The following is a 43,469-nucleotide window of genomic DNA, read 5'->3' as shown; positions in this document are numbered from 1 at the left end:
TGCGGGCCGAGCAGGTGGCGGGGCGGGCCGAGCAGGCGGCGGAGCGGCCGCGCGAGCAGGCGGTGGCGGTGGCCGGCCCGCCGGCGGTTTGGGCACGGGCGCAGCCGCAGGGGGTCGGACCGGCGGCGCGAACACTTCGTCGTCGTCGTCGTCGGTCGGAAACTCGAGGCCATCGTCGAACGCGAGGTCGTCACGCTTGAACGCCACCCCGCTGTCGTCATCGGTGGGAAACGCGAGGCCGCCGTCGTCAACGGGCGCGACAGCGCTCAGCGGCTGCTCCTCGTCCTCGTCGTCGGTGGGAAATGCGAGGCCGCCGTCGTCATCAAAGCTGCCGTCAAAGCTCAGCCCCTGCATGCCAAACAGGGTCTTCGAGGGCTCACCGCGGCCGGATCGCGGCGGCGGCGGGACTGCGCCCGGATCGCCAGCGCCGGCGCCGGGCATGACGCCCATCGGCGGCGGCGGAGGCAAGGGCGAGCCCATTGGCGGAGGGGGTGGCAGCGGGGACATCTCCCCGTCGCCGTCTCCGAAGGGCGAGTCTTCGTCGCTTGTCGCTTCCCCACAACGTGGGCAAAACGGCGGCGGGGACACGCGGGCGTCGTCGATCTGGTGGCCGCAATTCGAGCAGTTGAACATGTCGAGGAGGCGGGGCCGTCGCGCGGCGCCGGGAGCATATCATCGCCGACGAGAATGGGCTGGTTTCGGGAGATTCGTCGGTCCGCGCTGAAAACACTGATAACTTAGGCGCCAGTGATCCTGCGCGATCCAGTTCATGGCCTGATCTCTTTCTCCCTGCGCGACGGCCCGCGCTCGGCCGGGCACCGCCTGCTGGTTCGGCTGATCGACACCCGGGAGGTCCAGCGGCTGCGGCGGATCCGGGCGCTGGGGCTGGCCTCGCTGGCGTTCCCCGGGGGCGAGCACTCGCGCTTCGCCCATGCGGTCGGCTCGGCCCACGTGATGCAGCGCTACCTCGAGCGGGTGCGGTCACTCGCCGACGAGCTGCCCAGCCACGACAGGATCGACCCATGGTGGGAGGCGATCGCCTTGGCCGCCGCGCTGCTGCACGACCTTGGTCACGGCCCGCTCTCCCATACTTTTGAGCAGGTGGTCCCCAAGGCCCACGCCCGAACTCACGAGGCGTGGACCACACAGATCATCATGGACGCTGACACCGAGGTCCACGCGGCCCTGCGCGAGTTCGACGAGCAGGCCCCGGCCGCCGTGGAGCGGCTGATCCACGGGGTCTGCCCGATCCGCCACCTGGCGCGGGCCGTGTCTGGCACCTTCGACGTGGACCGCTGCGACTACCTGATGCGAGACAGCCACATGACGGGGGTCCGCTACGGGCTGCTGGACCTCGAGTGGTTGCTGGCCTCGCTGCGCCTGTACCTGCCGGCAGGCGGCACCGCGGCCACGCTCGCGGTCGACGGGGCCAAGGGCCTGACCGCGGTCGAGGGCTTCTTCTTGGCGCGGCTGTACATGTACCGCCAGCTGTACTTGCACAAGGCCGTGCGCGCGGCCGAGGTCACGATCCGCGCGATGTTTCGCCGGCTCGGTGAGCTGCTGCAGACCTACGCCGAAGCCGCCCCCGGGACCCCCGCGGCCCTCGTGCAGCTGTTTCGAGGGCGCGAGCTGTCGACCCGCGAGTACCTGGATCTCGACGACAGCGCGCTCGAAACCGCGCTGTCGCACTACGCGGGCGGCCATGAGCGACAAGATCCAACCCTCGCCGCGCTCGCGACCGCCGTGCGCGAGCGCAAGCTGCTCAAGAGCGTCAAGCTGCGCGATGAGATCAGCGACGAGCAGGTCCGCGCGCGCGTGGATCCAGTGGTCGCGGCGGCCGGCTTCGACCCGCGCTACTTTGCGGCGACCGATCGGGTGAAGATCCACGCCTACGTCGAGGACGAGGCGCTGGTCGTGCTGTCGGGCCCGCGGGTGCAGAGCCTGCTCGAGGCCTCGCCGCTGATGTACGCCCTGTCCTCGCAAGAGTTCGTCTCGTATCGCGTGATGTTTCCGGCGGCCGCCCGCGAGGCCGTCAGCGCGGCGGTCGAGGATCTGCGCTGATGGGTCAGCGTCGCTTCGAAGCCCGGCGGTGTGACGGGTGTGGGCTGCACGAAGAGCTGTGCGTGTGCGCGCACCGGCCTAAGCTCTCCCTCGCGACCGCCCTGCTGGTCGTGCAGAACAACAAAGAGCGCAACAAGCCCACCAACACCGCGCGGCTGCTGCCGCAGGTCCTGACCAACTGTGAGCTGATCCAGTTTGGCGTGCGCGAGCTCGAGTTCGACGCCAGCGCCCTGACCCGGTCCGAGCGCGACTACCTGCTGATCTTCCCACGCGTGCACGATCCAGAGGGCGGGACCCCCGAGCCCGCGCCGATCCTGGATCGCGCGCAGCTCGACGCGCGCAAGGCCGCCCGCCCCGACGCGATCCAGACCGTGGTGCTGCTCGACGGGACCTGGGCCCAGTGCTCGCGCATGAGCCGACGCGTGCCCGAGCTCGCGGCGATGCAGGCGTTCGCGCTGCCCGAGGGTCCGCCTTCACACTGGGGCGTGCGGGTGCCCTCGGAGCCCAGCAGGATCTCGAGCTTCGAAGCGGGCGCGCGGGTGATCGAGCTGGCCGAAGGTCCCGAGCCGGCCCGGGCGCTGCAGACCTACTTTGACCACGTCGCCGCCGGGATGCTGTTCATGAAGGCGAAGCTGCGCTCGCCCGCGGTGCCACCCGACTGGGTAGCCGAGCGCGAGCGCAGGTTTGGCCCGAACTGAGCGGTCTTCAGCTCGGGCGAGGGCTTCTCGCCCGCTTGCGGACGGCATTCGAGGACAGGCTCGCCGTGGGCAGCGGACTGTCAGCTCGGGCGAGGGCTCGGCTGCTCAGCTACTTGGCCGCTGGGCCGCCGCCGGTGAAGTTGAGCTCGGCCACGCGGTACATCGTCCAGAACACCTGCGCCGGCCGGCGATCCGGCAGCGCGATCGGGGCCAAGTTCTGGGCGCCCGAGAGCTGGCTCAACCCCTGACTCAGCGCCTTGGTATTGGCCCGCGCGACCTTGGTTGCCATGCCGAGCGGCCGCCACAGATCCCCAACCGGGAACATGTAGGCGCCAAGCACATCGCCCGGGCTCAGCTGCGCGAACGCGACGTTGTCGAGCACCGTCATTGGCGTCTCGCGCAGGATGTCGCGGCCGATCAGCTGCTTGTTGGAGTCGTTCTTGCGCTCGAGCCCGAACACCACGAAGCGCGCGCGCATGCACGCCTCGAGCACCCGGTTCTGCTCGCGGTCGAGCTGCAGTCCGTGCTGCGCGAACATGTCGAGCACCCGCAGGCCCTGGTTGTCGCGGTAGCCGTAGACGAAGTAGAGCGCGAACGCCTGCTGCAGCTCGGGGTGGTTGGCCTCGTTGCCACGCGCGACCGCGAAGAAGGCCTTGGCGACCTCGGGCATCATCCCGCCGAACCGGCGCTGCGCGAACGAGCCGATCATCAGGTCGACGCGCTTAAACGCCTCGGGGTCGAGCTGCCGGACCGCCTTGACCGCGCGCTTGGGCTTGTTGGCCTCGGCGATCCGGGCTGCCTCGGCCGCGTCGGTCTCTGCTTTGTGGCCGCGACGTTTGCGTTGGCTGGTGCGCGGCGGGATCTTCTTCGTCGGTTTGTCGGGCTCAGCCATTGGATTCGGGCACCTTGTCGACGCACACGTTGTTGCTGCAGACCTGGCCAGAGCAGTTGTCGTTGCTCGTGCACTCGAAGCAGGCCGCGGGTGGAACGTCACCCACGAGCACGCGCTCGAGGCCGAGCTGCGTCGCGCTGAACGGCTGCGGCGCGAGCTCGGTCAGCATCGGCGTGACGAAGCACGCTTCGTCGCCGATCCGCCCCTGGACCTCTATGTCGTAGTTGCCCCACGTGAGCGGGACCGAGTCCACCGTTGACGAAGGACACTCGTAGCTGATCCAGCCACCGGCCTCGTCGACGGGCGTGATCATGCCACCAGCGGCGGCGAAACCCGTGAGCCCGAGCGCGGCCGCGTCGAGCGGTTGGCTGCCATCGGTGACCCGGATCCACATGCGCTCGAGCGTGATCGGCTGGCCGCCGACGAAGCCACCGAGCTCACAGGTGGGCCCGGTCACCGCGCTGGGTGACAGCCGCAGGCTGGTGTTGAGCGAGATCGGCTCGATGATCGGCGCGAGGAAGCGATCGTCGGTGAAGTCGAAGGTCTCGACCAAGAACGCGGCCTGGTCCTCGTCAACGCTGAACGGGACGGTGAACGGCTGGGTCACCGGCTCTAGGGCCGCGTCGACGCCAGTGATCGAGAACTCGTAGGAACCAGGCTCGAGCCCGCTCGACAGCAGCGGCAGGCGAAACGGCGACTGCGTGAGGTCCAGCTCGTAGTCCGCGATCACGGCGAGCTGCGCTCCGTCGATCTCGAGCAGCAGCGAGTCGATCCCCACGTTGAAGGGCTGGACCGCCGCGCTGCCGAGGAACCTGACCGAGGTCTGGAACACGGTCACGCTGGCGTCGGCGGACTCGTTGCCGGTTGGATCCAAGATGCACGCGGGATCATGGCCGTCGACGCGCCCGTCGCGATCATTGTCGATGCCGTCGTCACACTGCGGGGGACTGAGCAAGGTGACCGCGTGGGTCGGCAGGTCGGCTTCGGTCACGGTCACTTCGGTGACCGCGCGCGCGGTGCATGACGCGTCTGGACCGAGCTCGCAGATCGAGTGTTCGCAGGCCCACGGATCGCCGCTGCGGCGCAGCCCTTCAATCAGCACGGTGTACTCGCCCGGCTCGAGCGTGGGCCCGGGGACCGCGTCGTTGTTCGCGTTGTTGGCGGCCGAGCAAGCGAACTCGCGCGTGTCCACGTCCGTCCCGACGAACGCGTCGCCGTTGCAGGTGCCGGCCATCGTTGTGATGCGGACCCTGGACACGCCGACCGTCGAGCACTGCTCGACCGGACTCAACGCGATCCCCTCTGCCGTCTGTCCGTCGTCGAGCTCCCAGCTGACCAAGAAGCTTGGCTGCTCGGTGCAGGCCCCCAACAGCGGGACCGCGAGCGCGAGCGCGAGCGCGCCGGGGATCCTGCGGCCGCTGCGGTGGTCCAATGGCCGGCCGACGAGCACCACGCGGGTCTAGCAGGGCGCCCGAGCGCGGTCCAGAGGGCAGCCTCGGCCCGGTGAAGATCCGGCACGCATCGCACTTGCCCCCGCGCAGCCCGGCCGTGTAGCCTGCGCGCGCCGTGATTTTCCCCGAAATATCAGCACTTGCGACCTCCCCGGTTCTGGCCGAGGTCGACATGATCAAGCTGTTGACCGCCTCGAAGGGCATCGTCCTCGGGGTCGTGATCATCCTGCTGACGCTGGTCCTGCTTTGCATCTTCGTGATCATCTACAAGCTGATCCAGATCAGCCAGGCGCAGTCACAGTCGGTCAGCTTCCTCGACCGGTTTTGGGACAGCAAGCGCCTCGACGACATCTATCGGGTCGCCGAGGGTCTCAAGTACAGCCCGCTCGCGGCCATGTTCCGGGCCGGCTACGTCGAGCTGTCCAAGGTCAAGAAGGGCGGTGGGGACGGCGAGTCCATGCACGCCAAGATGGAGGACACCGACAACATCGAGCGCGCGCTGCAGCGGGCCAAGGTCAGCGAGATGACCAAGCTCGAGACGCTGTTGCCGTTCTTGGCCACGACCGGGGCCGCGGCGCCCTTCATCGGTCTGTTTGGCACGGTGTGGGGCATCATGGACGCGTTCTTGGCGATCGCGGCCAAGGGCTCGGCCGAGCTGTCGGAGATCTCCCAGCCGATCGCCGAGGCGCTGGTCACGACCGCGCTCGCGCTGCTCTCGGCGGTCCCGGCGGTGGTGACCTTCAACTACTTCAACCGGCGCTTGAAGGTGCTCAACGCCGAGATGTCGACCTTCGGGAGCGACTACCTCAACATCATTCGTCGGCACTTCTTCTAAGGCCTCTAGATGGCTGGAATTGTCACGCATGACGGGTCGGCGAGCGGTGATGAGCCGGTCGCCTCGATCAACGTCACGTCGCTGATCGACATCATGTTCTGCCTGCTGATCGGGTTCATGGTGGCGACGCCGCTCATGAACCAAGAGCAGGTTCCGGTAGATATCCCCCACGCGGTCGGGGTGCCGATCACCGAGGAAGAGTTTGATCTCTCGGTCGTCTCGGTCGACGCCAACGGTCGTGTGTTCGTTGGGGCGCTTCCGCTCGACGCGGACAAGGCCCGCTGGACCGAGCAGCTGGCCGCGAACCAAAAGATCATCGATGACAAGGTCGCCTACATTCAGGGTGATCGAACGGTCCCCTTCGAAGTGATCCTCGACGTGATGATCGCGCTCAAGGAGGCCGGGGTGTCCGAGGTCGGGTTCGTGACCAATCCCCGGCGCGAATAGAGCCAGAGTTCGCCGCGTGTCGCGGCAGGTGCGCTAGACCTGCCCGTGTTGGGGTTGTCGACCGGCTGGCGTTGGTCTCGCACGGCCGCTGCACCCGTGGCATGGTTGTTGCGCTACGTCCGGCCGCGAGGAACCGATGAACCACCAACAGCACCCCCAAGGCCAACCCCGCGCGCAGAGCCCGGTCGCGCCGGTCCGCACGCCCCCGGCAGTGCTCGCGCCGCTCTACTCGATGTTCCGTGAGCTGCGGGCTCTGTTCGCGGTCCCGCTCGCGCTGATCGGGGCGTTCTTGGGCACGATCGTGTTGAGCGGCTCGCTGGTGTTCATGATGTGGTGGCTCGAGAACAGCGCCGAAGCTTCGGTCGCCGAAGAAGAAGAATTCCTGATGGACTTCGAGCCGGGCGCGCTGACCAAGCTGGGCGTCGAGCCCACCGAGATCCCCGAGAAGGCGATCAACGAAGAGACCCGCACCCCCGAGGACGTCCAAAAAGAGGCGGTCACAGAGGAAGAGGTGCCGCCGCCCGAGGAAAAAGAGAAGAAGCCGGTCGAAGAGAAGCCCAAGGACGACAAGCCGGTCAACGACAACAAGGACGCCAAGATCTCGGACAAGAATCGCAAGGACAACAACCCTTACGACAAAGACTTGCCGAACAACCTCGATCCCACTGGCGATCCCTTTGGCGACCCCAACGGCTGGGCCGATCTCAAGAAAGACGGCGACCCGTGGGCGACCTCGGTCATGTCCGCGCTCAACAACATGAAGGTCCCGGCGTGGGCCGCCAAGCTGCCCGCGGGCGCGCCCTACCGGTTCAGGCTCAAGGTCTGCAAGAACGGCACCGTCGAGAAGGTCTACGACAAGGGCAGCTCCGGCAACAAAGACCTCGACGGCGCGGTCCGGGGTGAGATCGAGCGCCTCAAGTTCGCGCCGCCGCCCGCCCACGTCGCCAAGCAGATGAAGGCCAGCTGCGTCGTGCTCAACTACAACTTCGCGTGGAGCCAGGGCAAAGTTAAGTGAGTTCAACCGGCGCGCGCTCGTGAGCTACCCACCACCCGGCGTCGGTGGTCTGGCTCCGGAGCCACGTTCTGGCCGGCCACACATGCCCTCGCGCGCAGATCGCCCCCGTTCGAGCGCCGAACGACCCACGCCTTTGATTGTGCGGGCTCGACGGGTATGCTCCCCCCCGACGCCCGAGGTGTCCCAATCATGAAGCGCACGCTGTTCGGAACCTCCATCCTCGCCTCCTTGCTGGCTCTCGGTAGCCTGTGGGCGGGCACGCCCCCGGCCGAAGCCAACGCGGCTCCGCCAACCCTGCCCATGCAGCCGTTCCAGGACGCGAGCGTCCAAGGTCAGTCGCGTCTGCTCGGTGTGGCGATCCCTGCTGACGGAAAGCTCGGAGACCTGCTTCGCAAGAACGCGCAGATCTCTGCTGGTTTTCAGATCATCCCGCGGGCCAGCTTGCCCGCCGCCCTGATCAAAGCCGCGAGCTTCGACAAGAAGGCATGGGGCGCGGTCGGCAACGTCGACGTCGTGATCCTGACCTCGGAGGCCGGCTCGCAGATCCGCATGGCGATGTACGAGCTCAGCAAGGGCGACAAGCCCGTGCTGAGCCGTGGCTACCCCGCAGGGGATCCGCTCACGGCCGCCAACAAGTTCATGAACGACGTGATCGAGTACTACACGAAGGAGCCCGGCGTGTTCGGCTCCCGGATCGCGTTCGTCCGCACGCGTCGTGACCCGGTCACCAGCAAGAACGTCTACACCGTCCAGATGAACGGTGAGGCGACCTCCGCGGTGACCAGCAACCGCTCGCTCAACATCCTCCCGAACATGGGCCCCGGCGGCGAGGTCGTGTTCACCAGCTACGCCAAGCGCAACCCGGATCTGTGGATCAGCAGCGGTGGCGGCCCCACCCGCGTGTCCAAGTTCCCGGGCCTCAACCTGGGCGGCGCGGTCAGCCCCGACGGCGGCACGATCGCCCTGGCGCTGTCCAAAGACGGCAACGCGGAGCTCTACACGATCGACCGCAGCGGCAACATCAAGAGCCGCCTGACCAAGAACCCCGCGATCGACGGCTCGCCGTCGTGGAGCGGTGGCGGTCAGATCGCGTTCGTCAGCGATCGCGCTGGCGGCCCGCAGGTCTACCGCATGAGCGCCTCCGGTGGCGGCGAGAGCCGCGTGACCAAGGCCGGCAACTACAACCAGTCCCCGGATTGGAGCCAAGGCGCGAACCGTGGCGAGTGGATCGTCTACAGCGGCCGCGACGCGTCCAACCGCTACGACATCTTCAAGATCGACGTGAAGTCCGGCAGCGTCGTCCGCATGACGCAGAGCCCCGGCCGCAACCTCGATCCCACGTTCAGCCCCGACGGCCGCTGGGTCGCCTACACCCAGGGCGGCAGCATCTACGTGGCCAACGAAGACGGCAACAACAACGTCGAGATCGCCAAGGGCGCCAGCACCCCCGACTGGGGCCCCAAGGCGAACTGATCTAGCCCGATCCAGACTGATCCAGACTGGGTCAGAATCCTTCGCACCGCGGGTAACCTCGCGGTGCGAAGTCGTTTCTGGGGGCCAGCTACAGTCGGCGAAGTCCCCGTAGACATCACCCGAGCCCCTTCTAGTCGGCGAAGCCCCGTAGACATCCGCCGAAGCCACCCGAGCCCCCTTCTAGAGCGCCGATCAGTTTGGAGTCGCGTCGTCAGGTGCGTCTGGGGCCGTTCCTGACTAGGAGCGAGGCCGAAGCTGTATCCGGCATACTGCGAGCGCCGAGTCGACAACGGCAGGAGCGGCCCCAGATGTGCCTGGCGTCGTGAATTCAAACTGGTCGGCGCTCTAGGGGGCCACACATGCGGATGCGAACAGCCAGCCCCGAGGAGCGAAGCGACCAGACGCGTCAGCGGCTGCAGTCGGCGAAGTCTAAGGTCTATGTGGGGGTCATGAGGAGCTGGGGTCATAACGAGCCACATTCGGGCTCGGCGGGCCCGCAGCTAAATCGGACGTGGATGTGGCCCTCGTGACCGGGTGAGTGGCGGATCAAACCCAGGCTCGCGCCCGACCCACGGGGGAACTGCAGCATCGCGTCGAGTTGTTGCTCGCTCGCGCCTGTCGCCTTGGCTGCCTTGTACAGCCGCCGCTGGCTGTCGTAGTCCAAGAAGATGACCTGCACGCTCTTGGTCTGGGCGAACGCGTGGACGAGCTCCCAGGTCACGCTCCACGCGACCCGGCGCGGCGTTGGGTTTAGCGCCTGGGGGACCTCGGCGCGCAGCGGCAGGCGAATGTCCAGGTCGCGCCCGGTCTGATGCGAGAGGTGGCTGCCGATCTCTCCGCCCCGCTGCCGGCTCATGGTCCCCACGCTCAACGGATGCGGATGCGCCGTGCTGGCGACGAAGCGATCGAGGGCCGCGACGGTCTGGCGCACCGCAAAGGTCGTCCCGTAGGCCGACTTGGGGAACCGCAGCTCGTAGCCCTCACCCGGTGGGATCTGCACACCCGCGATCAGGCTGCCGGCTTGCGGGGTGCCAACGCCGTGCGCACCCGGGCGGACCTGCGCGGCCCGATCATTGGCCGGCTTGTCGTGCACGATCGCGTTGAACACGACTGGATCCACCCAGATCTTCACGTGCTCGTCGGGGTCGAGCTCGCGGCCGAGCTCGCTGACGTTCCACGCGCGGAGGTTGCGATAGTCGACCCCGTAGCGCCGCGCGATCGAACCCCACGTGTCGCCCGGCGCGACCGCATGATCGAGCGCTTGGCGAGGCGGTGGCGCCCGCCGGGCACGGATCCGCAGCGGCTGCGGTCGCCACGGGTGCGGCTGCTCCTCCGCTGTCATGTTGTTCCACTCGCGGATGCTCTGGGCCTGTACGCCGTAGCGCAGCGCCAGCTGTTCGATGGTCTCGCGCGCAACGGTTGGGTGTTGGATCCAGCGCGGCAGCTGCCCAGACGTGGGCGCGGGCATGCGCCAGCTTGGGGCGAAGCTGGTGACGTCGTCGCTCGCGGAATCGACCGGGACCTGAGCGATCGCGGGCGCAGCCTGCTCGAGTTTTTCAGGGGTGGGCGCGTCCTCGATCTCGTACGCCAACCGGGTCGGGTCGGGTTCGTTCGGCGTGGCAGCGATGGCCTCGCATGCCACCAACGCCGCGCTCAAACCCAGCAACTCGACCCGCAGACCCACGCCTCTCATGGTAACCCCAGGCCCGCGCCTCGTGCTATGACGGCGCCGTGATCGAGCCACCGCGACCGGTTGTGATGAAGTTTGGCGGCAGCAGCGTCGCGGACTTCGATCGCATGCGGCGTGTCGCGCAGATCATCGCAGCCACAGCCAGCGAGCGGCCAACGGTGGTGGTCGTGTCGGCAATGGGCAAGACGACGGATCGGCTCGTCACCGACGCGCGGGCGCTGTGTGAGCCCCCGGCACCGCGTGAGCTCGACATGTTGCTGACCACGGGCGAGCGCACCAGCATGGCGCTGTTGGCTCTGGCGTTGCACGGCTTGGGGCACACCGCGATCAGCCTGACGGGCTCGCAGTGCGGCGTGATCACGGATCACCAGCACGGTCGCGCGCGCATCATCGAGGTCCGACCGTTTCGGATCCTCGACGAGCTCGCGGCGGGTCACGTGGTCGTGGTGGGTGGCTTTCAAGGCGTCTCGTACAAGCGCGAAGTGACGACGCTCGGTCGCGGCGGTTCAGACACCAGCGCGGTCGCGCTCGCGGCTGCGCTTGGGGCTGACTGCGAGATCTACAGCGACGTCGACGGGGTGTACGACGGTGATCCGCGCCATGTCGACGCCGCGGCGCGGCTCGAGGAGCTTGGCTATGAGCAGATGCAAGCGTTGTCGCGGGCGGGGGCCAAGGTCCTGCACGCGCGCGCGGTCGAGCTCGCGGCCGAACGCGGGATCGCGATCTATGCACGCGCGAGCTTTCCCGAGCCCGGTAAGTCCGGGCAGACCGTGATTCGCAACAATCCGGCTGCGCCCACGGGTGTGCGCGCGGTGACCTGCGAGCGGCAGGTGATCGAGCTGCGCCTGCGCCTGCGCCTGAACCCGGGCGCGCCCGCATCGAAGCTCGTGACGGCGCTCGGGCGAGGGCTCGGCGGGCTCGGCCTCGCGTACCTCCAGATCGACGAGCGCGGCGTCTCGGGCCTGCTGTTCGCCAGCCAGCGCGACGACGTCGAGACGCTCGAGTCGCAGGTCGGACGAATCGTCGATCAGCTAGAGCAGCCCACCGCCAGCGCGGGTCTAGAGCTCATCGAGTATCGTGGTGATCTCGCGGCGTTGACCCTGGTTGGCGCGGGCCTCGAGGAGCGACACGACGCGATCACCCAAGCGCTAGGTGTGCTCGAGGCGGCCAACATCGCGCTTCGTGGGATCCGCACAGATGGTCAGTCGGTCGCGCTGTTGATTGATCGTGCTCACGCCACGCTAGCGACGCAGCAAGTGCACCACGCGATGCTTCGCTCGAACTCGTGCCGCACACCCTGAGTTCGCTCCGGGTTAGGTGCGGAGCTGAGGCCCAAGGGCGAGGAGCGGCGACGACGCTGTACCGGGCGTACTGCTAGGAGCTGCGACACTGCCATTGGGCCTTAGTGCCGTGCATAACCCGGAGCGAACTTAGGGTGTGCGGCACTAGCTCTACGCGCAGAGGCTACGACATTTGTGTCGCAGTGGTGAGCGAGCAGACGCCATGTCGTCAACTCACTGGCCCGAGATCCTTGGGGATTTGGTGCTTGGCACCCTGACTGCTATGTGTGTCGACCGACGCGGAACAGGCTCCGCGCTGCATTCCCCGAGGTCACCATGCGAACTGTTCGAGCGCTGGTGTCCCATGAATCGACCGACTGCATGAGCGTCGGTCGTGAGCCCCCCAGGCCACCTCGTGGCCACTGACGAACAACTACTGGAGACGACATGCTCAAGAACATTTCCTTCCTTGCAATGGCCGGCGCGATGGCGTTCGCCGCTTCCTCGACCGGCTGCATCTTGGTGTCCGATGACACCGGCACCACCACCCTCACCAACGGCGATGGCGATGGCGACGGCGACGGCGACGGCACCGGCACCACCACCGGCGACGGCGACGGCGACGGCGACACCACCGGCGATGGCGATGGCGACGACACCACCGGCGACGGCGACGGCGATCCCGGCACCGGTGACGGCGACGGCGACGGCGACGGCGACGCCCCCTCCTGCGGCTGGCTCGAAGCCGAGATGTACTACGGCTGTGGCGGCGTCGGGGAAGACCCCGGCGGCGCGCCGATGGGCTGCCCCGACGGCTTGGTCGCCGGCGAAGACTGCGAGTCGGTCGAGCCTGCCCTCGACGACCTCGGCTGTTGCGATGCGAACGGCAACAACTGGTACTGCGGCGACGACGGCATGACCGTTGCGATCGTCGAAGAAGTCTGCGGCTGATCCGCTGACTGAACGGTAAATAGCAAGAGCGCGGGCCCCTGGGTCCGCGCTCTTGCTTGTTAACCCCGACTGGTTCCAGCCGGTGTCTGGCCTATTCGGCCGCGTCGTGGTCGAACACGCCGTTGGCGACCAGGCGCAATTCAGCCGCGGCTGGCTCGAACATGTACTCGACCCCCGCCAGTTCATGGTCGGTGTTCGCCACTTGTTCGGGTGCGGCGGCGTTCGGCTCTGCGGCGTCGAGGAAGTCCCGACACGCCACGTAGAAGTGCTCGGCGACGACCAGCGACGAGTGGCCACCCGCGAGCATGATGTAGTCGCGCGGAGCCACACCTTCGATCGGGCCAGGCGGTGGGCACAGGGCGTCGGAGGCGGCGTGGATCTGTCGCATGCGCACGGTCGCCGGGGCGGGCGCGGCGAGCAGATCCTCCAAGAACGGCGAGCCTGGCAGGACCTGCCAGACCGAAGGGCTGAACGCCCCGACCGTGGCGACGCCGGCGAGCCCGGCCCAGGTCCCGCGCAGCGGCGAGCCCATCATCACCAGGTTGCGGACGTAGCGGTGACCCTGCAGAAACTTGATCGAGTGCAGGCTGATCAACCCGCCCATGCTGTAGCCGACGAGATCGACACGATCGACCTCGAGCTCCTCGCAGATCGTTCGCAGGTGGGTGGTCAGGTTCTCCGCCGAGCGGCGGATCGATGCCAGGTTGAAGGTCCCGTAGGCGTAGCTGAACACGACCCGGCCGTCGGCTTGAAACCGACGCGTCAGCGGGAGCATGGTGCCGCGGGTGCCCATGAAACCGTGCACCAGCACGACTGGGGGCAGCTCTGGCCGCGTCCACGACATGTCCGTGCTGACTTTGTTGCCACGAACGAGGTGGCGGCCGTACTCGAAGTCATCGGTGACGATGCTGACCGCGCGACGAACACGGTTCTTGAGGCGTTTCCCGACACTCATCCGTGACTGAAGTGTAGCCCACCCAAACCGGGCGATTGCTAGTTTTTGGCGATCCCCACCGACCAATATGGTTGGGTGCGAGCGCGTGCACGGCCTACCATGGCCAGATTGGGCGCCTGCGGCGGTCCGATGTGCGTCCAAGTATGTCTATTTCGAATGCGGCGAGCACGTGTTTCGGGGGAGTTCGCGCCGTTGTGCAAAGCGCGCATTGTGATCAGCAGACCGCCCCCACTGGCGACGCAAACACCAGCTCGCCCATATATAGTCGCGGCGCGCAATGCCCCTTCGCAACACCAGCTTCCTCGACGCCTGCCGCGGCCAGCGACCCGCGCAGACCCCCGTCTGGCTCATGCGCCAAGCGGGGCGCTACCTGCCAGAGTACCGCGCGATCCGAAAAAAGGTCTCGTTCCTCGAGCTGTGCCGCACGCCCGAGCTCGCGGCAGAGGTCACGGTCCAGCCGATCGATCGCTTGGGTGTCGACGCGGCGATCCTGTTCAGTGACATCCTCGTCGTGTTCGACGCGATGGGTGTCGCGGTCGAATTCAACCCGGGCCCGCAGCTGCCCAAGCCCGTGCGCACGACCGCCGACATCGCGGCGCTGCGCTGGGGGGATCCAGTCGAAGAGGTTGGCTACGTGATGGACGCGGTGCGGGCGTGCAAGCGCGCGCTCGCTGACAGGGTCCCGCTCATCGGGTTCTGCGGGGCCCCGTTCACGACCGTCAGCTACCTGATCGAAGGTGGCGGTAGCCGGGACTTCCTCGAGGTCAAGCAGCTGATGTTCTGTGAGCCCGCCGCGTTTGGCCGGCTGATGGCCAACACCACCCAGCTGCTCGCGCGCTACCTGATCGGGCAGATCGACGCTGGCGTCGACGCGGTGCAGATCTTCGACAGCTGGGCCGGCGCCCTTGGCCCGCGCGACTACCAGACCCACGTGCTGCCGCACACGATCGCGCTGGTCGAAGCGGTTCGCGCTCACACACCCGCGGGGCGCGAGCGGGTCCCCGTGATCTTGTTCGCGCGTGGCAACGCCAACACCCTCGCGCTCACGGCCACCGCACCCGCAGACGTGATCGGCATCGACTGGAGCATCGAGCTCGACGACGCGATCGAGGTGGTCGGTCGTGATCGCGTGGTCCAGGGCAACCTCGATCCCGGCGTGTTGCTGGGGCCGCCCGCGCTGATCCGCGAGCGGGTTCGGGCCACGCTCGAAGCCGGGGCGCAGGCCAAGGCCCACGTGTTCAACCTGGGTCACGGGATCTCGCGCTTCACCAATCCCGATCACGCCAAGCTCATGGTCGACGCGGTTCACGAGGGGCTGTGATGCGCGCGCGTGCTCGTGTTTGTTCAATGGTCGCGCTGAGCTTGGGGGCCACGGGCTGCCCAGCCAAGCCGACCACAGTGCCCGAGCCGAGCCCCGTCGAGGAGGTGGGCTCGGCTGCGCCGATCATGCCCGCAGAGCCGGCGAATCGGGTCGCAGGTGACGAGCTCGAGGCGACGATCCCGGTGATCGGCGGGCAGTCAATCGAGCTGTCTAGCCTTCGCGGTCAACCGGTGCTGCTCGAGATCTCGGCAAGCTGGGAGCCTGGCTTTGTCGAGGCCCACAATCTCTACACCGAGCTGATCGGCGAACACAGCGAGCTGGAGGTGATCGTGATCGTCGCGGATCCTGCAGATGCTGGGCTCGACGGACTCTCGCCTGCGTTCACGCTGGCGTGGGATCCCGCGGGAGCGCTGGCGGCCAAGTTCTCCGTCGCGACATTTCCGACCATGTTCGTGCTCGACCGCAGCGGTCGAATCACACGGGTGGTCAACGGCTGGGATGACGCCGTTCGGGCCGAGCTCACGGACGCAGTCGCCGGGGCGGTCGCCGGGCCAGTCGCTGGGGCGGTCGCTAGTCCGTGACCACGAACTCGAGCAGGTACTGATACTCGAGCAGCTCGAGATCTTTGCGGGCGAGTCGAAACCCGGCCGCCTGCATGTGCTCGGTGATCTGCTCGGGGCTCATGCGCATGGACTGCGGGGGACCGGGCGCGTGCTCGGGTGCGTCCTTGCGAAAGTCCACGATGACCACGCGCGCGCCGGGCCGCAGCTGGGTCGCCACGGACTGAAAGTAGGCCTGCGGCTCGGCGAGGTGATGGAACACGTTGCACATGAACGCGACGTCGACGGCCTCGGGCAGCTTGGGATCGTTGGCTTCGCCGAGCACCCCCTCGAGGTTGGCGTGGCCTTCGTCGGCGGCGCGCTGCGACAGCCACTCGACCATCTTGGGTTCGATGTCGACGGCAAACACCCGACCTTGGGGCGCCGCCGCAGCGAAGCGAACCGAGAAGTAGCCAGTCCCCGCCCCGAGGTCGGCGATCTTGGCGTCGCGCGCGAGGGCGAGGCCCGCGACCACTTCATCGGGTCGCTGCCAGGCTGCGCGCTCGGGTGACTCGAAGCGCTCGATCCACGCGCGTGGATCGTCGAAGGTGTGACCCTTGTAGCCGTGCTCGTTGAGCTCGTCGTTGTGACCGTGGCCGTGGTGACCATGATCATGTTGACCATGTTGACCATGTTGATCATGTTGATCGTGATTGGCGTGGGCGTCGCTTGGGGACACGTCGGTCCCCTTCTCACCCTTCGTACAGCCAGAGCCCAAAACCAATGTGGCCATGACCACATGAATAACCGACCATCGCGGAGCGCGTCGCATCTCGTTGCGAAGAGTAGTGCAATTGAGGTCCCGCAGGACACGGGCTTGGCCGAAGCGGCTGGCTTGGTTGACATGTGCAGGCGTGTGAACGAACGATCGACCTTCGTGGTGATGCGGCGTGACTACGGCGGCACATGGTGTCCGCCGCCCCGACGTTGGTGGATGGGGCTGGGGGCGCTGGCGATGGCGATGGCGTGCGTGGCCGGCTCGCGCACGGGTGAGCTCACGAACCCGCCCGGGGCTGCCGCGCAGGCCGGTGGTGACGCGGCGCAGGTGCTGGACGCGGCGCCCGAGCGCGAGGACGCGGCGCCTGCGGTGTCCCCCCTGATCGAGCCCAGCGCCGAGCTGCTGGCCGCGAGCGACAAGCCCAAGCCCAAGGTCACCCTGCCCTTCGACAACGAGCAGCTCGAGCGCATCTACGCGGTTCAAGACATCGTCGCGGCGGCGTCGGCTGCCCACGGCGTCGAACCGGCGCTGATCAACGCGCTGATCTGGGTCGAGAGCAAATTCGATCGACGCGCGCGCGGACCCGCGGGCGCGCAGGGGCTGATGCAGCTGATGCCCAAGACCGCCGGGGCGATGGCCAAGCGGCTCGGTCGCAAGCGCGACTCCTACGACCCCGACTTCAACATTCACGCGGGCACCTTGTTGCTCTCGCGCTTGCTCGATCGCTTCGAGGGCGACGTGACCTTGGCGCTCGCCGGCTACAACCGCGGCGGCGGGACGGTCTCGAAGTGGGTCGCGGCTGGCGAGCCGCTGCCCGCGGGCGCGCAGGGGTTTGCGGATCGCGTGTTCGAGGCCCGTGCGTGGTTCGAGCGGCTGCCCAGTCGACCCAAGCGGCGCCCCGCATCCACGCCCAAGCCGGCCGCCAAGCCCACCCCCAGCACCGGGCCAATCAGCCGCGTCAACCCAACCAGCGCGGCTCTTTGAGCCCGCTCACCACTCGAACTTCAGCCCGACCGAGGGCAGGATCGGCAGCCCGGCGATGCTTCGCTTTTGTGTGAAGTCGTAGGCGTAGATGATCCCCTCGACGTTGCGCCGGTTGTAGCTGTTTTGCACGTCGACGTACGCGGTCAGCCCGACGTAGCGCCAGCTCCACTTCTTGTCGACCCGCAGATCCAGCTGATGAAACGCCGGGTGCCGGGCGGCGTTGCGCGGCCCGAGGATCGGGAAGTGTCCGCCATCCGAAGCGTCGACGACGCTGTTGTAGACCGGCGTGTACGGGTTGCCGCTGACCAGTCGGTAGCGGCCACCCACGCTCCACCCGCGCGGGAGCTTGTAGACGGCGAGCAGCGTGAGGATGTGGGGCTGATCAAAGTCGAAGCGGGCCAGCCCCTCGCCGTCGTTGAGATCGTAGAAGGCCCGGCTGAAGGTGTAGCTGACCCAGCCAAACAGCTTCTTGGTCAGATCCTTGCGGATCAGCAGCTCGAGCCCGCCGACGTGGCCGAAGCCTTCGTTGTCGAATCGTTCGGGCACGATCGCGGCGCCGCTGCCAGTGTTGAGCAGCAGCGCCGAGGTTGGGACCGCGATCGAGTACACGTACTTGTAGAACAGCGTGGCCTCGACGAGCAGGCCGTAGTCATCGAACACGTGCGCGACGCCGAAGCTGTTGTGGACCGATTTTTCGAGCGCGATGTTGGGGTTACCCCAGACGCTGTTGAGCTCGAAGATGTCGGGGAACTGCGAGTACAGGCCGACGCCGCCCTTGAGCGTGGTGTCGTCGCCGACCTGCCAGGCGAAGCGCACCCGCGGATCCAAGCCGGCGCGCTCGAGCACGATGCCGTTGTAGGTGAAGCGCAGGCCCGGGTAGATCGTGAACCGGTCGGTCGCCGCGATCGTGCCGGTTGCGTACAGGGCCAGGCTTGCGAACGGCCCGCCTAGATCTGCGGCGTTGAACAGCCCCGTGTCGCCAGCGCCGACGGCTGGGAACCCGGGGGCGCGGGCCTCGAGGTTGTAGGAGCCCGCGACGACCTCGGTCCCGAGCCGCAGCGCCGCGCGCTTGCTGATCCGATAGCCCAGCTCGCCGCGAAAGCTCAGCTGATCCCGGACCACCTGAAACGAGACGGTGTCGCCGCCGTTGCCGGTGAACAGATCGTGGCGATACGAGGGGGTCAGCAGCACGCTCCACGGCCCGTGTTCGGCCTCCCACACCAAGTCGGCCCGGTGAAAGGCGATCTGCGTGTCGAAGCCGTCGTTGTCGTCGGGCTCGGTGTCGTTGATGTCGGGGTTGACGACCGCGAGCTGATCGTCGGAGCCAAACACCCGCACGCTCAGGTTGCCATCGCCGAGCGGGTAGTCAAACAGGCCCTGGTAGTCCCAGTAGCGGGGTGCGACGTTGAAGTCGATGCCGGAGCCGGGGGGGATCGCCGCGAGCAAGATCGCGTCGACGTAGCTGCGCCGGGCCGAGACCGCGAAGCTGCCCTTGCCGATCGGGCCTTCCACGAGCGCGCCCGCGTCGAACAGATCCGCGTCGATGTAGCCGTGGTGGCCGTCGCGTCGGCCGCGACGCGGCTGCACGTTGATGATGCCGCCGATCGCGTTGCCAAACCGGCTGTCGAAGTTGCCGGGGATGAAGTCGATCTGCGCGAGGATGTCGGAGTTGAACACCGACGTGATCGCGCCAAAGTGAAACAGCTGCGGGATCTCGTGGTAGCCCAGGTAGGTCTTGGTGTCGCTCGGCGCCGAGCCACGCACGACTAGCAGGCCCGCGCCAAACGGCGGCCGCGCGACGCCGGGGAAATTTTGAATGCTCTTGAGCGCGTCGCCCTGGGTGCCGGGGAGCGCGTTGATCTCGTCGGGGGTGATCGTGCGGCGCGTGACCTCGGGCAGCTCACGCTCGGTGGTGACCACCGTGCGGTAGGGGTTGGTCTCGAGCCGGTGTTGGAAGTACTCGAGCTCGAGGATCGAGTCGGGCGCGAGCGCTTCGATGAAGTCGAGCCGCTCGTACCCAAGCGAGAGCACGACCAAGCGGACATCCCCGGCGGGCACGCCTCGCAGCTCGAAGTAGCCCTCTGCGTCGGTGTCCGCTTCGATCTGCCACGCCGGCTCCTCGGGCTGCTCGTAGCGGCGGCCCTTGACCTGACCTTGCGGCCACCCTGGCGGGGCGGGGACCGCCAGCACCGACGCGCCGTCGACCGGCGTGCGCTGGCCAGCCTCGCGGATCCGCCCGCGGATCGTCACTGGCGGCGGGACGGCCTGGTCGCTGGCCGGATCGCCGGGTTGGTCGCCAACCTGGTCGCCAGCTCCGTCGCCAGCCCCCTCATCGACCGGGATCGGCGTTGGCGGCCCCAGCTCCAGCGCCAGCGAGAGCACGACCTCGACCGCCTCCCCTTCGTAGCTGGCCGGGACGAACTCCAGCCGCGCGACCGCGTCGAGGGCGATCTGGTCGAGGACCGGATCAACCGACTCGAGCAGCTCGATCTCCTTGGTGCGGCCGTCGACCCCGACCACGTACTGGACCACGATCGTGCCCGCGGGCGGGCGCTCACGCTCGAGCAGCTCGGCCGGATAGCTGACGCTGATCGTCGACTTGGGCTTGGGGGGGATCAGCTCGCTCGCCGGGCTGGCAGCCGGCGGTGGGGCGGCCAGGAGCACGCTCGGCCCCGACCACAGGACGATCCCCGTGGCGAATGCCAGGACCCTCACGCCGACGCGTCGCCTTGGGCCGCGCAGTCCGAGCACGGGCCGCAGCATCGCCGTTCGTGGCCGGGTTGTCACCCTTTGCCTCGCGCGGATCGCCCGTAGAGCTTCGCCGCAGCCGCGCGAGCCCGCTTGTAGGGGCCACACATGCGGACGCGAGCAAGCGGCCCGAGGAGCGAAGCGAGCGGACCCGTCAGTGGCTGTAGTCGGCGAAGTCCAAGGTCGCTGTGGGGGTCGAGGATAACTTGTTAGTGTCGCCGAAGATGGATAGCCGGCTCGACGGTCGCCTCGTTCGACGCTTCATTCCCGTGCTGTTGGTCGCGCTCTCGCTTGGCTGCGAGGTCGATCCGACCGGGCGCTACCTGGTGTTGATCGCGGCGTTGTTTCTGCTCAGCGCGGTCGGCGAGGTGATCTTCGCCCGGACCCAGATCCCCGACGTGGTCTGGCTGATCTTCGCGGGTATCGGGCTCAACGTCACTGGGCTGATCGACCCGGCCAACTTGGATCCGATCCTGCCGTTGTTCTCGGCGCTGACGTTGATCATCGTGTTGTTCGATGGCGGGCGGCAGATCGTGATCAACGATCTGATCAAAGCCGCGCCGAAGGCCTCGGCGATGGCGCTGCTCAGCTTCGTGCTGGCGGTGTTCGGGGTCGCGATGATCTTGCAGCTCGCGGCGCTGACTGGGCTGTTGCCCGCCTCGTGGACGTTCTTACACAGCCTCATGGTCGGGGCGATGCTCGGTGGTTCGAGCTCGCTGATCATCATGCCTTCGATGAACTTGGCCAAGGTCGAGGGCAAGGTCTCGAACCTGGTCGGCCTCGAGTCGGCGCTGACCGACGCGCTGTGTGTGGTCGTGGCCGTGGTCTTGATGAACATCATCAACTCCGGCGAGACCAACGGCGGCGAGGCGGCGCTGGTGCTCGGCAAGAACTTTGGGTTCGCGCTGGTGATCGGGCTGATCGCGGGCTGGGTGTGGATGCCGGTGCTGCGCACGCTGTCGGGCAACCCCTACGCGTACCCGATCACGCTCGCGGCCCTGATGATCCTCTACGTGTTCGTGGACAACACCGGCGGCAACCCGGCGATGGCGGTGCTGACCTTCTCGGTGATCGTGGGCAACGCCGAGGCCCTGATGAAGATGATGAAGTTCTCGCTTGGCGACAAGCCGCTCGAGCTCGACGACACCGTTGTCACGGTCCACTCGCAGGCCGCGTTCATCATCAAGTCGTTCTTCTTCACCTATATCGGGCTGATGCTCTCGCGGCCGGTGTCGCTGCTGCTGCTGGGCATGGTGGTGGGGATCTCGCTGTTCGTGACGCGGATCCCGGCGGTGATGCTGGTCGCGCGCAAGGGCTTCACCGAGAGCCAGCGCAAGATGGTAGCGATCTCACTGCCGCGCGGGATGGCGGCTGGCGTGCTCGCGACGCTGCCGGCCTCGGAGAAGTACCAGATCGCCGGTACGGAGGATCTGCCGTCGATGGTGTTCGCCGCCGTCGTGACCAGCATTGCGATCTTCGCCTACGGGTTTCGCAAGGTCCGGTCCGAGGCCCCGGCCGAGGCGGCGCAAGCTGCCGCGGGTGTGGACGCGGGTGTGGACGCGGGTGTGGACGCGGGCGACGGAGAGCAGATCGCGGAGGGCGTCGTGCCTGACGAGCAGGCGCAACAACCCGCGCTGGCTTCAACGGGGATGCCCGACGGCGCGGTGGCCCCCAACACGCAGCTGCCCGCCGGGCCGACCGAAGCGCCCGCGCCCGCGCCCGCGCTGGCGGTCGAGCCGGGGCTGATGCTCGATGGCCGGCCAGCTGAGGTCGCAGCCCCAGCGCCGACGCCGAGCCCCGCACCCGCGAGCCGAAGCGGCACCGCCTACGGCATCGCGCCCGCGCCGATCGAGGGCAAGCCGGCGCTCGAAGCCAAGATGCCGACCGCGCCAGGGATCCCGCTGCAGACCATGTTGGGGCTGCCGGCCGCGCCGGGTGGTCCGCCGCCACCCGAGGCGCGGCCGCAGATCGGCAGCAACGTCTCGCCGCGAAGCGCAGACAAGCAGCCCGAGCCCCCGGTGGCCTCGCCGCCGCCGACCGAAGCTGGGCGTGCTTCCAGCGAGACCCCACGACCCGCGCCTCAGTGGCAGCCACCGCAGCTCGTCAACGCTCCTCAGCCTCCGACCGAGGCTGCCGCGGTCGACCCCGACGAGCAGAACGACTAGAGCCGCGTCGGCCCTGACTCGGCGAGGACCGCTCGGATCATCGTTGCCAGCCTGACCATGGGGATCGGCTTGAGGGCGTAGCCGCGGATCCCGAGCGCGAGGGCGCTGGGCTCGTCTAGACGGCCGTCGTAGCCGGTGCACAAGATGATCGGTAGGCCCGGGCGGATCTCGAGCAGCCGGCTGGCGAGACGATCCCCGGTCATGCCGGGCATCGTCATGTCCGTGATCACCAGATCAAAGGCCTCTGGATCGAGCTGAAAGATCTCCAGCGCCTGGAGGCTGCTAGTCGTGATCCGCACCCGATAGCCGAGTCGCCCCAGGGTCTCTTCGGCCAGCGCGACTTGATAGTCCTCGTCGTCGACGAACAGGATCCGCTCGGTGCCGAGCGGGATCTCGCCCTGGATCTGCTCGGCACGAGCCGCCGCCTGGCGCTGCGCCGGAAAGTAGACGTCGAAGGTCGTACCCACCCCAACCTCGCTATGGACCGTGAGCGCCCCGCCGCAGCTGCGCACGATTCCATGCACGACCGAGAGTCCCATCCCGGTCCCCGCGTCCCCCTCGCGGGTGGTGAAGAAGGGCTCGAGGATGCGCTCGAGCAGGTGTGACGGGATCCCGCAGCCGGTGTCGGACACGGACAGCCGGACGTGCGGACCGATGGCGAGCTCTGGATGCTCGATCACCAACTCCGGGCCGACGTCGACGTCGTCGAGCTCGATCCCGAGCACGCCGCCGCTGTGTTCCATCGCCAGGCCAGCGTTGGTGCACAGGTTCATCAGCACCTGATGGATCTCGGTCGGGTCGGAGAGCACCGCCGACGTCGCGCGCAGCGTCGGCGTGATCGTGACGGTAGCGGGCAGTGAGGACCGCAGCATCCCCAGGGTCTCCCGGACGAGCTCACTGATCAGCACCGGCTGGACCTCGCGCTTGCTGCGGCGGCTGAAGGTCAGGATCTGCTTGACCAGACCCTTGGCCCGGTTGGCCGCCAGGAGGACCTCCTGGAGATAGGTTTGCAGCTCCTGGGTCTGGCCGAAGTCCATCAGCGACAGCTCGGTGTAGCCAAGCACCGCGGACAGCAAGTTGTTGAAGTCGTGGGCGATCCCTCCCGCCAGCGTGCCCATGGCCTCCATCTTCTGGGATTGGACCCGACGCTCCTCAAAGAGCCGCCGCTCCGTGAGGTCCCTGCCGGAGCTCAAGGTCCCGATCGGGACGCCGTTGTCGTCGTGGCGCGTGGCGTTGTGCCATGTGACATACCGACGCTCGCCGCGGTGATTGACGATCTCGTTCTCGTAGTACTCCGCCTGCGTGGTGGTCCCCGCGATCATCTCGTGGAACACCTGCCGCACCGGATCGCGGGCCTCCGGCGGGAGCGCGATGGAGAACCAGTCGGCGCCGACGAGCTCCTGTTCGGTGCGCCCTAGCAGCGTGCACCCCTGCTTGTTGATCAGCGCAATGCGGCCCTGGACGTCGAGCTCGACGACGATCGCCTCCGCCATCTCCAAGTACCGTTCGGCGCGAGCCTTCTCCCACAGCGCTTGGGTCTCCGCCGCGTGGCGGTCGCGGACCTCGTCGCGCAGCTGCCGAGTGCGCTCCTCCACTCGCGCCTCGAGCTCGCGCTGGTGTGAGGCGTTCAGCTCGCGTTGGCGCCGCTCCTCCAGGATGACCCCCAGCATCGCGGCCAAGTTCTCGATGTACGGGACGTAGGGCAGGAACGGCGTGGGGTCCTCGCAGTGGACCCGCAGCCCGCCGTGGTCGTGGCCGCCGCTGCGCAGCGCGAACGCTCGCGTGAAGGCGTCGTCTCGTTCCCACGGGCCACTCCCGATCCGAAACTCGACACGATCCACCCCGGGGACAGACACGAGCCCGTGGCAGACAAACTGCAGAATCGAGCGAGTGTTCGGGAGGAGGGCCACCGTGCCCTGGATCAAGAGCAGCTCACCCAGTGTCTTCGCTTGCAGCGGCGGGTCGGCGTCTCTTGTCACGCCAGAAATACCTCGGGGGGGATGAAGAACGGGTTGTGGACCACGGAGCCGCGCACGAGCATCATCGGGTGGACCCGCAGGACGTCGAGGATCGTGGCGCCGTCGAACGAGCGCGCGTCGTACTGACAGACCGCCGTCAGCGGAAGGCGCTGCAGCAGCAAGCTGATGCGGGCTTCGTACTCGAACAGCCGCGAGCCGCCAGGAAGCTCGTGAACCTCCGGGATCATCTCGCCAAGGATCCGTGAGCCCACGTAGCCCTGGGCCACCCCTTCGTCGTAGAAGCACGCGAGCCGCTCGAGCATACGCTCGGGATCGAATTGCCCACCCTCGAAGTAGACCTTGCTGGTGGGCGCCAGGGAGAACGCCTCGCTCGCCGTGAGCTGCGCGTAGGACAGATCATGGGCGGTAAACACGGTCTCGAGCTCGGCCGCGTTGGCCCGCTCGGAGAAGCAAGTGACGCGTTCACTAGCGCGTAGTCCGCTGAGGATGAACCTGACGAGCACGTCGTTTCGCTCGTCGTCGTCGTTGAAGATCTGACAGATGTGAGTCCCCGCTGGGACGGTCCCCTCCGTGAAGCCGAGGGAGACGTTGCGTCGGTGGTTCATAGTTCGTGCCTCGTTGCCTCGAGCCTAGGAGTTGTTGTTGTGGAGTGCGCGCAGGGTAGCAGCACAGACCTGTGCATCCACAGCGCGGAGTGAGCCGTACTTGCCTCGCTCGCCCGACTGAGATGGCACTCGCTGCATATCCGGCCGCATCCGCGAGGGCGGACGAAATTAATGCGCGGCTTTGCGGCCAGCGTCACCGCGCAAGTCGTTGCGGATGCCATCGACCCGGGCGATCCCGCGGGTCCGGGCGTCGTCGAACTGCATCTCGACCGTCTTCAACGCTTCGAAGGCTGCTTCAGGAGCGTCGCCATGAAGTACACGAACGCCAGCGCGCCCGCGCCAAACAGCGTGTCGCCGATCATCCTGAGCCAGCGCAGCGTCGCCATGGTTGGCGTCTGCATGAACTCGGCGCTGCGGGCATACCAATAGCCAACCTCGACGGACGCCTGGGTCTGCAGCAGCCCGACGGGGAGCAGGCTCAACACGATCATGGCGAGCAGCCCGATGTTGAGCAGCCAGAACGAGATCGCCAGCGGTCGTTCATGCCACTCGCGCTCGGCGTCGGCCGCTCGCGCGCAGAACAAGGTCAGCGCGAGGCCCAGCATTCCGTACACACCAAACAGCGCGGCGTGGCCGTGCACGGGCGTGGTGTTGAGGCCCTGCATGAAATACAGGGCGACGGGTGGGTTGATCATGAACCCAAACAGGCCGGCCCCGATCGCGTTCCAGAACGCGACCGCGATGAAGAAGTAGATCGGGTAGCGGTACTTTTTCACCCAGCTCTGCTCACGGGACAGTCGCAGCCGATCCCAGGCCTCGTGTCCGATCAGCACCAGAGGCACGACCTCGAGCGCGCTGAACACCGAGCCCCACGCGGCGACCATTGATGGCGTGCCGCTGTAGTACAGATGGTGGAGCGTGCCGATGATGCCCCCTGCCAAGAAAATCACGGCCGCAGCGACCACGGCCCGCTCCGTCGACTTGGGCTCGAGCAGGCCAAGCCGCGCGAACAAGAACGCGAACACCACGGTCGCGAAGACCTCGAAGAAGCCCTCGACCCACAGATGCACGACCCACCAGCGCCAATACTCGGCGATCGAGAGGTGGGTCTGCTGGCCATAGCCAAGCGCCGCTCCGTAGAATCCAGCGATCGCAAACGCCGACATCACGAACAGCACCAGCAGGCCGCGGCTGTCGTCGTCCTTGCGCGCGAGCGCTGGCTTGACCGCCCGCAGCACCAGCGCGACCCACAAGAACAGGCCGATCAACAGCCCAATTTGGAACGCGCGCGCGAGATCGATGTACTCGTAGCCGCTGTGCCCAAAGTAGAAGCGCAGCGTGTCATTCGAGAACTGGTGCATGACCGAGAGCCACTGACCCGCCATCGAACCCACGACCACGAACACCAGCGCGCCGAGCAGCACGATCACGCCAGCGCGTTGGTAGGGCGGGTCGCCATCGCCGATGCTTGGCGCGATGAACAGACCTGCGGCGAGCCACGCGGTCGCGATCCAGAAGATGCCCAATTGCGTGTGCCAGGTCCGCGTGATCACGTACGGCAGCCAGCGCGACAGCGGCACCCCGTAGAAGCCGTCTCCTTCGACCCCAAAGTGCGCCGTGATCACGCCCATCACGATCTGGACCAGAAACAGGGCGGAGACAACGGCGAAGTAGACCAGCGTCACGCGCTGGGAGGGCGTGAGCGCGACGCCGAGCAGCGGGTCCGTGGGCGGAGGTTCGCGGACCGTGGACGCTGACGAGTCGGACAGTCGCCACCAGACCAGCGCGGTGATGCCCGCGAGCAGCACGATGATGCTGACGCCCGTCCACAGCAGCGCGTCACCGGTCACGCGGTTCTCGACCAGCGGCTCGTGCGGCCAATTGTTGGTGTACGAGACGCCAGGTGTCGCGGGACGATCCGTGCTGGCCGCCCACGCGGTCCAGAAGAAGAAGCTGGTCAGCTTGTGGAGCTTGTCCGGGTCGGCCTGGGCACCGCTGGGGATCGCGTAGTCGGATCGCCCATGGGTGAACAGCTCGGCGTAGTAGCGCTGGAGCTCGTGAAAGGCGGCGGCTCGCGCTGCCGTGACGGTCAGCTCACCCGATTCGGCGTTGACCTGGTTCGACCGACTGCTCGCTTGAAGTCGCGCACGGACGGACGCCTGCAGCTCGACGGGGGCGTCTGCGTAGTTGCTCGCGCCCTCCGCTTGGGCGAGCTGATCGAGTATCAGCACCGATTCGCGGTGGAGGTAGTCGGCGGTCCAGTCTGGCGCGACGTAGCTGCCGTGACCCCAGATCGAGCCGACCTCCATCCCACCCATGGCCTGCCACACGCTCTGCCCCGCCAGGATCTCGCCTTCGTCAACGAGGAGCTCGCCCCCAGGGCCGAGCACGCGGGTTGGGATTGGAGGTGCGTCGACCGAGATCCTGTGCCCTGCATACAGGAGGACACCGAACGAGCAGACAAACACCACGAGCAGGGCGAGCCACGGAGACTTCGAGCGCACGGCGCCGGTTGTGGGTCGGAATGTTTCACGGGACAAGCCGCTGGCGAGCGCAGATTTGGCGCCGCTCAGCCCGCGACTCACGCGACTCACGCGACTCACGCGGTGTGGGGCCGACCAGGGATCGCGCTAGCGCGCGGCTTTGCGGCCAGCGTCGCCGCGGAAGTAGTTGCGCGTGCCATCGACCCGGGCGACCCCGCGGGTCCGGGCGCCGTCAAAGCTGTCGAGCGCGCGGCTGACCACGTCGACGTCGAACTGCATCTCTACCGTGGGCTCGAGCTGGCTGACGTAGTGCAGCGTGAGCTCGCGAGCTTCGTCTTCGGTCGCTGCGATCACCGTCAGGTCCGTGGTGTAGCCCTCTGCGCCGTCGGGCCAGTCCGCGGGCGTGCTCTCGAGCTCGGCCCGCACCCGCACCCGAAACGCGTCGGCGATGCGCTCTGTGGTGCCATGGTCGGCGCGGTTGATGGTCTCGAACATGTGCGGGGTGATCCAGTCGCGCCGACCCGCGAGCCGGGCGACTTCGCGGGCCTCGGTCTTGCGCCCGTACTGCCACAGCGACTCGAACACCTCTTCGGTGACCAGGCTGGCGTAGCCCGAGCCGAGCTCGCCACGATCGTGGAAGGTCGTGACCAGATCCAAGGCGCGGTAGATCAAGCGCAGCGCGACGTCGAGATCGCCGGCTGGATCGGCGAGCGTCCACGCGCCGAGCACCGCGAGCGTGAGCGGGTTGTCGCGCTCGGCTGCGTGGGCGCGCTCCATGGTCTCGCGGGCGGCTTCGTGGCGGCCCAGGCGATACAGCGTGATCGCGTGATTGTAGAGCGCGCTGCCGTGCTCGGCCTCGAGCGAGAGGGCCGTCTCGAACCGCTCGATCGCTTCGTCGAGGCGCTCGAGATCCGACAGGCAGATGCCATGCTCGACCAGCATCTCGACGTCGAGAGGATCTTCTTGAAGGTAGACGTCGTAGACTTCTTCGGCCTCTTCGAGCCGCGCCTGGCGACGCAGCAGGGCCCCGAGCGCGGCGTTGGCTTCGACCATGGTCGGCGCGCTCTCGTCGAGTGAGAGCGCGCGGCGATAGCAAGCTTCGGCACGGGCTTCGTCGCCTTGACGCTCGAGCACGGCGCCGAGGTTGTAGTGCTGCAGCACGCCGCTGGGGTCGAGCGCGACCGCGACCTCGAAGGCCTCGCGCGCTTGCTCGAGCTCACCGCACAGATCCAGCACGTTGCCGAGCGCGGTCAGGATGTCGGGCTTGCGCGGAAATTCTTCAGCCGCACGACGGGCCAGGATCAGCGCGTGGACGTAGTCGCCCGTGTCACACAGACCGCGGATCCACATGCAGTAGATCGGGATGCGATCTTGCTCGGGCAGCTCCGGCTCCCACGAGCTTCGCAGCAGGCGTACGGCCGAGTCGGCGGCACCTTGATCGAGCAAGGTCGCGATGGCGTCGAGTTGGGGGCGCATTGGGTCCCTAGCTCCGAGTTTTTTTGCATGAGCGCCCGGCCCTGGCAATCGTTATTCCACGGCTGGAGCCATTCGCGAGTGACGAATGTCGGGGGGGTGCGAGAGCGACGGCGGCTTGCGCCAGCTTGGACGACCCGCTTCGCGCGTGGCGCGACTCAGGCCGACAGGCGATCGCGCACGAGCCCCAAGAACATCTGCATGCCGGTGGGGATCAGCTCGTCGTCGAAGTCGAAGTGCGGGTGATGACAGCCCGGCGTGCTCTCGCCTTCGCGGCCCGCCCCCAAGAAGAAGTACGCAGCGGGCACTTCAGCGGCGAAGTAGGCGAAGTCTTCGCCACCGGCCATGGGCAGGTCACGTCCGTTCAGCGACAGGCCTTCGACACCTGCGGCGACCCGCGAGACGGCCTCGACGCAGGCGGCGTTGTTGACGAGCACGGGGTAGCCAGTCTCGAGGGCGAGATCGACCTCGACGCCGTAGGCGGCGCCGATCCCCTTGGCGAGTTCGCGCATGCGAGCGAGCACGCGCTGCGTCGCGGTGTCCGTGAAGCTGCGCACGGTGCCAGTCATGCGGGCGACCTCGGGGATCACGTTGACGGCCTCACCCGCCTCGAAGGTGCAGACGCTGAGCACGGCGCCACCGGCCGCGCTCAAGCCCCGCGACACGGCGGTCTGCAGGCTGCCGATCAGGGCTGCGGCCGCGACGATTGGGTCCCGGCAGTCTTGCGGTTGGCTGGCGTGTCCACCCTTTCCGCGCACGGTGATCTCGAAGGTGTGGACCTGGGCCATGATCGGCCCTTCGATGACTCGCAGCTCGCCGCGGGGATAGAGCGGCCAATTGTGGAGGCCGTAGATCTCGTGGACGCCCTCGAGCGCGCGCTCGGCGACCATGACCTTGGCGCCGCCGCCGTTGACGCCCTCTTCGGCGGGCTGAAACACCAGGCGGACGTTGCCGCCGACTTGGTCGCGATAGCGAGCGAGGATCGCCGCGGTGCCGAGCAAGATCGCGGTGTGGCCGTCGTGACCGCACTTGTGCGCGCGACCATCATGGATCGACTTCCACTCGAGCTCGGTGTGCTCGGTCATTGGCAGGCAGTCGATGTCGGCGCGCAGGGCGATGGTCCGGCCCTGGCCATGCAGCTCGGGGCGAAGATCCGCGACCAGCCCGGTCTGCGCGCACTCGCGTGGCTCGAAGCCGAGCTGGGTCAGCCAACCCTTGATCAGCCGCTGGGTGCGGACCTCTTCAAAGCCGAGCTCGGGGTGCTTGTGGATGTCCCGACGGATCTCCGTGAGGGTTGGGGCCAAGGCCTCGATCTCGCCAAGCGGGTCCTCCCACGACATGCGCCGCAGCCTATATCAAAACGAGCACGCAACCCAACGCTCGGGGTCCGTGGCACACTCGTGTGATGAGCGGTCAGGGCGTGCGAGGGCGAGGACCGATCCGCAGTAAGGCGTTGCTGCTCTACGCGGGTGAGCGAACCCCTCATCGCTCGTGTGGAATTGCCTTGGCGGAGAGCTTTGATCGGCCGACTGCGGCCTATCAGAGCCTGCGCCGGGGCGGGATCACCGGTCGCGGTCAGTGCGGGGCGATCGTCGCGGGACAGCTGTTGCTCGGCGAGTTTCTTGGTGATCCCGATCCAACTGGGGCCGTCACGCCACCGCTGCGCGCGGCGATGACTCGCTACCTCGAGCGGGTCGAGGACGAGCTCGATCGCGGGCCTAGCCCAACGTTGATCTGCAATGACATGGTCGCGCCGCACGGCGAATTCATGGGGCCGGCTCGCCACCACTTTTGTACGGCGGTCGTGGGTCAGGTCGCGCAGCTCGTCGACGAGTTGCTGCGCGAGCATGGCGTCACGCACCAGGCGACGCCGGTCAGCTTGGCCGACGGCTCCGTGCTTGGGTAGCGCTCGCGCCAGCGTGGCTCCGTCGCGCATAGATGTGAACCTTTGTGCCTCGCTTCCAGCTCGCGTCGAGCCGAACCACCTCGCGCAGCTCGAACGCCGGGTGCGGATCGAAGTCCTGCAAGCTGACCAGCGTGCGCAGCCGCGGGAGCTTGGCCAAGCGCCGCTGCAGGCGGGCCATGAACGCCGACGAGAACGCCGTCGAGCAGGTGTAGATCACCGTGGCCTCGTCGAGCGGGTGGCGGAGCATGTCGGCCTGCACGAACGCGGCGCGGCGGCTGCCTGCCACGTGCTCGCGCTGGGCCGTGGCCAGCACCCGCGCGGCCACTGCGACCCGCGTGGCCGAGAGCTCGACCCCAAGCGCGCGCCCGACCGGGGTCGTCATCGCCGCGAGCAGCACGACCTTGCCGAGTCCAGACCCAAGGTCGACAAACTGGTCGCGCCGGCTCAGCCCAAGCTGCGCGAGCAGGCGGATCGTGGCGGTGGGTCGCAGCTCGCCGTAGGTCGAGGACCCCGACGAGCGCTCGACCCGGTGCTTGTCGGAGGTCGGGATCTCGAACCCCTCCAGGCGCAACCCACGATACAGGCGGCGGAGCTCGGCTCGGGGATCGCTGGCAGGCGCGCTCAATTGGCCCAAGTCTACGCGAGCTGAAAAAATTTTGGCCCAGGACAATCCCGATCGAGCCGGCCGGGTACTAGCAGGGCGCCTCGTGAACATGCCCGCCCAAGACCAGCCCTCCCGCGCCTCGCTACCCGCGCCCTCCCCCGCTGACGATCGCGCCGACACGGAGCGCACGGCTCCAGCGGCGCCGGATGTGCCCACCCTCGAGCTCGAACGGCTTCGCCGCGAGGTCAAGTCGCGCCTGTTTGGCACCGAGCAGGGCCAAGTGAGCATCGACCGCTACCAGATCCTCAGCTGCATCGGGCAAGGCGGGATGGGCATCGTCTACGCCGCACGCGATGAGCGGCTGGGTCGAACGGTGGCGCTCAAGCTGCTGCGGCCGGAGCTCAGCCGCCCTGGCAGCGGGGGCCGGGCCGATCTCGCCAAAGAGGCCCAGTCGCTGGCCAAGCTGTCGCACCCCAACGTGGTCGCGGTGTTCGACGTTGGCGAGTACGAGGGCCAGGTGTTCGTGGCCATGGAGTACGTCGAAGGTCAGAGCCTGCGACGCTGGCTCGAGACGCCGCGCTCGCTCACGGCGATCCTCGAGGTCTACATCGCCGCGGGTGAGGGCCTGGCGGCGGCTCACAAAGCGGCGCTGATCCACCGCGACTTCAAGCCCGACAACGTGCTCGTGGGCGCGGACGGCCGCCCGCGGATCCTGGACTTTGGGCTGGCGCGCGGCCCCGAGTCACAGGTCGCCGCCCGACCGCCCGCGTTTGCTGACAGCGCCGAGGCGACCGCGACCAGCCTCTCGCGGCATGGCGTGTTGCTGGGGACCCCAGCCTACATGGCGCCCGAGCAGCACCTTGGCGAGCGGGCCGATGCCCGCAGTGATCAGTTTGGATTTTGCGTCGCGCTGTACCAAGCGCTGTACCGAGCGCTGCCGTTTCCAACCGATGATCTGCGCTCCCTGTCGCTGGCGATCGTCGCCGGCAAGCTGACGCCGCCGCCGATCGTGCCGGGCTTGCCGGATCGTCTGCGGCGGCTGGTGTTGCGTGGTCTACGGGTCGAGCCTGACGCCCGCTACCCCGACATGGACACGCTGCTCGCCGAGCTGCGCGACGTTCGTACCGGCCTCGCCCACGGGCTCGATCATGCCCCGGCGCTCGGCCAGGCTGCCGCGCCCACACCCGAGCCAGGGCCAAGCTACGACACCCGCGCGATCGAGCGAGCGTTTGGGATCGGGGCGCGAGCGGACGCTGGCGTTGGCGGCCGCCCCCCACTGAGCGAAGCCGAGGTCGCCGAGATCGCCGACGAGGTCGGGCTCGACCTGCACGCGTCGAGCGGGAGCTCCCCTGGATCTCGGCCGGACGCGGCCGCGCGCGAGCTCGACCAATTCAAGATCGGCGAGCGCACGCACTTTGGCCTGCCATCCACGATCCTGGCGGAGCGGGAGCTCAGCGCCCTGCCCTCGTTCGACACCCAGCGCCGGGTCGTGCGTGAGCTCGAGCGCAACCTTGGCGGCACCGGGATCGTCGAGCAATTCGAGGGCGGCATGACCTGGGCCAACAACGAGGCCGAGGTCAGCATCGATCGTCAGCCCGGCGGCGCGCGCTTGGTGATCCGACGCAGCTTCGACAGGCTGGCCCGCAGGCGTCGGCGCCGTGGCATGGTCCTAGGCGGCTTCCTCGGGTTCTTCACCGGCGCGGTGTTGACCGACGTGCTGCCCGGGCTGCTCGTCGCGTTCGAGCCGGTCTTGGTGTTCTCGGGGTTGGCGCTGGGGATCCTCGCCGGTCTCGAGGTGACCAAGAAGATGCACCAGCGGCAAATGAACGAGGAGCGAGCGCTGCTCGGGTGGGTGTCCGAGCGGGTCGCCGCCCTGATCACGGCCGAGCGCGATCAAAAAGCCCTGCCAGCCGAGGGTCCTAGGCGCTGAGCTGCCGCGCTGAGCTGCCCGCGAACCCACTACTCGATCGGGGTGGTCGAGGGCGGCTCTTCGCCGTCGCAGCCCCACTCGAAGTTGTCGAGGAACGCGTAGCTGTCGAGGATCGAGTCGCTCATGTCGAAGATCCCGAGCACCAGCGTGAAGGTCTCGCCCGGCTTGACCCCCGCGTTGGTCTTGAGCCACTTGGTGCCGGCGTGACCCTCCATGCAGGTGCCATGCAGCTCGGGGGCCGAGCAGCCGCCCTGACACTCGGGATCGTTGAGCGGGTTGGCGTCGCGGTAGTCGAGGAACCCGGCGTTGAGCGAGATCGGGGCGCCTTCGTTGTCGAACGAGATGTTGCCGGTCCAGACCTCGGACTCGAGCCAGCCAATGTACATGTCGTTGTAGACCGACAGGTAATAGTCCGGGTACTCGAAGCTGAAGTACGCGAGGTCGTAGCTGAACGAGTTGACGCCCAACGGGACCGTGCCCGTGATCCGCAGCTCGGTGTAGTCGTTGACGCTGCCGGCCAGCTGCGACTCGATCGTGTTCGAGCAGTCGCCCATGCCGATCAGCCCCGGGTTCTCGGTGCAGGTCTGCGCGCCGACGTCCGTGCCGACCATGGGGGCCGGCAGGGTGATCGGGTCGTAGGCGCCAAGGTCCGAGCTGCAGCCGAACCCGGTGTTGTCGTCGAGCTCGTCGACGCGACCCGAACCGATGACCACATACTTGCCGCCCTCTTGGGGTGGGAACGCGCCAAGGTTGCCGAATGACGAGCGCGTGCCGATGCCCGCTGCGGCCCCGCTGGTCGTGAACGTGACGGTGGGCTCGCCCGGACAGTTGAGCCCGAGGGCCTGGACGATCGGCGTGTTGCCCGTGTTGTCGCAGGGGGTGTGGGTGGGGATCTCGCAGTCGCAGAACTCACCTTCACCGCAGGGCACCGTGTCGGTCTCGTTCTCTTCGATGTCGAGCTTGAGCTCCCCATCGGCCGAGTCCCCGTCACCAGTGGTGTCGTCGTTGGTGTCGATGCCGCTGTCGATGCCGCTGTCGATGCCGCTGTCGATCCCCTCGTCGGCCGAGTCGTCACCCGGTGGCGTCTTGCAGCCGGTCGCGAACAAGCCCAGCGCGCCGCTCAGCGTGGCGATGGCGGTGAAGCGCGCACTGTACAAACGACAAAACCCCAGCGTCATGGCGGGTAACCTAGCAGTGATCTGGGCGGGTACGAAACCAATGATGGGTTCGGCAGCTCGAAATTCACCATTAGTGGAGGAATTTGACGCAGCAAGAATTACCTAAACTTCTAGGTGTGAGCGGAGAGCCGGCGTCCGCATGGGTGCTCCTCGCGTGGCGCAGCACTCGGCGCGAGACAGACGAAGCCTGACGGGTATAAGGGCGGCCGCATGAGCGACGAGACCGCCTCCACCTCCGTTCCGCAGATCAAGGACCTCGGCCCCCGCTTCTTCGAGTTTGTCTCGAGCCTCGAGCGCCCGGTCGTGTTCCTCGACATCGAGGCGACAGGGGTCGACCCACAGCGTGATCGCATCATCGAGATCTCGCTGCTGCGGGTGTCATCGGATCCAGTGGCGATCGAGGCACCGCGGACCTGGCGGATCGATCCCAAGCAGCGGATCCCGCAAGAGGCGACCGAGATCCACGGGATCCACAACGAGGATCTCGAGGGTTGCCCCAGCTTCGTCGAGCTCGCGGGCGAGCTCGCGCAGCTGCTGCGGGGCGCAGACTTGGCAGGCTTCGCGATCACGCGCTTGGACCTACGTCTGCTCAAGGCCGAGTTCGCCCGCAGCGAGATCGAGATCGATCTCTCGGTGTCACGCATGGTCGACACCCAGGTGATCTTCCACGCTCGCGAGCCCCGCAACCTCGCGGCCGCGGTCGAGTTCTACTGCGGTGAGAAGCTCGAGGGCGCGCACGGGGCCGAGGCCGACACGATCGCCAGCCTCAAGGTGTTCGCCGGACAGCTCGCGCGCTACGAGGATCTGCCGACCCACGTCGGGGGCCTCGACGAGCTGAGCACCGCCGTGAACTCTGCGTTCGTCGACGTGAGCCGCCGCTTCATGTGGAAGGACGGGGAGCCGGCGTTCAACTTTGGCAAGCTCAAGGGCAAGCCGCTACGCTGGGCCGCCGGGGATCCCGAGCACCGCACCTACTTGCGTCGGCTGCTGCAAGGCACGCTCGAGGGCGAGGCGCACGACGTCGTGGTCGAGGCGCTGCAGGGGAAGATCCGGCGCAAGCCTTCATGACCCTCATGACCCCCACATAGACCTTCGCACTTCGCGGTCACTCGCTTCGCTCGCTCCCAAGGGGCCGTTTGTATGCGAGGGCATGTGTGGCCCCCTAGAAGGGGGCTCCTCATGACCCCCACATAGACCTTCGCACTTCGCGGTCACTCGCTTCGCTCGCTCCCAAGGGGCCGTTTGTATGCGAGGGCATGTGTGGCCCCCTAGAAGGGGGCTCTCGTCTGGGCACCTGCAGCTGCTGGGTACCTCTCCACTCACGTGTTGGTTTTTGACCCTGCTTCCACAGAGATCTTGGTCCTTCGCCAAGGTCTATGGGGGGTCATAGAAGGCCTCCCAAGTGCGCCCCCCCGAGAGCCCCCTTCTAGGGGGCCACACATGCGGATGCGTACAAACGGCCCCGAGGAGCGAAGCGACCAGACGCGTCAGCGGCTGCAGTCGGCGAGGTCTAAGGTCTCTGTGGGGGTCATTAACAGCTAGTCGTCGTCGAGCAGTAGGTCGACGTCGCCGCGCTCGTACTTGGCCTTGCGGACCTCTTTGGGCATGTCGGGGCACACGTCGAAGCGGGGGTCGAGCACGTCGACCTCTTCACCGGTCTTGCGGGCGGCCTCGCGGGCTTCCTCGATCAGCTTGGCTTCCCAGTTGCTGCAGCGGTGCTTTTGCCACGTGCGGATCTCCTTCTCGTCGACCTCGGGGAGCCCGTGGCGACGTCGGATCTCGTTCTTGAGCTGGCCTTCGGTCGAGCTCTTGCACTCGGTGGTGTGGATCTTGGTGTGGCTGCCCTTGGCGTTGTACTGGGTCTTCGCGTCGTAGGGGTTCATGAACACCTCCTGCGGCGAAGGCATCGGGTAGGTCACCTTGTAGAGCTCGACCCGGCGCGGCAGCTCGCCGTGCTCGAGCTCCCACTGGCGACAGACCCAGCGCGCGTGCCACTTTTGGTACCACGAGCCGTTGCCCCCTTCGCTGCCGGCGATCCGCCGGTTGATCTTGCGCTGGCGCGTGTAGGTGACCCACGGGATCGGGTACACGGCGTCGCAGATCGCCTCGGTCGCGCCGGGCATGAAGCAGGCGTAGACGTCGGTGTTGAGATCGTAGATCTCGCCCTCTTGGTCGGTCACCGTGACCCGCAAGAACACGTTGCTGCGCGGGGGGTTGGGCGCAAACATGCCCCAGCCTTGGGTGGTCTGGGTGGTCTGCAGCCAGTGCTTGAAGGTCCGGTCGACGTCGCCGCGGAAGGTCGACCACGAGTCCTTCTCTGGGAACTCGGTCGAGGCGACCGCGCCAAGGTGATAGACCGTGATCAGCGTGACGAGGGTCCGACCGATCGGCCCGTGCGACCACGGGCGGTTTTGGCGGCCGGTCACGGGGTCGCGGGGCGGGATCGGCTTGGGCGCGTCAACCTTGACGTGACAGCCGCCATAGCTGAGCACGCCGACCACCAGCACCACCCAGATCATGCCAAGCGCGTCGCGCTCGGCGGCGACGCTGCCCAGCCACGCGGCCAGCAGGATCACCGGTGAGAACCATGGGTTGAAGTCCAGCCCGCGCACCTGGCGGGCCATGACGACCAGCGCCATCACGGCGATCATCAAGACGAACCAGTTGGCCTCGATCTGGTGGACTTGGGCGGACAGGCCCGCCGACAGGTCGAACTTGGCCGTGTTGTCGACGAGCTTGGCGAGCTTGGCCCACATGTCCTCGTCGGTCTGGGCCCGGCGGATCACGCCGATCATGGCCAGGCCAACACCGGTGAACAACATCGCCCACGATTGCTGGTAGCCGTCGCGGATCGGCTTCCAACCCCGGCTCGCGCCAGCGGGCGGCTGCGGCGGCAGATCCAGGTTCGCCGAGGGGATGAACTGCCCGTCGCGGACGTGCTTGGGCATGGGCAGCTTGAAGACCCTGTGCAGGAGCTGGCCGAACTTGGTGCTCAGCAAGCCCAGCTCGTCGCCGTTGAGGAACGCTGGGTAGCAGGCCAACACCCCGGGCGAGAACCACCCCACGTTCATCGTGAGGATCAGGTGACCATGGAAGATCATCCCGAGCAGCAGCCACATGCGCCGGCCAAACACCCAGCGGCACACCCAGTCGAGGTCCAGCCAGCGCAGCCGGCCTCGCTTCTCGCGGGGGATGTCCTGGCGATCACGCAGCTTGCGAAACCCCCAGACCACCAGCGCCGCGACGAGCGGGATGCTGACCCCAACGATCCACTGGATCAGGGTGATCGCCTCGGCCTCTTGAAAGACCCGCCCGAACACCACGAAGCCCTGGGCGGGGGCCCGGTAGTGGACCGGGTAGCTCCACAAGATGATCGCGTAGAACCATGCCACGAACCCGCCAAGGCCGATCCGCGCCAGCCACAGCTTGGCGCCCTCGAGCCGAGGGATCTGCTCGCGTCGGTGCCAGCGCAGGATCATGCCGAACACCACGAGCGGGAACAGGGCCTCCCACCAGTGCACGACCCAGGTGTTGATCCGAAACAGCGAGGTCCCGAAGTACGAAGACAGCAGCTGCGGCGGCATCCGGTAGAAGTGGTCGAGGTTGAACGCGTAGTAAAACGCGTCGCCGCGGGTCCAGACCGGGCCGTTCTTGAGCGTGCCAGTAGCGCAGTAGAGCACCGCGATATTGAGGATCACGAACACCCGCGGCCAGGCTGGGATCGCCCGATAGATCGGCTCGAGGAAGCGGGTCGTGCCCTCGGTCTCGACCACCGCGCCGGCGCCGTTGCCCGGCCCGCCTGGGGTGGACAGCCGGCCTTGCTTGCGCAGCTTTCGGCAGCGCAGCCAGTTGTCGACGCTCCAACCTTCGCCGCAGCGCGACAGCAGCAGATAGAAGAAGAACACCCGGTAGACGTTCTCGGTCGCCTCCCAAAACAAGGTGTTGCGCAGGATGATCCCCATGTACAGGAACCACGCGACCCACTTGATCCACTTGGTCTGGAACCCGACGATGAACATCACCATCGCGATCTCGAACACCACCAAGTAGGTCCAAAAGAAGGTTGGCGAGCTGTCGAACAGCAACAGCGAGTAGTTGGGACCCTTGAGCCACTCGACGAACGCGCCGAAGGTGAAGAACATCGCGGGGTCGTTCTCGCTGTTGCCGTCGCCGTAGCCGGCGAACTGCGAGCGCGCGCGGTAGTGCTGGGCGATGTCCGTGGCGAACAGGCCCTCGTCCATGAACAGGTACTCGAACAGCTCCCACAGGCCGTTGACGTTGCACAGCGCGCAGAACCCAAACACGATCCGCATCGCGGCGATCGGGCGCGGGTCCTCCATGCGCAGCCACAGCTTTCGCCACGCGTCGCGGTGGGCGACGAAGAACATCGCCAGGCAAGTGACGGCGGCGAACAGCAACCAACCGACCCCCGGCGACAGGGCGATCGCGTCGTAGTTGGGCAATTGGTCGTCGGCGAGCGCGAGCAACAGCGGCTGCATCGCTGCGGAGCATCGCACGCCGGCCGTCTGGCCACAGCAGCGGCATCAACGGCGCGCTAGAATTGCTGCTATTGAGGGTTGCAACGGGCTCGCTCGTGGTCCGCGCGTTGCACGGGCCTGCTCACTTGCAAAAAAAACGCGGCTGCCCAGAATGGCGAGCCTATGCCACGCGAGCCGATTCGCCTCGAAGGCTTCAACAACCTGACGAAGATCGTGAGCTTCAACCTCTACGACTTCGCGGTGGCCCGGACCCAGAGCGAGCGCGACAGCTACATCGCCTACTTGCACGAGCACTTCTCGGGGCCGCGGATCACACAGATCCTCAGTGAGATCGCGCGGATCATCGACGCCGAGGTGCTCAGCGCCTCGACCCAGGACTACGATCCCTACGGGGCCAGCTCGCTGGTGTTGATGAGCGACCTTGGTCACGGCCAGGTGGTGGGGGCGGACGGCAAGGTCGGGCCCGGCCAGCCCAACGCCAAGGTCGCGGCCAGCGTCGCCGCGCACCTGACCAAGAGCCACCTGTGCGCGCACACCTATCCCGACGTGCTCGACCCGCGGGGGATCTGCACGTTTCGGGTCGACATCGACATCGCGACCTGCGGCACGATCGTGCCCCTGCGCGCGCTCGACTACATGTTCCAGAGCTTCGAGAACGACGTGGTGATCATCGACTACGTGGTCCGCGGGTTCACGCGCGACACCGAGGGCAACCGGGTCTACATGGATCACACCGTTCGTTCGATCCAGGACTTCATCGATCCCAAGGTGCTGGCCAACTACGAGTGTGAAGATCTGGCGCTGCCAAGCCAGAACATCTGGCAGACCAAGATGATGCGCACCGACTTGGATCCTGCCCAGTACTTTGCCCCGGGCGTCGATCCCTTCGACCCGCAGAGCCGGGAGCTGCTGGGGCTCATCAAGCGCGAGATGGCCGGGATCTACTACAGCCTGCCCAACTGAGCCCAAGCCGTGGGTGACGAACGCGACGCCGAGCACGACCCGCCCCAGGGGACTGAGGCGGAGCGGGACGGCGGCGCAACGGACGAGCCCAGCATGGATGGGGTGCCGGTCTCGGTCTCGGATGCCGTGACCGAGCCGGTGGAGCTGCCCCCAGTCTCGGTGGGCTCGAAGACCGTGGTGGTTCGCGAGCCCAGCACCGAGGTGGTGATCGAGCCTCCGCTCGAGCCCCCAATCGAGCCAAGCCTCGAGCTCGACATCGCGTTCGAGGAGGAGCTGCGCTCGCCGATCACCAGCAGCGACGGGCCGGCCGCTTCGGGCACATATGAGGTTGGGGCGCTCGGCTCGGCCGAGCCACGCGGCCGTCGCAAGCGCCACTCGGCGGGTGTCCACCAGTCTCTGGCCGGGGTCGCGGTGCGGCAGGACACCGGCGCGCACGAGATCGTCAGCGAGACAACGCCAGCTCCTGCGCCCGCCGCCGCGCCCCGCCGCACGCCTCGCAAGACCCGCACCTACGCCTCGGTCGGCGCGCCGCCGCGCGAGCCCACGAGCTCGCTCGAGGCGCTCAGCCAGGGCCGCCCACGCTCGGCCACGGGCATGTGGGACACGAGCAAGACCGGGTTCTACAAGCCGCTGCCTGCAACCGCCCGCATCGTTCACCTGTGGGAGGAGCTCGGGCTGCGCGTCGGCCAGCGCATCGCCGAGGCTGTCAATGACGACCACGTCTATCTGTTGATGATGGCCGTGCTCGTGGGGGTTGCGAGCGGGGCCACGGCCGGCGTCTTGCTGCTGTGGATCGCCTGGACCGTCGAGGCCTTCCCCGCGGTCGGCAAGGCGTTCCCCAGCTTCGGCTGGATCTACCTCGTGCTCGCCCCCGCGCTCGGTGGCCTCATGGTGGGCGGCCTGCGAACGGTCGCGCGTCGCTACTTTGGCGACATCCCCGAGGGCATCCCGGCGGTGATCGAAGCGGTCGGCCAGCAGGGTCAACTCGAGGGCAGGTCGGGCGCGGTGTTGGGGATCGGGACCGGGCTGACGATCGCCTCGGGCGGCTCGGTCGGTCACGAGGGGCCAACCGTGGCGATCGGGGCCACGGTCGGCTCTGTGGTCGCGCGCTTCTTCGGGCTGCGGATGCGCAGGCAGACCACGATGGTCGGGGCCGGCTGCGCGGCGGGTCTGGCCTCGGCCTTCAACGCGCCGCTGGCTGGGGTCATCTTCACGGTCGAGGTCGTGTTCAAGCGCAGCGTTGGCGGCAACGTTGGGACCATGTCCGTGTTCACGCCGCTGATCGTCGCCGCCGTCGCGGGCACGTTCACCTCGTACGCGATCTTCGGCGAGCGCTCGGAGCTGATCGCTCCCGGTGAGGTCGCCGGCGATCACCTCTTGGTCGAGATGATCTTCTTCCTCGCGCTGGCCGTGGTCGCCGGGCTGCTGAGCCCGCTGATGAGCCGCGTGATCCTGTGGATCGGGGATCTGTTCGAGCGCATGAAGCGGCTGCCCCAGTGGGTCCGGCCTGGGCTCGGTGGGCTCGGCGTGGGCATCTTGGGCGTGGTGTTGTTCACCCAGCTGCTCGGGCCGGGCCGCGGGATCGTGTTCGACGCGCTCAACAGCGAGCTGGTCTGGCAGGTCGCGCTTGGTCTGGCGCTGCTCAAGATCCTCGCGACCGCGCTGACGATCGGCTCGGGTGGCATGGGCGGCGTGTTCATGCCTTCGTTGGTGATCGGCGCCTGCGTGGGGACGGTCGTGCACGCGCTCGCGGCCCTCGTGCTCGGCGACGGCGTGAGCCAGCCGGCCGCCTACGCGCTGGTCGGCATGGGCGCGTACCTTGGCGCCACCTTGCGCGCCCCGCTAACGCCGATCGTGATGATCTTCGAGCTGACCGGCGACTACGGGCTGATCTTGCCGCTGATGTTCGCCTGCATCTTGTCGGCGTTCGTGGCTGGCCGGGTTGAGAAGGACACGCTCTTCGATCTGACCTTGCGCCGCCGCGGCAGCTCGCGGGTGCTCGATACCGGCGACGACATCGGCGTGATGCAGCGCGGCCACGTCGGGGATCTGATGGTCCCGCCGGATCACATGCTGCGCATGAGCTCGAGCTTCGAGGAGCTGCAGCGCGCCGCGCTGGTCGAGGACACCCCCACGCTGTACCTGCTCGACGACCACGAGCGCGTCGCCGGGGTCATCGACAGCCGCGCGCTGGCTGCCAGGGTGTTGCGCGGCGAGATCGACCACGAGGCCAGCGCCGGCGAACTGGCGACCAACGAGCGGCCGACCCTGCTGGTCCCCGATGACACCCTGGCCGGCGCGATGCTGGCGTTCTCCCGCTCGGGCCGCGACGTGCTGCCGGTCGTCGACGCGGATCGGCAGCTGCTTGGCCTGCTCGAGCGGACCGTGCTCATGACCCACTACAGCGAGCACGTGCTCGAGCAGCGCGACGCCGAGCTCGCCCTGCACAGCGGCGCGGGCCTCGACCACGAGGTCAACCTGGGCATGGGCGTGACCCTCGAGCGGGTGGTGGTGGGGCGCAACTGGGCCGGGCGCACCTTGATCGAGCTGGATCTGCGCGGGCAGGTCAACGTGCAGGTGCTCGAGTGGCGCCGCGATGATCAGCTGCTGGCGATCGATCCCAAGCAACCGCTGCGCGAGGGCGACGTGCTGGCCCTGGCCGGCAACCGCGACGACCTCCTCGCAGCCCGATGGGTCGGGTAGTGCCGCACGAGTTGGGGGGCGGGTCGTGCTTTTTGGGTCTGCGGGGGTCGGTGTGCTGATCGGGCAGCGCGCACGACCCGTGAGGGTCCCTCCGGGCACGGAGGGCTCAAGACGCTAATTTGCGTTGTCATGGATCGCTGTCGACGAGGTCGGGCTGGTGGCTTCGGTGGGGCACTCGCAACGCCCTCTTATTGTGCCCGGAGGGACCCTCACAAGTCTTCTGTGCGCTTCTCGTTGTTCGAGACGGCGGCTACGCGCTCGGGATCGAAGGGCGTCTTGGGGTCCAACAATGCTGGTTGCGGTGGTTGCACTCGATGGTTGCACTCGATGGTTGCACTCGATGGTTGCACTCGATGGTTGCACTCGATGGTTGCACTCGATGGTTGCACTCGATGGTTGCACTCGATGGTTGCACTCGATGGTTGCACTCGATGGTTGCACTCGATGGTTGCACTCGATGGTTGCACTCGATGGTTGCACTCGATGGTTGCGGTGGTCGATCGGACGCTTTCGAGTGGTCGAGTTGGTGCAGCGACAGCGCGCGTCCGAGCGCCGATGATTGCCGAGTGCTGCGGCCCGTGCTGCGGCCCGTGCTGCGGCCCGTGCTGCGGCCCGTGCTCCCCGAGCACGACGTCGACCCGGGCGCTGTCGCACGCGAGCATCCGAGCGGCGTGGCGTGGCGTGGCGTGGCGTGGCATGGCGTGGCGTCGCGTGGCGCCGTGGGTCGCGTGGCCTGCCGGCTGCGCGATGGTGCGTCGCCCAAGAAGCCGCCGAAGACAACCCGCTCGCAACCGGAGCCGGGCGTGCGCAGGCGATGCTCGAGGTACGCCCGCGAAACCAGTGGATGCCAGCAGGCGTGGACG

The 43,469-nt window shown here is 67.4% G+C and carries 32 protein-coding genes and 1 pseudogene; 18 read left to right on the top strand and 15 right to left on the bottom strand.

Going from position 1 to position 43,469, the window contains the following annotated elements; translation table 11 throughout:
• Positions 1–480, bottom strand: a pseudogene (locus DB30_RS27255) (hypothetical protein); the annotation flags it as partial.
• Positions 481–747: 267 nt separating this feature from the next.
• On the opposite strand from DB30_RS27255, the gene DB30_RS27250 reads away from it, so the two are divergent.
• On the top strand, positions 748–2,061 hold the full coding sequence (locus DB30_RS27250) for an HD domain-containing protein (protein ID WP_052554242.1): 1,314 nt from the start codon (positions 748–750) through the stop codon (positions 2,059–2,061).
• Entirely contained in the window at positions 2,061–2,759 is a 699-nt protein-coding gene (locus DB30_RS27245; protein ID WP_052554240.1) for a tRNA-uridine aminocarboxypropyltransferase, read from the top strand. The genes DB30_RS27250 and DB30_RS27245 overlap by 1 nt, the downstream gene beginning before the upstream one ends.
• A 109-nt stretch (positions 2,760–2,868) precedes the next feature.
• Here the strand turns inward: DB30_RS27245 and DB30_RS27240 are convergent, their stop codons facing one another.
• Both DB30_RS27240 and DB30_RS27235 read right to left on the bottom strand, forming a co-directional pair.
• On the bottom strand, positions 2,869–3,651 hold the full coding sequence (locus tag DB30_RS27240; protein ID WP_052554238.1) for a hypothetical protein: 783 nt from the start codon (positions 3,649–3,651) through the stop codon (positions 2,869–2,871).
• Positions 3,644–5,083 carry a hypothetical protein gene (locus DB30_RS27235; RefSeq protein ID WP_165703974.1) on the bottom strand — a complete coding sequence of 480 codons (1,440 nt, stop codon included), beginning with the start codon at positions 5,081–5,083 and terminating at the stop codon, positions 3,644–3,646. Before DB30_RS27235 ends, DB30_RS27240 begins: the two co-directional genes overlap by 8 nt.
• 191 nt (positions 5,084–5,274) lie before the next feature.
• Between DB30_RS27235 and DB30_RS27230 the strand changes: the two genes are divergently transcribed.
• The 4 genes from DB30_RS27230 (at position 5,275) to DB30_RS27215 (ending at position 8,872) form a co-directional block, all read left to right on the top strand.
• Entirely contained in the window at positions 5,275–5,937 is a 663-nt protein-coding gene (locus tag DB30_RS27230) for a MotA/TolQ/ExbB proton channel family protein (RefSeq protein ID WP_052554234.1), read from the top strand.
• Positions 5,938–5,946: 9 nt separating this feature from the next.
• A complete protein-coding gene (locus DB30_RS27225) occupies positions 5,947–6,384 on the top strand; it encodes an ExbD/TolR family protein (RefSeq protein ID WP_052554232.1) in 438 nt (145 codons plus the stop codon).
• A gap of 136 nt (positions 6,385–6,520) precedes the next feature.
• Positions 6,521–7,399, top strand: coding sequence for a TonB C-terminal domain-containing protein (locus DB30_RS27220; RefSeq protein ID WP_146660831.1), 879 nt, complete (start codon positions 6,521–6,523; stop codon positions 7,397–7,399).
• A 189-nt stretch (positions 7,400–7,588) separates the two neighbouring features.
• Entirely contained in the window at positions 7,589–8,872 is a 1,284-nt protein-coding gene (locus tag DB30_RS27215; RefSeq protein WP_052554223.1) for a DPP IV N-terminal domain-containing protein, read from the top strand.
• A gap of 463 nt (positions 8,873–9,335) precedes the next feature.
• Here DB30_RS27215 and DB30_RS27210 read toward each other — a convergent pair whose 3' ends face one another.
• A complete protein-coding gene (locus DB30_RS27210; RefSeq protein ID WP_052554221.1) occupies positions 9,336–10,556 on the bottom strand; it encodes a penicillin-insensitive murein endopeptidase in 1,221 nt (406 codons plus the stop codon).
• A gap of 47 nt (positions 10,557–10,603) precedes the next feature.
• Between DB30_RS27210 and DB30_RS27205 the strand changes: the two genes are divergently transcribed.
• Positions 10,604–11,863, top strand: a complete 1,260-nt coding sequence (locus tag DB30_RS27205) for an aspartate kinase (RefSeq protein WP_240480340.1) — start codon at positions 10,604–10,606, stop codon at positions 11,861–11,863.
• Positions 11,864–12,289: 426 nt separating this feature from the next.
• Positions 12,290–12,793: a hypothetical protein gene (locus DB30_RS41700; protein ID WP_205633076.1), complete on the top strand. Its 504-nt coding sequence runs from the start codon at positions 12,290–12,292 to the stop codon at positions 12,791–12,793.
• 91 nt (positions 12,794–12,884) lie between these two features.
• Here the strand turns inward: DB30_RS41700 and DB30_RS27195 are convergent, their stop codons facing one another.
• The gene (locus DB30_RS27195; protein ID WP_052554216.1) at positions 12,885–13,748 is read right to left on the bottom strand and encodes an esterase/lipase family protein; all 864 of its coding nucleotides are present in this window, start codon (positions 13,746–13,748) and stop codon (positions 12,885–12,887) included.
• A 277-nt stretch (positions 13,749–14,025) separates the two neighbouring features.
• On the opposite strand from DB30_RS27195, the gene hemE reads away from it, so the two are divergent.
• Positions 14,026–15,069 carry a uroporphyrinogen decarboxylase gene (gene hemE / locus DB30_RS27190; RefSeq protein ID WP_052554215.1) on the top strand — a complete coding sequence of 348 codons (1,044 nt, stop codon included), beginning with the start codon at positions 14,026–14,028 and terminating at the stop codon, positions 15,067–15,069.
• Positions 15,070–15,146: 77 nt separating this feature from the next.
• Positions 15,147–15,650 carry a peroxiredoxin family protein gene (locus DB30_RS27185; protein WP_165703973.1) on the top strand — a complete coding sequence of 168 codons (504 nt, stop codon included), beginning with the start codon at positions 15,147–15,149 and terminating at the stop codon, positions 15,648–15,650.
• Here DB30_RS27185 and DB30_RS27180 read toward each other — a convergent pair.
• A complete protein-coding gene (locus DB30_RS27180) occupies positions 15,640–16,401 on the bottom strand; it encodes a class I SAM-dependent methyltransferase (RefSeq protein WP_165703972.1) in 762 nt (253 codons plus the stop codon). The two genes, DB30_RS27185 and DB30_RS27180, sit on opposite strands and share 11 nt — an antisense overlap.
• A 123-nt stretch (positions 16,402–16,524) precedes the next feature.
• Here DB30_RS27180 and DB30_RS27175 point away from each other — a divergent pair, with 123 nt between their 5' ends.
• Positions 16,525–17,370, top strand: coding sequence for a transglycosylase SLT domain-containing protein (locus DB30_RS27175; protein WP_146660822.1), 846 nt, complete (start codon positions 16,525–16,527; stop codon positions 17,368–17,370).
• A 6-nt stretch (positions 17,371–17,376) separates the two neighbouring features.
• On the opposite strand, the gene DB30_RS27170 is transcribed toward DB30_RS27175, so the two are convergent.
• Positions 17,377–20,085 carry a TonB-dependent receptor domain-containing protein gene (locus DB30_RS27170; protein ID WP_165703971.1) on the bottom strand — a complete coding sequence of 903 codons (2,709 nt, stop codon included), beginning with the start codon at positions 20,083–20,085 and terminating at the stop codon, positions 17,377–17,379.
• Positions 20,086–20,342: 257 nt separating this feature from the next.
• On the opposite strand from DB30_RS27170, the gene DB30_RS27165 reads away from it, so the two are divergent.
• Complete coding sequence (locus tag DB30_RS27165; protein WP_052554207.1) at positions 20,343–22,283, top strand: cation:proton antiporter domain-containing protein; 1,941 nt, start codon at positions 20,343–20,345, stop codon at positions 22,281–22,283.
• Here DB30_RS27165 and DB30_RS27160 read toward each other — a convergent pair.
• The 5 genes from DB30_RS27160 to DB30_RS27140 all read right to left on the bottom strand — a co-directional run bounded on the left by DB30_RS27160 (position 22,280) and on the right by DB30_RS27140 (position 30,163).
• Positions 22,280–24,139: a hybrid sensor histidine kinase/response regulator gene (locus DB30_RS27160; RefSeq protein WP_146660820.1), complete on the bottom strand. Its 1,860-nt coding sequence runs from the start codon at positions 24,137–24,139 to the stop codon at positions 22,280–22,282. The two genes, DB30_RS27165 and DB30_RS27160, sit on opposite strands and share 4 nt — an antisense overlap.
• A 119-nt stretch (positions 24,140–24,258) precedes the next feature.
• Positions 24,259–24,867 carry an MEDS domain-containing protein gene (locus tag DB30_RS27155; RefSeq protein WP_052554204.1) on the bottom strand — a complete coding sequence of 203 codons (609 nt, stop codon included), beginning with the start codon at positions 24,865–24,867 and terminating at the stop codon, positions 24,259–24,261.
• Between the two features lie 275 nt (positions 24,868–25,142).
• Positions 25,143–27,371, bottom strand: coding sequence for a nitric-oxide reductase large subunit (locus DB30_RS27150; protein WP_146660818.1), 2,229 nt, complete (start codon positions 27,369–27,371; stop codon positions 25,143–25,145).
• Between the two features lie 126 nt (positions 27,372–27,497).
• Positions 27,498–28,826 (bottom strand): tetratricopeptide repeat protein, encoded by a 1,329-nt coding sequence (locus DB30_RS27145; protein WP_052554202.1) that lies wholly within the window; start codon positions 28,824–28,826, stop codon positions 27,498–27,500.
• 155 nt (positions 28,827–28,981) lie between these two features.
• The gene (locus tag DB30_RS27140) at positions 28,982–30,163 is read right to left on the bottom strand and encodes a M20 metallopeptidase family protein (protein ID WP_052554201.1); all 1,182 of its coding nucleotides are present in this window, start codon (positions 30,161–30,163) and stop codon (positions 28,982–28,984) included.
• A 65-nt stretch (positions 30,164–30,228) separates the two neighbouring features.
• On the opposite strand from DB30_RS27140, the gene DB30_RS27135 reads away from it, so the two are divergent.
• Positions 30,229–30,729: a C-GCAxxG-C-C family protein gene (locus DB30_RS27135; protein WP_240480339.1), complete on the top strand. Its 501-nt coding sequence runs from the start codon at positions 30,229–30,231 to the stop codon at positions 30,727–30,729.
• Here DB30_RS27135 and DB30_RS27130 read toward each other — a convergent pair.
• Positions 30,698–31,354 (bottom strand): class I SAM-dependent methyltransferase, encoded by a 657-nt coding sequence (locus tag DB30_RS27130; RefSeq protein WP_165703970.1) that lies wholly within the window; start codon positions 31,352–31,354, stop codon positions 30,698–30,700. The two genes, DB30_RS27135 and DB30_RS27130, sit on opposite strands and share 32 nt — an antisense overlap.
• A gap of 88 nt (positions 31,355–31,442) precedes the next feature.
• Here DB30_RS27130 and DB30_RS27125 point away from each other — a divergent pair, with 88 nt between their 5' ends.
• Complete coding sequence (locus DB30_RS27125) at positions 31,443–33,263, top strand: serine/threonine-protein kinase (RefSeq protein ID WP_052554197.1); 1,821 nt, start codon at positions 31,443–31,445, stop codon at positions 33,261–33,263.
• A gap of 29 nt (positions 33,264–33,292) precedes the next feature.
• Here DB30_RS27125 and DB30_RS27120 read toward each other — a convergent pair whose 3' ends face one another.
• Positions 33,293–34,441: a choice-of-anchor L domain-containing protein gene (locus DB30_RS27120; protein ID WP_052554196.1), complete on the bottom strand. Its 1,149-nt coding sequence runs from the start codon at positions 34,439–34,441 to the stop codon at positions 33,293–33,295.
• Between the two features lie 210 nt (positions 34,442–34,651).
• Here DB30_RS27120 and DB30_RS27115 point away from each other — a divergent pair, with 210 nt between their 5' ends.
• Positions 34,652–35,509 carry a 3'-5' exonuclease gene (locus DB30_RS27115; RefSeq protein WP_052554195.1) on the top strand — a complete coding sequence of 286 codons (858 nt, stop codon included), beginning with the start codon at positions 34,652–34,654 and terminating at the stop codon, positions 35,507–35,509.
• 470 nt (positions 35,510–35,979) lie between these two features.
• On the opposite strand, the gene DB30_RS27110 is transcribed toward DB30_RS27115, so the two are convergent.
• Positions 35,980–38,940, bottom strand: coding sequence for a hypothetical protein (locus DB30_RS27110; RefSeq protein WP_052554194.1), 2,961 nt, complete (start codon positions 38,938–38,940; stop codon positions 35,980–35,982).
• A gap of 162 nt (positions 38,941–39,102) precedes the next feature.
• Between DB30_RS27110 and speD the strand changes: the two genes are divergently transcribed.
• The 3 genes from speD to DB30_RS41695 all read left to right on the top strand — a co-directional run.
• A complete protein-coding gene (gene speD / locus DB30_RS27105; RefSeq protein WP_052554193.1) occupies positions 39,103–39,903 on the top strand; it encodes an adenosylmethionine decarboxylase in 801 nt (266 codons plus the stop codon).
• A gap of 9 nt (positions 39,904–39,912) precedes the next feature.
• Positions 39,913–42,606, top strand: a complete 2,694-nt coding sequence (locus DB30_RS27100; protein WP_052554191.1) for a chloride channel protein — start codon at positions 39,913–39,915, stop codon at positions 42,604–42,606.
• 566 nt (positions 42,607–43,172) lie between these two features.
• The coding region (locus DB30_RS41695; protein WP_205633075.1) for a hypothetical protein at positions 43,173–43,469 on the top strand (297 nt) is incomplete at its 3' end.

This window comes from Enhygromyxa salina (assembly GCF_000737335.2).
Taxonomy (GTDB): Bacteria; Myxococcota_A; Polyangia; order Nannocystales; family Nannocystaceae; genus Plesiocystis; species Plesiocystis salina_C.
The sequence above is the reverse complement of the archived record's forward strand: the minus strand, read 5'-3'. Positions and strand labels throughout refer to the sequence as shown.

Coding starts and splice junctions, on each gene's coding strand:
- DB30_RS27220 (WP_146660831.1), top strand. CDS start 6,521: ATGAACCACCAACAGCACCCCCAAGGCCAACCCCGCGCGCAGAGCCCG.
- DB30_RS27155 (WP_052554204.1), bottom strand. CDS start 24,867: ATGAACCACCGACGCAACGTCTCCCTCGGCTTCACGGAGGGGACCGTC.
- DB30_RS27135 (WP_240480339.1), top strand. CDS start 30,229: ATGAGCGGTCAGGGCGTGCGAGGGCGAGGACCGATCCGCAGTAAGGCG.
- DB30_RS27215 (WP_052554223.1), top strand. CDS start 7,589: ATGAAGCGCACGCTGTTCGGAACCTCCATCCTCGCCTCCTTGCTGGCT.
- DB30_RS27180 (WP_165703972.1), bottom strand. CDS start 16,401: ATGGCCACATTGGTTTTGGGCTCTGGCTGTACGAAGGGTGAGAAGGGG.
- DB30_RS27115 (WP_052554195.1), top strand. CDS start 34,652: ATGAGCGACGAGACCGCCTCCACCTCCGTTCCGCAGATCAAGGACCTC.
- DB30_RS27195 (WP_052554216.1), bottom strand. CDS start 13,748: ATGAGTGTCGGGAAACGCCTCAAGAACCGTGTTCGTCGCGCGGTCAGC.
- DB30_RS27165 (WP_052554207.1), top strand. CDS start 20,343: ATGGATAGCCGGCTCGACGGTCGCCTCGTTCGACGCTTCATTCCCGTG.
- DB30_RS27140 (WP_052554201.1), bottom strand. CDS start 30,163: ATGTCGTGGGAGGACCCGCTTGGCGAGATCGAGGCCTTGGCCCCAACC.
- DB30_RS41700 (WP_205633076.1), top strand. CDS start 12,290: ATGCTCAAGAACATTTCCTTCCTTGCAATGGCCGGCGCGATGGCGTTC.
- DB30_RS27245 (WP_052554240.1), top strand. CDS start 2,061: ATGGGTCAGCGTCGCTTCGAAGCCCGGCGGTGTGACGGGTGTGGGCTG.
- DB30_RS27230 (WP_052554234.1), top strand. CDS start 5,275: ATGATCAAGCTGTTGACCGCCTCGAAGGGCATCGTCCTCGGGGTCGTG.
- speD (WP_052554193.1), top strand. CDS start 39,103: ATGCCACGCGAGCCGATTCGCCTCGAAGGCTTCAACAACCTGACGAAG.
- DB30_RS27225 (WP_052554232.1), top strand. CDS start 5,947: ATGGCTGGAATTGTCACGCATGACGGGTCGGCGAGCGGTGATGAGCCG.
- DB30_RS27110 (WP_052554194.1), bottom strand. CDS start 38,940: ATGCAGCCGCTGTTGCTCGCGCTCGCCGACGACCAATTGCCCAACTAC.
- DB30_RS27120 (WP_052554196.1), bottom strand. CDS start 34,441: ATGACGCTGGGGTTTTGTCGTTTGTACAGTGCGCGCTTCACCGCCATC.
- DB30_RS27125 (WP_052554197.1), top strand. CDS start 31,443: ATGCCCGCCCAAGACCAGCCCTCCCGCGCCTCGCTACCCGCGCCCTCC.
- DB30_RS27145 (WP_052554202.1), bottom strand. CDS start 28,826: ATGCGCCCCCAACTCGACGCCATCGCGACCTTGCTCGATCAAGGTGCC.
- DB30_RS27240 (WP_052554238.1), bottom strand. CDS start 3,651: ATGGCTGAGCCCGACAAACCGACGAAGAAGATCCCGCCGCGCACCAGC.
- hemE (WP_052554215.1), top strand. CDS start 14,026: ATGCCCCTTCGCAACACCAGCTTCCTCGACGCCTGCCGCGGCCAGCGA.